The organism is Geodermatophilus sp. SYSU D00814 (assembly GCF_054050055.1).
This window is the reverse complement of sequence record NZ_JBJGYP010000033.1, coordinates 1-49,704: the sequence shown is the minus strand read 5'-3', so window position 1 is coordinate 49,704 and position 49,704 is coordinate 1. Positions and strand designations below refer to the sequence as shown.

The 49,704-nt window shown below is 76.3% G+C and carries 45 protein-coding genes; 19 read left to right on the top strand and 26 right to left on the bottom strand.

All coding sequences use genetic code 11. From position 1 onward, the window contains the following. Window positions 1–753 (bottom strand): SDR family oxidoreductase (locus tag ACI780_RS20720; protein ID WP_457005430.1); only part of this gene is annotated, 753 nt, incomplete at its 3' end. A 150-nt stretch (window positions 754–903) separates the two neighbouring features. After that, window positions 904–1,818, bottom strand: a complete 915-nt coding sequence (gene bla / locus ACI780_RS20715) for a class A beta-lactamase (protein ID WP_457005432.1) — start codon at window positions 1,816–1,818, stop codon at window positions 904–906. A gap of 242 nt (window positions 1,819–2,060) precedes the next feature. On the opposite strand from bla, the gene ACI780_RS20710 reads away from it, so the two are divergent. Together ACI780_RS20710 and ACI780_RS20705 are read left to right on the top strand one after the other, a co-directional pair. Further along, window positions 2,061–3,071, top strand: a complete 1,011-nt coding sequence (locus ACI780_RS20710) for an aldo/keto reductase (protein WP_457005428.1) — start codon at window positions 2,061–2,063, stop codon at window positions 3,069–3,071. A gap of 19 nt (window positions 3,072–3,090) precedes the next feature. Continuing rightward, the gene (locus ACI780_RS20705) at window positions 3,091–3,990 is read left to right on the top strand and encodes an LLM class flavin-dependent oxidoreductase (RefSeq protein WP_456872295.1); all 900 of its coding nucleotides are present in this window, start codon (window positions 3,091–3,093) and stop codon (window positions 3,988–3,990) included. A gap of 21 nt (window positions 3,991–4,011) precedes the next feature. On the opposite strand, the gene ACI780_RS20700 is transcribed toward ACI780_RS20705, so the two are convergent. Together ACI780_RS20700 and ACI780_RS20695 are read right to left on the bottom strand one after the other, a co-directional pair. After that, window positions 4,012–5,217: an MFS transporter gene (locus tag ACI780_RS20700; protein ID WP_457005425.1), complete on the bottom strand. Its 1,206-nt coding sequence runs from the start codon at window positions 5,215–5,217 to the stop codon at window positions 4,012–4,014. A 29-nt stretch (window positions 5,218–5,246) separates the two neighbouring features. Next, window positions 5,247–5,810 carry a TetR/AcrR family transcriptional regulator gene (locus ACI780_RS20695; RefSeq protein ID WP_456872297.1) on the bottom strand — a complete coding sequence of 188 codons (564 nt, stop codon included), beginning with the start codon at window positions 5,808–5,810 and terminating at the stop codon, window positions 5,247–5,249. 194 nt (window positions 5,811–6,004) lie between these two features. On the opposite strand from ACI780_RS20695, the gene ACI780_RS20690 reads away from it, so the two are divergent. The 3 genes from ACI780_RS20690 to amaB all read left to right on the top strand — a co-directional run bounded on the left by ACI780_RS20690 (window position 6,005) and on the right by amaB (window position 9,453). Further along, the gene (locus ACI780_RS20690) at window positions 6,005–6,646 is read left to right on the top strand and encodes an isochorismatase family cysteine hydrolase (protein WP_457005423.1); all 642 of its coding nucleotides are present in this window, start codon (window positions 6,005–6,007) and stop codon (window positions 6,644–6,646) included. Between the two features lie 76 nt (window positions 6,647–6,722). Continuing rightward, window positions 6,723–7,889 carry an NAD(P)/FAD-dependent oxidoreductase gene (locus tag ACI780_RS20685; protein WP_457005421.1) on the top strand — a complete coding sequence of 389 codons (1,167 nt, stop codon included), beginning with the start codon at window positions 6,723–6,725 and terminating at the stop codon, window positions 7,887–7,889. A 34-nt stretch (window positions 7,890–7,923) separates the two neighbouring features. Further along, window positions 7,924–9,453: an L-piperidine-6-carboxylate dehydrogenase gene (gene amaB, locus ACI780_RS20680; protein WP_457005419.1), complete on the top strand. Its 1,530-nt coding sequence runs from the start codon at window positions 7,924–7,926 to the stop codon at window positions 9,451–9,453. Between the two features lie 48 nt (window positions 9,454–9,501). On the opposite strand, the gene ACI780_RS20675 is transcribed toward amaB, so the two are convergent. The 3 genes from ACI780_RS20675 to ACI780_RS20665 are packed head-to-tail and all read right to left on the bottom strand — an operon-like array spanning window position 9,502 to window position 14,304. Further along, on the bottom strand, window positions 9,502–10,653 hold the full coding sequence (locus ACI780_RS20675; protein ID WP_456872301.1) for an acyl-CoA dehydrogenase family protein: 1,152 nt from the start codon (window positions 10,651–10,653) through the stop codon (window positions 9,502–9,504). A gap of 1 nt (window position 10,654) precedes the next feature. Beyond that, entirely contained in the window at window positions 10,655–12,649 is a 1,995-nt protein-coding gene (locus ACI780_RS20670) for an ATP-binding protein (RefSeq protein ID WP_457005416.1), read from the bottom strand. Between the two features lie 2 nt (window positions 12,650–12,651). Continuing rightward, the gene (locus tag ACI780_RS20665) at window positions 12,652–14,304 is read right to left on the bottom strand and encodes a carboxyl transferase domain-containing protein (RefSeq protein WP_457005414.1); all 1,653 of its coding nucleotides are present in this window, start codon (window positions 14,302–14,304) and stop codon (window positions 12,652–12,654) included. 45 nt (window positions 14,305–14,349) lie between these two features. Here ACI780_RS20665 and ACI780_RS20660 point away from each other — a divergent pair, with 45 nt between their 5' ends. Then, on the top strand, window positions 14,350–14,961 hold the full coding sequence (locus tag ACI780_RS20660) for an SACE_7040 family transcriptional regulator (RefSeq protein WP_456872304.1): 612 nt from the start codon (window positions 14,350–14,352) through the stop codon (window positions 14,959–14,961). A gap of 224 nt (window positions 14,962–15,185) precedes the next feature. On the opposite strand, the gene ACI780_RS20655 is transcribed toward ACI780_RS20660, so the two are convergent. From ACI780_RS20655 to ACI780_RS20640, 4 genes are all read right to left on the bottom strand, one after another. Next, window positions 15,186–16,859 carry an AMP-binding protein gene (locus ACI780_RS20655; RefSeq protein ID WP_457005412.1) on the bottom strand — a complete coding sequence of 558 codons (1,674 nt, stop codon included), beginning with the start codon at window positions 16,857–16,859 and terminating at the stop codon, window positions 15,186–15,188. 91 nt (window positions 16,860–16,950) lie between these two features. Further along, window positions 16,951–17,832 carry a PhzF family phenazine biosynthesis protein gene (locus tag ACI780_RS20650; RefSeq protein WP_457005410.1) on the bottom strand — a complete coding sequence of 294 codons (882 nt, stop codon included), beginning with the start codon at window positions 17,830–17,832 and terminating at the stop codon, window positions 16,951–16,953. Window positions 17,833–17,876: 44 nt separating this feature from the next. Further along, complete coding sequence (locus ACI780_RS20645; RefSeq protein WP_457005408.1) at window positions 17,877–20,063, bottom strand: MMPL family transporter; 2,187 nt, start codon at window positions 20,061–20,063, stop codon at window positions 17,877–17,879. 6 nt (window positions 20,064–20,069) lie between these two features. Beyond that, window positions 20,070–20,672 carry a TetR/AcrR family transcriptional regulator gene (locus tag ACI780_RS20640; RefSeq protein WP_457005406.1) on the bottom strand — a complete coding sequence of 201 codons (603 nt, stop codon included), beginning with the start codon at window positions 20,670–20,672 and terminating at the stop codon, window positions 20,070–20,072. A 135-nt stretch (window positions 20,673–20,807) separates the two neighbouring features. Here ACI780_RS20640 and ACI780_RS20635 point away from each other — a divergent pair, with 135 nt between their 5' ends. Then, window positions 20,808–21,644 (top strand): HpcH/HpaI aldolase/citrate lyase family protein, encoded by an 837-nt coding sequence (locus tag ACI780_RS20635; protein ID WP_457005404.1) that lies wholly within the window; start codon window positions 20,808–20,810, stop codon window positions 21,642–21,644. Window positions 21,645–21,811: 167 nt separating this feature from the next. Next, a complete protein-coding gene (locus ACI780_RS20630; RefSeq protein WP_457005402.1) occupies window positions 21,812–23,008 on the top strand; it encodes an NADH-ubiquinone oxidoreductase-F iron-sulfur binding region domain-containing protein in 1,197 nt (398 codons plus the stop codon). A 72-nt stretch (window positions 23,009–23,080) separates the two neighbouring features. On the opposite strand, the gene ACI780_RS20625 is transcribed toward ACI780_RS20630, so the two are convergent. Then, on the bottom strand, window positions 23,081–23,800 hold the full coding sequence (locus ACI780_RS20625) for a class I SAM-dependent methyltransferase (RefSeq protein ID WP_456872311.1): 720 nt from the start codon (window positions 23,798–23,800) through the stop codon (window positions 23,081–23,083). A 94-nt stretch (window positions 23,801–23,894) separates the two neighbouring features. On the opposite strand from ACI780_RS20625, the gene ACI780_RS20620 reads away from it, so the two are divergent. The 3 genes from ACI780_RS20620 (at window position 23,895) to ACI780_RS20610 (ending at window position 27,490) form a co-directional block, all read left to right on the top strand. Next, window positions 23,895–24,908, top strand: coding sequence for an AAA family ATPase (locus tag ACI780_RS20620; RefSeq protein ID WP_456872312.1), 1,014 nt, complete (start codon window positions 23,895–23,897; stop codon window positions 24,906–24,908). 24 nt (window positions 24,909–24,932) lie between these two features. Next, complete coding sequence (locus tag ACI780_RS20615) at window positions 24,933–25,895, top strand: vWA domain-containing protein (RefSeq protein ID WP_457005399.1); 963 nt, start codon at window positions 24,933–24,935, stop codon at window positions 25,893–25,895. Between the two features lie 479 nt (window positions 25,896–26,374). Beyond that, entirely contained in the window at window positions 26,375–27,490 is a 1,116-nt protein-coding gene (locus tag ACI780_RS20610) for a hypothetical protein (RefSeq protein WP_457005397.1), read from the top strand. Between the two features lie 99 nt (window positions 27,491–27,589). Here the strand turns inward: ACI780_RS20610 and ACI780_RS20605 are convergent, their stop codons facing one another. The 3 genes from ACI780_RS20605 to ACI780_RS20595 all read right to left on the bottom strand — a co-directional run bounded on the left by ACI780_RS20605 (window position 27,590) and on the right by ACI780_RS20595 (window position 31,601). Next, window positions 27,590–29,092, bottom strand: a complete 1,503-nt coding sequence (locus ACI780_RS20605; RefSeq protein WP_456872315.1) for a diguanylate cyclase domain-containing protein — start codon at window positions 29,090–29,092, stop codon at window positions 27,590–27,592. Between the two features lie 115 nt (window positions 29,093–29,207). Further along, complete coding sequence (locus ACI780_RS20600; RefSeq protein ID WP_457005394.1) at window positions 29,208–29,633, bottom strand: nuclear transport factor 2 family protein; 426 nt, start codon at window positions 29,631–29,633, stop codon at window positions 29,208–29,210. An 18-nt stretch (window positions 29,634–29,651) separates the two neighbouring features. Beyond that, window positions 29,652–31,601 (bottom strand): alpha-amylase family protein, encoded by a 1,950-nt coding sequence (locus tag ACI780_RS20595; RefSeq protein WP_457005392.1) that lies wholly within the window; start codon window positions 31,599–31,601, stop codon window positions 29,652–29,654. A gap of 110 nt (window positions 31,602–31,711) precedes the next feature. Here ACI780_RS20595 and ACI780_RS20590 point away from each other — a divergent pair, with 110 nt between their 5' ends. Continuing rightward, window positions 31,712–32,554 carry a patatin-like phospholipase family protein gene (locus tag ACI780_RS20590; protein WP_457005390.1) on the top strand — a complete coding sequence of 281 codons (843 nt, stop codon included), beginning with the start codon at window positions 31,712–31,714 and terminating at the stop codon, window positions 32,552–32,554. Between the two features lie 11 nt (window positions 32,555–32,565). Here ACI780_RS20590 and ACI780_RS20585 read toward each other — a convergent pair whose 3' ends face one another. The 3 genes from ACI780_RS20585 to ACI780_RS20575 all read right to left on the bottom strand — a co-directional run bounded on the left by ACI780_RS20585 (window position 32,566) and on the right by ACI780_RS20575 (window position 34,964). After that, window positions 32,566–33,864, bottom strand: a complete 1,299-nt coding sequence (locus ACI780_RS20585; RefSeq protein WP_457005388.1) for a PP2C family protein-serine/threonine phosphatase — start codon at window positions 33,862–33,864, stop codon at window positions 32,566–32,568. Window positions 33,865–33,969: 105 nt separating this feature from the next. Further along, window positions 33,970–34,419 (bottom strand): DUF5313 family protein, encoded by a 450-nt coding sequence (locus tag ACI780_RS20580; RefSeq protein ID WP_457005386.1) that lies wholly within the window; start codon window positions 34,417–34,419, stop codon window positions 33,970–33,972. Window positions 34,420–34,469: 50 nt separating this feature from the next. After that, window positions 34,470–34,964, bottom strand: a complete 495-nt coding sequence (locus tag ACI780_RS20575) for a MarR family winged helix-turn-helix transcriptional regulator (RefSeq protein WP_457005384.1) — start codon at window positions 34,962–34,964, stop codon at window positions 34,470–34,472. A gap of 101 nt (window positions 34,965–35,065) precedes the next feature. On the opposite strand from ACI780_RS20575, the gene ACI780_RS20570 reads away from it, so the two are divergent. Continuing rightward, window positions 35,066–35,428, top strand: a complete 363-nt coding sequence (locus ACI780_RS20570; protein WP_457005382.1) for a thioredoxin family protein — start codon at window positions 35,066–35,068, stop codon at window positions 35,426–35,428. A 158-nt stretch (window positions 35,429–35,586) separates the two neighbouring features. Here ACI780_RS20570 and ACI780_RS20565 read toward each other — a convergent pair whose 3' ends face one another. The 3 genes from ACI780_RS20565 to ACI780_RS20555 all read right to left on the bottom strand — a co-directional run bounded on the left by ACI780_RS20565 (window position 35,587) and on the right by ACI780_RS20555 (window position 38,598). Next, window positions 35,587–36,207: a LutC/YkgG family protein gene (locus tag ACI780_RS20565; RefSeq protein WP_457005380.1), complete on the bottom strand. Its 621-nt coding sequence runs from the start codon at window positions 36,205–36,207 to the stop codon at window positions 35,587–35,589. Beyond that, a complete protein-coding gene (locus tag ACI780_RS20560) occupies window positions 36,204–37,739 on the bottom strand; it encodes a LutB/LldF family L-lactate oxidation iron-sulfur protein (protein ID WP_457005378.1) in 1,536 nt (511 codons plus the stop codon). Before ACI780_RS20560 ends, ACI780_RS20565 begins: the two co-directional genes overlap by 4 nt. 70 nt (window positions 37,740–37,809) lie before the next feature. Continuing rightward, window positions 37,810–38,598, bottom strand: coding sequence for a (Fe-S)-binding protein (locus ACI780_RS20555; protein ID WP_457005376.1), 789 nt, complete (start codon window positions 38,596–38,598; stop codon window positions 37,810–37,812). Window positions 38,599–38,726: 128 nt separating this feature from the next. Here ACI780_RS20555 and ACI780_RS20550 point away from each other — a divergent pair, with 128 nt between their 5' ends. Further along, window positions 38,727–38,897: a hypothetical protein gene (locus ACI780_RS20550; protein ID WP_457005374.1), complete on the top strand. Its 171-nt coding sequence runs from the start codon at window positions 38,727–38,729 to the stop codon at window positions 38,895–38,897. Window positions 38,898–38,985: 88 nt separating this feature from the next. Here ACI780_RS20550 and ACI780_RS20545 read toward each other — a convergent pair whose 3' ends face one another. Further along, window positions 38,986–39,891, bottom strand: coding sequence for an SCO6745 family protein (locus ACI780_RS20545; protein WP_457005372.1), 906 nt, complete (start codon window positions 39,889–39,891; stop codon window positions 38,986–38,988). 95 nt (window positions 39,892–39,986) lie between these two features. Between ACI780_RS20545 and ACI780_RS20540 the strand changes: the two genes are divergently transcribed. Both ACI780_RS20540 and ACI780_RS20535 read left to right on the top strand, forming a co-directional pair. Beyond that, window positions 39,987–40,835: an SDR family oxidoreductase gene (locus ACI780_RS20540; RefSeq protein WP_457005370.1), complete on the top strand. Its 849-nt coding sequence runs from the start codon at window positions 39,987–39,989 to the stop codon at window positions 40,833–40,835. Between the two features lie 32 nt (window positions 40,836–40,867). Beyond that, window positions 40,868–42,154, top strand: coding sequence for a hypothetical protein (locus ACI780_RS20535; protein ID WP_457005368.1), 1,287 nt, complete (start codon window positions 40,868–40,870; stop codon window positions 42,152–42,154). 11 nt (window positions 42,155–42,165) lie between these two features. Here the strand turns inward: ACI780_RS20535 and ACI780_RS20530 are convergent, their stop codons facing one another. Genes ACI780_RS20530 through ACI780_RS20520 form a run of 3 tightly spaced genes read right to left on the bottom strand, consistent with a single transcriptional unit; the run spans window position 42,166 to window position 45,550 of the window. Next, the gene (locus tag ACI780_RS20530) at window positions 42,166–42,921 is read right to left on the bottom strand and encodes a succinate dehydrogenase/fumarate reductase iron-sulfur subunit (RefSeq protein WP_456870159.1); all 756 of its coding nucleotides are present in this window, start codon (window positions 42,919–42,921) and stop codon (window positions 42,166–42,168) included. Continuing rightward, window positions 42,918–44,720 (bottom strand): fumarate reductase/succinate dehydrogenase flavoprotein subunit, encoded by a 1,803-nt coding sequence (locus ACI780_RS20525; protein ID WP_456870160.1) that lies wholly within the window; start codon window positions 44,718–44,720, stop codon window positions 42,918–42,920. Before ACI780_RS20525 ends, ACI780_RS20530 begins: the two co-directional genes overlap by 4 nt. Further along, window positions 44,720–45,550 carry a hypothetical protein gene (locus ACI780_RS20520; protein WP_456870161.1) on the bottom strand — a complete coding sequence of 277 codons (831 nt, stop codon included), beginning with the start codon at window positions 45,548–45,550 and terminating at the stop codon, window positions 44,720–44,722. The genes ACI780_RS20525 and ACI780_RS20520 overlap by 1 nt, the downstream gene beginning before the upstream one ends. A gap of 251 nt (window positions 45,551–45,801) precedes the next feature. Between ACI780_RS20520 and ACI780_RS20515 the strand changes: the two genes are divergently transcribed. Beyond that, window positions 45,802–46,020, top strand: a complete 219-nt coding sequence (locus ACI780_RS20515) for a hypothetical protein (RefSeq protein WP_456870162.1) — start codon at window positions 45,802–45,804, stop codon at window positions 46,018–46,020. Between the two features lie 66 nt (window positions 46,021–46,086). Next, window positions 46,087–46,848 (top strand): dihydrodipicolinate synthase family protein, encoded by a 762-nt coding sequence (locus ACI780_RS20510; protein ID WP_457005365.1) that lies wholly within the window; start codon window positions 46,087–46,089, stop codon window positions 46,846–46,848. Window positions 46,849–46,854: 6 nt separating this feature from the next. Here ACI780_RS20510 and ACI780_RS20505 read toward each other — a convergent pair whose 3' ends face one another. Beyond that, window positions 46,855–48,573: an IlvD/Edd family dehydratase gene (locus tag ACI780_RS20505; RefSeq protein WP_457005363.1), complete on the bottom strand. Its 1,719-nt coding sequence runs from the start codon at window positions 48,571–48,573 to the stop codon at window positions 46,855–46,857. 9 nt (window positions 48,574–48,582) lie between these two features. Here ACI780_RS20505 and ACI780_RS20500 point away from each other — a divergent pair, with 9 nt between their 5' ends. Continuing rightward, window positions 48,583–49,614: a zinc-dependent alcohol dehydrogenase gene (locus tag ACI780_RS20500; RefSeq protein WP_457005361.1), complete on the top strand. Its 1,032-nt coding sequence runs from the start codon at window positions 48,583–48,585 to the stop codon at window positions 49,612–49,614. The last annotated feature ends 90 nt before the right edge of the window (window positions 49,615–49,704 follow it).

Here is a 49,704-nt window from a genome sequence, read left to right as displayed (position 1 = left end):
TAAGACGAGCTGCGCGACGCCGACCAGGTGTTTGTTGACCCGGTTCAGGGCGGGTTTGACAATGAGGGGGAGGCCGCGCGCCGGCACGTCGGCCGGCCGGACGACGTGCCCGATCGCGAGGGTGGCGCGCAGCTCCTCGTGCCGGTCCAGGGTGGTGCCGAGCAGCCGCGCCGACAGCGGCCGGTCCACGTAGCCGGCGCCGATGAGGTTGACCCGGACGGGGGCGACCTCGACGGCGAGGTCGGCGATCAGGACCGGCCGGGCGGCGGTGAGCGCGCCGGTGAGGCCGAGCCCGGCGCCCCGGCGGCGGCCGGCCGTGCCGCCGACGAACAGCAGCGTCCCCCCGGGGCGCACCGTGCCCACGGCCGCCCGGGCCACCCGCACCGGCAGCCAGAGGTACTCGTCGACGTCGCGCTGCGCCCGGGCGAAGTCGAACTCCGCCAGCGGCGCCCGGTAGGGCCGCTCGCCGGTCACCACGACGTGGTCGACCGGCTGCGGCAGCTCCCGCAGGAACCGGTCGAGGGCGGCCGGGTCGGTGGCGTCGAGGACCGCGGTGGCCGGCGTGCCGACCTCGCCGGCGGCGCGCCGCAGCCGGTCGGGGTCGCGGCCGGTGAGGACGACGTCGGCCCCGGCGGCCCGCGCGAGCCGGGCGGTGTCGAGCCCCGCGCCCTCGGTCCCGCTGATGACGACGACCCGCTGCCCGGTCAGGTCGGGCCGGCGGCGGGTCCCGGTCGGCGACTGCTGCACCGTCATGACGCCTCCGGGGAGGGAGACCGGCCCGCGGTGTCCCGCCGGCCGGCGGCTGCTCGTGGCCCCACCCTCGTCCGGTCCGTCCCGGGTCGCCCCAGGGAGACCCACTGGTCCTCGGCCCCGCGGCTGCCGACGTCGCGCCGGACCGGCGCCTCAGCCCAGGGCGTCGGCGACCACGCCGGCCGCTGCCGCGATCAGCGCGTCGTCGTGCGCGGCGTCCCGCTCGGCCCGGCTCGACACCACCGCGAGCACGATCGGGGCCCGCCCGGGCGGGGTGAGGACGGCGACGTCGTTGCGGGTGCCGTAGGCGCCGGTGCCGGTCTTGTCGCCCACCTCCCAGTCGCCGGGGACGCCGGCCCGGATCAGCGCGTCCCCGGTGGTGTTGCGCCGGAGCCAGTCGGCGAGCAGCAGCCGGTCCTCCACCGCGACGCCCGCGCCGTCCACGGCGTAGGCGCGCAGCGTCGTGGCCAGCGCGCGCGGGGTGGTGGTGTCGCGCGGGTCCCCGGGCACCGCGGTGTTGAGCGCGGGCTCGGTCCGGGACACCTCGGTGACGTGGTCGCCGACCCGCTCCAGCGCCGCGTCGAGGCCGGCCGGGCCGCCGAGCTCGCGCAGCAGCAGGTTGAGCGCGGTGTTGTCGCTGTACCGCACGGCGGCGTCGCACAACTGCTCGAGCGTCAGGCTCCCGCCGACCGCGGCCTCGGTGACCGGCGAGTGGGCGGGGGCCAGGTCGGCCCGGGAGATCGGCACGCTCCGCTGCAGGTCCGCCGGGGAGGTCTGCGCCAGCAGCGCGCCGGCGGCCAGCGCCTTGACCGTGCTGGCGTGGGCGAACCGCTCGTCGGCCCGGTGGGCGATCGTCCGGCCCGAGCCGGTGTCGACCGCGAAGACGCCGAGGCGGGCGTCGTACCGCTCCTCCAGCGCCGCCAGCGAGGCGGCCGCGGCCGGGCCGGGGTCCGGGGGAGCGGCCGACGTCGAGGAGGGGGCCGGTGCCACCCGCGCGGGTGCCGCCTCCGGCGACGAGCACGACGCGGTGCCGAGCAGCAGCAGCGACGCCACCGCGCACCGGCGCAGGGCGCCGCTCCTCCTCGCCGGGCCGTGCACCGCGTGCCCCGTCCTGCGCACTCCCGCTCGCCCCTCCTCGCCCCGCACGTCGCCGCGCAGCGTGCCACGGGACCGGCCCGCCGGCCGCCGGGACCGGCCGGCGCGGTCATGCGCGCGGGCTATGGCGGCGGGCATTGGACGCCCGCGGGGCCGGTCGGTGGACTGGCCGTGCAGCGCGGGTGCCGGGCCCGCCGGGACCGGGGGGAGCGCCGATGACCGAGCGGCCCGCCGACACCCCCGTCGTGCCGCGCCGGCGGCTGGGGGAGCTGGAGGTCTCCGCCGTCGGCTACGGCGCGATGGTGCTCATGGGCCTCTACGGGGACACCACCGACCGGGACGCCGCCGACGTCGTCGCGCGGGCCCTCGACCGCGGGGTCACCTTCCTCGACACCGCCGACGCCTACGGCGCCGACGGGTTGTCCGAGCGCCGGCTGGCCCCGGCGGTGGCCGGGCGGCGCGACCGGGTGCAGCTGGCCACCAAGTGGGGGATCGCCACCGACCCGGCGGGCCCGGCCCGGCGGCGCCCGGACACCAAGTGGGACAACGAGGTGCTCGTCGACGCCCGGCCCGAGCGCGCCCGGGCGGCGCTGGAGGGGAGCCTCACCCGGCTCGGGGTGGACCACGTCGACCTCTGGTACCTGCACTGGACCGACCCCGGCGTGCCGGTCGAGGACAGCATCGGGGCCATGTCCGAGCTGGTCGCCGCCGGCAAGGCGCGGTACCTCGGCATCTGCAACGCGACCCCGGACGAGCTGCGCCGCGCGCACGCCACCCACCCGATGACGGCGGTGCAGAGCGAGTGGTCGCTGTGGACCCGCGGCATCGAGGCCGACGTGCTGCCCCTCGCCCGGGAGCTCGGCGTCGGCGTGGTCCCCTGGGCGCCGCTGGGCAGCGGGTTCCTCACCGGGACCGTCGCGCAGGTGGCCGACGGGGACTTCCGCCGCCACCACCCGCGCTTCCAGGGCGAGAACCTGCGCCGCAACCAGGAGCGCTTCGCGCCCCTGGCCGACCTGGCCGCGGCCGAGGGCGTGACCATGGCGCAGCTGGCGCTGGCCTGGCTGCTGCACCAGGGGCCCGACGTCGTCCCGATCCCCGGCACCCGCGACCCCGGCCGGATCGCCGAGAACGCCGCGGCCGCCGCCGTCGTCCTGTCCGACGACGAGCTGCGCCGGATCGAGGAGATCGCCGCACCGGGGGCCGCGGTGGGCGCGGCCCTGCTCTGACCCGCGGGAGGGGACCGCCGTGCCCGACCGTGGCCGCCGTCCGGAGTTCGGCCTGTTCGTCGACCCCCGCGCCGCCCGCTACCCCGCGACCGTGCAGCAGGTCCGCGCCGCCGACCGGCTGGGCCTGGACCTCGCGGGGCTGCAGGACCACCCGTACCTGCCCGAGCACCTGGACATGTGGACGCTGCTGGTCGACCTCGCGGCGCGGACCGGCCGGATCCGGCTGTTCCCCGATGTCGCGAACGTGCCGCTGCGGCCCCCGGCCGTGCTGGCCAAGGCGGCGGCGTCCCTCGACGTCATCAGCGGCGGGCGGGTCGACCTCGGGCTGGGCGCCGGCGGCTCCTGGGACGCCATCGCGGCCATGGGCGGGCCGCGCCGGTCACCCGGGGAGGCGGTCACCGCGCTGGCCGAGGCGATCGAGGTCGTGCGCGCCTGCTGGTCGGGGGAGCGGGACGTGCGGGCCGGCGGCGGGACGTACGCGCTGTCCGGCGTCTCCACCGGCCCGGTCCCCGGCCGGCGCATCGAGATCTGGATCGGCGCGCTGGGCCCGCGCATGCTCGACCTCACCGGGCGGTCGGCCGACGGCTGGCTGCCCTCGTCGGCGTACGTCCCGCCGGCCGACCTCGCCGGGCGCAACGCGCGGATCGACGACGCCGCCGCGGACGCCGGCCGCGACCCCGCGGACGTGCGGCGGCTCTACAACGTCTCCGGGTCGATCACCGACGGCGCGAGCCGCGGCTTCCTCCAGGGGCCGGCCGACCAGTGGGTCGAGGAGCTCACCGACCTCGTCCTCACCGAGGGGATGGACACCGTCGTCCTCTGGGCGCGCGGCGACGTCGACCGGCAGCTGCACCGCTGGGCCGAGGAGGTCGTGCCCGCCGTGCGCGAGGAGGTGGCACGGGCGCGCCGTCCCCGCTGACCGGCCCGTGCCCGGCCGGCGTCAGCCCGCCGAGCGGGACACCGACCGGGCGAGCACCCGCCCGAGCACCATCGTGACCAGCCCGGCGACGACGACCGCCGTGAGCGCCACCCGCAGGCTGCTCGCGTCGGCCACCGCGCCGATCAGCGGCGGCGAGGCGAGGAACCCCACCCGCAGCAGCCAGTTGACCACCGTCAGGCCGACGCCGTGGCGCAGCCCGGGCAGCTCGTCGGCGGCCTTGTAGACGGCCGGGACCAGCGTGGCCACGCCCAGCCCGGCGAGGGCGAACCCGACCAGCGTGGTGCCCAGCGAGGGCAGCGCCAGGGCCAGCCCCATGCCGAGGGCGATCAGCGCGCCGCCGACCCGGGCCACCCGCCGCTGCCCGAACCGGTCGACGACGCGGTCACCGGTCAGCCGGCCCACGGTCATGGCCGTCTGCAGCGCGACGAAGCCCAGCCCCGCGGTGGCCGCGCCGACGCCGATCTCGCCGCGCAGGTAGAGCGCCGCCCACGACGCCCCGGCGTCCTCGACGAAGGCCCCCGCCGTGGCCAGCACGCCGAGCGCGGCCAGGGCGGGCAGCGCCGCGCGCACCGCGCCCCCGCCGGCCTGCTCGGGGGCGGCGGCGGTGCCCTCGTCGTCGTGGTCCGGGCCGGGCAGCATGCGGCGGTGGGCGAGCAGCGACAGCGCCGCGAACACCACCGCCACGATGCCCAGGTGCAGCCCCAGCGGGACGCCCAGCCCGGCCGCGACCGAGCCGAGCAGGCCGCCGGCCACCGCGCCGATGCTCCAGACGCCGTGGAAGGCGTTGAGGATCGACCGGTCGTAGGCGCGCTGCACCCGCAGCCCGTGGGCGTTCTGCGCGACGTCGACGACGGCGTCGAGCGCGCCGGCCACGAACAGCGCCCCCGCGAGCAGCCACCACGACGGCGCCACGCCGGCGCACCAGACCGCGGCGGCGAGCGCGACCAGCCCCCACGAGGCCACCCGCGCCGAGCCGAACCGGCGCATCAGCGCGGCCGAGGCCAGGGCCGAGACCAGGGAGCCCAGCGGCAGTGCGGCCAGCGCCGCGCCCAGGGTGGCGTTGGTCAGGTCCAGCCGGTCCTTCACCTCCGGCAGCCGCGGCACGAGGTTGGCGTAGAGCACGGCGTTGGTGAAGAAGCACGCCGCGACGGCGGCGCGGGCGGCGCGCAGCCGTGCGGGAACGGTCGCCGGGAGGGTGTCCGACACGGGGTCCTGTCCTGGTGTGGGGGAGGGGGTCAGCGGGCGAAGCGGTGGACGGCGGCGCGGATCTGGCCGGCGTCCATGGGGTCGGTCGAGAGGGCGCTGTGCAGCACCAGCCCCTCGACCAGGGCGTCGAGCTCGCGGGCGGTCACCGCGTCGAAGTGCCGCTCGAGGCTGCGCCGGCTGCGCTGCATCCAGTCCTGCGTCACCGCGCGCAGGGCCGGCCGGCGGGCGGCGGCCACGTACAGCTCCACGGCGAGGACGAGGTCGCGGTCGGAGCCGAGCAGGTCGCCGGTGAGGTGGCCGACCAGCGCCTCCAGCGCCTCCCCGACCCCGGCGGCCGCGCGCATGCGCTCGTCGAAGCGGGGCGCGACCTCGTCGACGTGGCGGGTGAACGCGGCGGCGTGCAGCTCGTCGAGGGAGGAGAAGTGGTAGGTCAGCGAGCCGAGCGGGACGTCGGCGGCGCGGGCGATGGCCCGGTGCGTGGCGGCGGTGACACCGACGTCGGCGATGACGTCGAGCGCGGTCGCCACCAGCCGTTCACGGCGCCCGGGGTCGTGCCGGCGCGGCCGCCGCGCGGGCGCCGGGGCGGTGCTCACCCGCGCTCCGGCGTCCAGGCCCCAGCAGGCGTCGAGGTCATGCGGACGAGCGTACGCATCGGGCCTCCCGCGGTGGTGCGGGCCCTCCTGCGGTGCCGCACCACCGCAGGGGTGCGAGGAGCACCGCAGGAGCCGGAGGGTGCCGGGGTTCCTCGCGCCTGGTGACGGCGGCCACCCGCTGGGAGGCTCCGGGCATGCAGCGCGCCTTCGGTGTGGACGTCCCCGAGACCGTCGCCGAGATGTGCCGCCCGGGTGCGGCGGCCGTCCTGGTCTATGACGCGCAGGTGGGCATCCTGCGCCACGTCCGCGACCGCGACGGCCTCGTCGAGCGGATCCGGCGGGTGCTCGACGCCGCCCGCGCCGCCGCGGTCCCCGTCGTCTACGTGCGGCACGTGTCCCTCCCGCCGACCCACATGGGCGTCGCCGCGCTGCGCACCGCCATGGCCTGGCAGCGCCTCGACCGCGCCGACGAGGTCCGCTCCACGTTCCCGCCCGGCGCCGAGCACACCGCCATCACCCCGGAGCTCGCGCCGGCCGACGGCGAGCCGGTGTTCGACAAGCTCGGGATGTCGGCGCTGGTGGGCACGCCGCTGGAGGCGGTGCTGCGCGACCGCGGCGTCACCACGCTCGTGCTGGTCGGCGCGGTGCTGGAGATCGGCATCGAGCCCACCGCCCGGCACGCCGCCGACCTCGGGTTCCTGCCCGTCGTCGTGGACGACGCCTGCGGGGTGGTCGACGACGAGGCCGCGCAGCGGTCGCTGGCGAGCCTGGACTACGGCTTGATGTCCCACCGCGCCACCACCGACGAGGTGGTCGCGGCGTTCGGCGGCGGCTGACCACGGCGCGGGGGATGGTGCGGCGCGGGGTCCTCGCTCAGGATGGGGATCCCGCCCCGCGACCCGGAGGACCTCCATGACCGCACCGTCCCGGCAGCTCCCGCCGACCGCCTCCGTGGTCGTCATCGGCGGAGGCGTCATGGGGCTGGCCACGGCCTACGAGCTGGCCCGGGCGGGGGTGCGCGACGTCGTCCTGGTCGACCGGGACGCCTTCGGCGCCGGCTCGACGAGCCGGGCGGCCGGCGGCGTGCGGGCGATGTTCTCCGACCCGGTCAACATCACCCTCGGCGCCCGCAGCCTGGAGACCTTCCGCGACTTCCCGGCGCGCTTCGGGCAGGACATCGACTTCGCCGAGGTCGGCTACCTGTTCCTGCTGTCCACGCCCGGCGCCGTCGCCGCCTTCGAGGCCGCCGTCGCGCTGCAGAACGACCTCGGTGTCCCCAGCCGCGTGATCGACGTCGCCGAGGCGCGGGAGCTCTCGCCGCTGATCTCGCCCGAGGGGTTGCTGGCCGCCGCGTGGTCGCCGACCGACGGGCACTGCACGCCGGAGTCGGTGGTGCTCGGCTACGCGTCGGCCGCCCGCCGCGCCGGTGCCACGCTGCTGCCGAACTGCGCGGCCACCGGCATCGAGGTCACCGACGGCCGGGTCACCGCCGTGCGCACCGCCGCCGGGACCGTGCGCACCGACACCGTCGTCTGCGCGGCCGGCGCGTGGTCGGCCGAGGTCGGCGCCTGGGCCGGGGTGGAGCTGCCGGTCAGCCCGCTGCGCCGGCAGGTGCTGGTCACCGAGCCGGTGCCCGGCCTCGACCCGCACACCCCCTTCACCATCGACTTCGACACGTCCTTCTACTTCCACCGCGAGGGCCGCGGCCTGCTCATGGGCATGTCCGACCCCGACGAGACGCCGGGCTTCCGGCTCACCCGCTCCGACGACTGGCTGCCCCGGCTGGGCGAGGCCATCGAGCGGCGGGCGCCCGCGCTGGCCGGCGTCGGTGTCGCCAGCGGCTGGGCCGGGCTGTACGAGATGACGCCGGACCACAACGCGCTCATCGGCCGCGCCGACGAGGTGGAGGGGTTCCTCTACGCCACCGGCTTCTCCGGCCACGGCTTCCTCATGGGGCCGGCCGTCGGCGAGGTGGTGCGCGACCTGTACCTGGGCCGGGAGACCCTCGTCGACGTCTCCGGGCTGGGTGCGGCACGCTTCCGGGGGGCGGGCGCCCGCCCCGAGCTCAACGTGGTCTGACGACCACACCCGCTTCCGAAGGAGAACCGTTCCTGTGACCAGCCTGCCCACCGCCGAGGAGCTCCGCCGACTGGCCGAGGACGCCGCCCGCCGCTGCGGGGTCGACCTCGACGCCGTCGCCGGTGACCACCCGGTGACCTCCCCGGTCAACGGGGAGCGGCTGCTGTCGGTCCGCCGGCAGACCGCGGCCGACGTCGAGGCCGCCGTCGCGCGGGCCGGGGAGGCGTTCCGCCAGTGGCGCACCGTCCCGGCGCCGGTGCGTGGCGCGCTCGTGCGCCGCCTCGGCGAGCTGCTGCGCGAGCACAAGGCCGACCTCGCCACCCTGGTGAGCATCGAGGTCGGGAAGATCACCTCCGAGGCGGCCGGCGAGGTCCAGGAGATGATCGACATCTGCGAGTTCGCCGTGGGCCTGTCCCGGCAGCTCTACGGGAAGACGATCAGCTCCGAGCGGCCCGGCCACCGGCTCATGGAGACCTGGCACCCGCTGGGCGTCGTCGGGGTCATCAGCGCGTTCAACTTCCCGGTCGCCGTCTGGTCGTGGAACACCGCCATCGCCCTCGTCTGCGGCGACCCGGTGGTGTGGAAGCCCTCGGAGCTCGCCCCGCTGTCCGCGCTGGCCTCCGCGGCGCTGCTGGATCGCGCGATCGCCGAGACCGGCGCCCCGGAGGGGCTCAGCCAGGTGCTCATCGGCGGCGCCGACGTCGGCGAGGCCCTGGTCGACTCGCCCGGCATCGCGCTGCTGAGCGCCACCGGGTCCACCCGGATGGGCCGCGCGGTGGGCCCGCGGGTGGCCGACCGCTTCGGCCGCTCGCTGCTCGAGCTCGGCGGCAACAACGCCGCCATCGTCACCCCCTCTGCCGACCTCGACCTCACCACCCGCGGCGTCGTCTTCTCCGCCGCCGGCACCGCCGGGCAGCGCTGCACCACGATGCGCCGGGTCATCGCGCACGTCGACGTCGTCGACGCCCTCGTGGAGCGGGTCGCCGCCGCCTACCGCAACCTGCCGATCGGCTCGCCCCTGGAGGGCGGCACGCTCGTCGGCCCGCTGATCCACGACGCCGCCTACAAGGGCATGCAGGACGCGCTGGAGGCGGCGCGCCAGCAGGGCGGCGAGGTGGTCGCCGGCGGCGGCCGGCGGCTGGCCGACGAGGCGCCGGACGCCTGGTACGTCGAGCCCGCGCTGGTGCGGATGCCGGGGCAGACCGACATCGTGCGGCAGGAGACCTTCGCCCCGGTGCTCTACGTGCTGCCCTACCGCACGCTGGAGGAGGCGATCGCGCTCAACAACGACGTCCCCCAGGGGCTGTCGTCGACGATCTTCACCTCCGACCACGCCGAGGCCGAGCGGTTCCTGGCCGCCGACGGGTCCGACTGCGGCATCGCCAACGTCAACATCGGCACCTCCGGCGCGGAGATCGGCGGCGCCTTCGGCGGGGAGAAGCACACCGGCGGCGGGCGGGAGTCCGGCTCCGACGCGTGGAAGGGCTACATGCGCCGGGCCACGAACACGATCAACTACTCCGGCGAGCTGCCGCTGGCGCAGGGCGTCGAGTTCCCCATCTGAGACACGCGAACGGCCCCCGACCGGCAGGTCGGGGGCCGTTCGCCGTCCTCAGAGCCCGAGCTGGCGGGCGATGAGCATCAGCTGCACCTCGGTGGTGCCCTCGCCGACCTCGAGGATCTTCGAGTCGCGGTAGTGCCGGGACACGAGGTACTCGTTCATGAACCCGTAGCCGCCGTGCACCTGGGTGGCGTCGCGCGCGTTGTCCATCGCGGCCTCGCCGGCGACGAGCTTGGCCACCGCCGCCTCCTTCTTGAACGGCAGGCCGGCGAGCATCTTGGCCGCGGCGTCGTAGTAGGCCGCGCGCGCGGCCATCACCCGCGCCTCCATCCGGGCGATCTTGAACGCGATGGCCTGGTTCTGGGCGATCGGGCGGCCGAACGCCGAGCGCTCCCGGGCGTACCGCACGCTCTCGTCCACGCACCCCTGCGCCGCGCCGACGGCGAGGGCGGCGATGGCGATGCGGCCCTCGTCGAGGATGGACAGGAAGTTCGCGTAGCCGCGCCCCCGCGTGCCCAGCAGGTTCTCCTCGGGCACCCGCACGTCGTCGAAGGACAGCGGGTGGGTGTCGCTGGCGTGCCAGCCGACCTTGTCGTACGCGGGCTCGGCGGTGAAGCCCGGCGTGGGCACCGGCACGAGGATCGAGCTGATCTCCTTGCGGCCGTCGGCGAGCTGCCCGGTGACGGCGGTGACGGTGACCAGCCGGGTGATGTCGGTGCCGGAGTTGGTGATGAACGCCTTGCTGCCGTTGATCACCCACTGCCCGTCGGAGAGCACCGCCGTGGTGCGGGTGCCGCCGGCGTCGCTGCCCGCGCCGGCCTCGGTCAGGCCGAACGCCCCGAGCGCCTCCCCGCTGGTCAGCAGCGGCAGCCACTCCTGCTTCTGCGCCTCCGAGCCGAACCGGTACACCGGCATCGCGCCCAGCGAGCAGCCGGCCTCGAGGGTGATCGCGACGCTCTGGTCCACCCGGGCGAGCTCCTCGATGGCCAGGCACAGGGCGAAGTAGTCCCCGCCCATGCCGCCGTACTCCTCGGGGAAGGGCAGCCCGAACAGGCCCATCTCGGCCATGCCGCGGACCACCTCGTACGGGAAGGTCTCGTCGCGGTCGTGCTGGTAGGAGACCGGCGCGACGACCTCGCGGGCGAACTCCTCGACGGTCTTGCGCAGCTGCTGCTGCTCGTCGGTCAGGCGGGTGTCGAGCACGTCAGGACTCCTCGGGCACGGTGCTGTCGGTGGTGCGGGGGTGGACGACGGCGAGTTCCTGGTCGAGGGCGACCTGGTCACCGACGCGGACGGAGAGGTCGACGGTGCCGTCGGCGGGCGCGGTGAGGGTGTGCTCCATCTTCATGGCCTCGACGACGACGAGCGGGGCGTCCTGCGCGACCTCGGCGCCGGACGCGACGTGCACGGCGACCACCGTGCCGGGCAGCGGGCTGCGCACCGTGCGGTCGGCGGTGTCGGCGCCGGCGTGCAGGCGGGCCGGCGGCAGCTCGGTGAGCGGGTACGTCGCGCCGTCGACGTGCACCCACGTGGTGGCGCCGTCGACGGCGGTGCGCGCGGACAGGGTGCGCCCGTCGACGGTGAGCAGCAGGCCGCCGTCGACCACCTCGCCGGACACCTCGTGCTCGTCGCCGTCGCCGACGCGCAGCCGGGTGCCGCCGGTCAGGGTGACCGTCAACCGCGACCCGCCGGGCCCGGCGAGGTCCCAGCGCAGCGGCGCGCGGCGGCCGCCGGGACGCCAGCCGCTGGGCACGTCCCAGGGGTCGACGACGGCGCCGGCCGGCTGCAGCGCGGCCAGCCGTGACAGCGTGAAGGCGGCGTGGGCCTCGACCGGCACCGCCGACACGGTCAGGACGTCGAGCTCGCGCTCGACCAGGCCGGTGTCGAGCCGGCCGGCGCGGACGTCGGGGGCGGCGAGCAGCGCGCGCAGGAACCCGGTGTTGGTGCCGACGCCGAGGACGACGGTGTGCGCCAGCGCCCGGTCGAGCCGGGACAGCGCGGCGGCCCGGTCGGGGCCGTGCGCGATCACCTTGGCGAGCATCGGGTCGTAACTGGTGCCGATGACCTGCCCCTCGAGCAGGCCGCTGTCGACCCGCACGCCCGGTCCGCCCGGCTCGGCCAGCACCAGCGCGGTGCCGCCGGTGGGGAGGAAGCCGCGCGCGGGGTCCTCGGCGTAGAGCCGGGCCTCGACGGCGTGGCCGGTCAGCGCGACGTCGTCCTGGCCGAAGCCGAGCCGCTCGCCGGCCGCCACCCGCAGCTGCTGCTCGACCAGGTCGACGCCGGTGACCAGCTCGGTGACCGGGTGCTCGACCTGCAGCCGGGTGTTCATCTCCATGAAGAACGGCTCGTCGGGGGCGCCGCCCGCGACGATGAACTCCACGGTGCCGGCGCCGGTGTAGTCGACGGCGCGGGCGACCTCGCAGGCCAGCGTCCCGTAGCGGGCCCGCTGCTCCGGCGTGAGCAGCGGGGAGGGCGCCTCCTCGACGATCTTCTGGTGCCGCCGCTGCAGGGAGCACTCGCGCTCGCCCAGGTGCAGCACGGTGCCGTGGGTGTCGGCGAGCACCTGCACCTCGACGTGCCGCGGGTCGGTGACGAACCGCTCGAGGAACAGCGTGTCGTCGCCGAAGCTCGCCGCGGCCTCGCGGCGGGCGGAGACCAGCGCGGCGGGCAGGTCGGCGGCGGTCTGCACCAGCCGCATGCCCTTGCCGCCGCCACCGGCCGAGGGCTTGACCAGCACCGGGTAGCCGACCTCCGCGGCCGCGGCCACGAGGTCGTCGTCGGTCATGCCGAGGTCGGTGCGCCCGGGGACGACGGGGACGCCCGCGGCGCTGACGGTCTGCTTGGCGCGGATCTTGTCGCCCATGACCTCCACCGCCTTCGCCGGCGGCCCGACGAAGACCAGCCCGGCGTCGGCACAGGCCTGCGCGAAGGCGGTGTTCTCCGACAGGAACCCGTAGCCGGGGTGCACGGCCTGCGCGCCGGTGCGGGCCGCGGCGTCGAGCAGCCGCTCGATCGACAGGTAGGACTGCGCGGCGGGGGCGGGGCCCAGCCGCACGGCGACGTCGGCCTCGCGGACGTGCCGGGCCCCGGCGTCGGCGTCGGAGAAGACGGCGACGCTGCGGATGCCCAGCCGGCGGAGGGTCGCGATGACGCGGACGGCGATCTCGCCGCGGTTGGCGACGAGGACGGTGTCGAACACGGTCACATCCTGAAGACGCCGTAGGAGACCGGCGCGAGCGGCGCGTTCGCGCACGCCGACAGCGCCAGGCCGAGGACGGTGCGGGTGTCGAGGGGGTCGATGACCCCGTCGTCCCAGAGGCGCGCGGTGGCGTACCAGGCGTTGCCCTGCCGCTCGTACTGCGCGCGGATCGGCTCCTTGAACGCCTCCTCGTCCTCGGCGCTCCAGGCGTCACCCAGCTGGTCGCGGCGGACGGTGGCGAGCACCGAGGCCGCCTGCTCACCGCCCATGACCGAGATGCGGGCGCCGGGCCAGGTGAACAGGAAGCGGGGGGAGTAGGCCCGGCCGCACATCGAGTAGTTGCCGGCGCCGAACGAGCCGCCGATGACGACGGTCAGCTTGGGCACCCGGGCGCAGGCCACCGCGGTGACCATCTTGGCGCCGTGCTTGGCGATGCCGCCGGCCTCGTAGTCGCGGCCGACCATGAAGCCGGTGATGTTCTGCAGGAACAGCAGCGGGATCGACCGCTGGTCGCACAGCTCGACGAAGTGCGCGCCCTTGAGCGCCGACTCGCCGAACAGCACCCCGTTGTTGGCGACGATGCCGACCGGGTGCCCCTGGACGTGGGCGAACCCGGTCACCAGCGAGGAGCCGTAGAGCGCCTTGAACTCGCTGAACCGGCTGCCGTCGACGATGCGGGCGATGACCTCGCGGACGTCGTAGGGCGTGCGCGGGTCGGCCGGGACGACGCCGGGCAGCTCCGCGGGGTCGAGGGCCGGCTCCTCGGCGGGCCGCACCTGCCACGGGCGGGGGCTGCGCGGGCCGAGCTCGGCCACGATGCCGCGGACGATCCGCAGCGCGTGCGCGTCGTCGTCGGCCAGGTGGTCGGTGACGCCGGAGGTGCGGCTGTGCAGCAGCCCGCCGCCGAGGTCCTCGGCGCTGACGACCTCACCGGTGGCGGCCTTCACCAGCGGCGGGCCGCCCAGGAAGATCGTGCCCTGGTCGCGGACGATGACCGCCTCGTCGGCCATCGCCGGCACGTACGCGCCGCCGGCGGTGCACGAGCCGAGCACCGCGGCGATCTGCGGGATGCCCTGGGCGCTCATCGTGGCCTGGTTGAAGAAGATCCGGCCGAAGTGCTCGCGGTCGGGGAAGACCTCGTCCTGCATCGGCAGGAAGGCGCCGCCGGAGTCGACGAGGTAGACGCACGGCAGCCGGTTCTGCAGCGCCACCTCCTGGGCGCGCAGGTGCTTCTTCACCGTCATCGGGTAGTAGGTGCCGCCCTTGACGGTGGCGTCGTTGGCCACGACGACGACCTCGCGGCCGCTGACCCGCCCGACGCCGGTGATGATGCCCGCGCCCGGCGCGTCGCCGTCGTACATGCCGTCGGCGGCCAGCGGGGACAGCTCGAGGAACGGGCTGCCGGGGTCGAGGAGGGTGTCGACCCGCTCGCGGGGGAGCAGCTTGCCGCGCGCCACGTGCCGCTCGCGGGTGCGCTCCGGGCCGCCGAGCGCCGCGGCCGCGAGCTTCTCGTGCAGCTGCGCCCGCAGCTCCTGCTGGGCGGCGGCGTTGCGGGCGAAGGCGTCGCCGCGGGGGTCGGCCTTCGTGCCGAGGACCGTGCCGGTGTCGGGCACCTGGGGTGCTCGACCCGGCGAGTTAACCGGGGTTAACGTCACGGCGTGAGGTTAACCGACGTTCACTCGCGGCGCTACCATCCGGGCATGACCGGGGCGGCGACCGGCGGTGAGGTCGACACCGCGCTCTCGGCCGACGCCGCCCGCCCGTCGCGGCGCGAGCAGATCCTGCGGGCGGCGGCACAGCTGTTCGCCGAGCGCGGCTCGCGGTCGGTGGGGGTCGACGACGTCGGGGCCGCCGTCGGGGTGACCGGCCCGGCCATCTACCGGCACTTCGCCAGCAAGGACGCGATGCTGGCCGAGATGCTCGAGGGCATCAGCCGGCGGCTGCTCGACGGCGGGCGGGAGCGGGTCGCCGCGGCCGGGCCCGACCCGGTCGCCCAGCTGCGCGCGCTCATCGCCTTCCAGGTGGACTTCGCGCTGGACAACCCGGCGCTGATCACCGTGCAGGACCGCGACCTCGGCTCGCTGGCCGACGACGACGCCGCGCGCGTGCGCCGGCTGCAGCGCCGCTACGTCGAGGTGTGGGTCGAGGTGCTCGCCCGGCTCCGCCCGCAGGAGGGCACCGCGGCCAGCCGGGCCCGCGCGCACGCCGTCTTCGGGCTGGTCAACTCCACCCCGCACAGCGCCGGCCGGGTCTCCCGCCCGCAGATGGCGGGCCTGCTGGCCGCGATGGCCGAGGCCGCCGCCACCGCCTGAGGCGCGTCTGGGCATCGGAAGCTCTCCGCACGTCCGGGCCGCTCAGACGTGCGGAGAGCTTCCGATGCCTCGTGGTCAGGGCGACAGCGTGCGCGGGTGTGCAGCTCCGGGGCCTCGGGCCGCACCTCTGCGCACGCCGTCGTCGGCCGGACGCCGACGGTGGGCGCTGACGCGGCGTTCCCCCCGGCGGAATGCGGCGTCAGCGCCCACCGTCGGGCTGGGGGTCAGGCGTTCTTCACCGCGGCGGCCGACTGCAGGCCGAGCTCCTCCACCGACACCTGCCGCATCTCGACCTTGCGGACCTTGCCGGTCACCGTCATCGGGAAGGACTCGACCACCTTCACGTACCGCGGGACCTTGTAGTGGGCGAGCTTGCCCGCGCAGAACGCGCGCAGCGCCTCGGGGGTGAGCGGCTCGGCGCCCTCGCGCAGCCGCACCCAGGCCATGAGCTCCTCGCCGTAGCGCTCGTCGGGGACGCCGATGACCTGGGCGTCGACGACGTCGGGGTGGGTGTAGAGGAACTCCTCGATCTCCCGCGGGTACACGTTCTCCCCGCCGCGGATGACCATGTCCTTGATCCGGCCGACGATGTTGAGGTAGCCCTCGGCGTCCATCACCGCGAGGTCGCCGGTGTGCATCCAGCGGGCGCGGTCGATGACCTCGGCGGTCTTCTCCGGCTCGTTCCAGTAGCCGAGCATCACCGAGTAGCCGCGGGTGCAGAACTCACCCGGGGTGCCGCGCGGCACGGTCAGCCCGGTCTCCGGGTCGACGATCTTCACCTCCAGGTGCGGGTGCACCCGGCCGACGGTGGAGGTGCGGCGGTCGAGGTCGTCGTCGGCACCGGTCTGGGTGGACACCGGCGAGGTCTCGGTCATGCCGTAGCAGATGGTCACCTCCTGCATGCCCATCTCGTTGACCACCCGCTTCATCACCTCCACCGGGCACGGGGAGCCGGCCATGATCCCGGTCCGCAGCGACGACAGGTCGTAGGAGGCGAAGTCGGGCAGCGCGAGCTCGGCGATGAACATCGTGGGGACGCCGTAGAGCGAGGTGCACCGCTCGTCCTGGACGGCCCGCAGCGTCAGCGCGGGGTCGAAGCCGGGCGCGGGGATGACCATCGTCGAGCCGTGGCTGGTGGAGGCCAGGTTGCCCATGCCCATGCCGAAGCAGTGGTAGTAGGGCACCGGGATGCACACCCGGTCGGCCTCGGTGTACCCGCAGCCCTCGCCCACGAAGAAGCCGTTGTTGAGCAGGTTGTGGTGGGTGAGCGTGGCGCCCTTCGGGAAGCCGGTGGTGCCCGACGTGTACTGGATGTTGATCGGGTCGTCGGCCGACAGCTGCGTCTCCCGCTGCGCGAGCAGCCCGCGGTCCCCGGCGCGGCCGGTCTCCATCAGCCGCTCCCACTCGGGGTCGCCGAGGAAGAGCACCTCGCGCAGGTCGGGGCAGTCCCCGCGCACCTCGGCCACCATCGCCCGGTAGTCGCTGGTCTTGAACTCCGGCGCGCTCACCAGCACCGAGATGCCGGCCTGCTTGAGCACGTAGGACAGCTCGTGCGTGCGGTAGGCCGGGTTGATGTTCACCAGGACGGCGCCGAGCTTGGCGGTCCCGTACTGGACGAACACCCACTCGGCGCAGTTGGGCGCCCAGATGCCGACCCGGTCGCCCTTGGCCACGCCGAGGGCGTCGAGGCCCAGCGCGCAGGCGTCGACGTCGGCGACCAGCTGCGGATAGGTCCACCGGCGGCCGGTCGCGCACTCCACCAGCGCCTCGTGGTCCTCGGCCACCCGAGCCGCCGTCCGGTCCAGGTTGGCCCCGATGGTGTCCCCGAGCAGGGGCACCGCGGACGTCCCGCTCGCGTAGGACGGCAGGGCGGGGCTGGTCGGGATCGACTGGGTCACTGCTGGTCCTCTCCTCCGGGAGTGCTCGGGAGCACTGTGACCCCTCCGAGGGGGGAACGGCACCCCCGATCGGAGGGAGCCGGGACCGGGCTCAGCCGGGGATCGCGACGGCGCGGCCGCTGACCTCGATGCCGCTGCCGGGCCCCTCCGGGACGTACACCGACAGCGTGCTGGGCCGCCCCATGTCCGCCCCCTGCAGGACGGTGAGCCGCGACGGCGCCGGGACGTGCCCGCCCTCGCGCAGGTAGCCGCCCAGCGCCGCGGCCGCCGCGCCCGTGGCCGGGTCCTCCACGACGCCGCCGGGCGGGAACGGGTTGCGGGCGACGAAGGTGACCGGGTCCTGCCGCCACACCAGCGCCACCGTCGTCCAGTCGCGGTCGGCCATCAGCCGGCCGAGCCCGCTCATGTCGTAGTCGAGGACGGCCAGCCGCGCGCGCGAGGCCAGCGGCAGCACCGGGTGCCAGGCACCGGCGTAGGCCACCCGCGGCGGCAGCGCCGGGTCGAGGTCGTCGCGGGTCGTCCGCAGCAGCGCCAGCAACAGGTCCAGGTCGTCCTCGGACAGCGCGGCGGTACGGGGCGGGACGCTGGTGAGGGTCGCCGTCCACGCGCCGTCGGGCGTGCGCTCGGTGCGCACCGGCACCTCGCCGGCGGGGGTGCGCAGGTGCAGCGTCCCCTCGCCGTGCCGCTCGGCGTGGGCGACGGCGGTGGCGATCGTCGCGTGCCCGCAGAAGCTCACCTCGGCCAGCGGGCTGAAGTAGCGCGCGTCGAGGCCGTCGGGGCGGGGGAGGAGGAAGGCGGTCTCGGAGAAGCCGACCTCCGCGGCGATCGCCCGCATGCGCTCGTCGCTCAGGCCGGTGGCGTCCAGGACGACGCCGGCGGGGTTGCCGCCGGAGGGGTCGTCGCTGAAGGCGACGTAGCGCAGGACCTGGGGACGGGTGACCGGAGGCGTGACCACCCCGACATGAGACAGCACGGCCCGCCTCCCCGGGAGGGAGGCGGGCCGTGAGGGCGGCGAGGTCAGCGCGGGTCGCCGACCAGTTCCGGCGCCCGGTCGGCGGGGCGCTCCCGCGTCAGGGCGGCGCCCTCCACGTCGAGCACCGGCAGCCAGCGCAGCCAGCGCGGCAGCCACCAGGCCCGCTCGCCGAGCATCGCCAGCGCGGCCGGGACGAGCACCATCCGGACGACGAAGGCGTCGACCAGGATGCCGACGGCCAGGGCGAAGGCGATCGAGGTGATCGTCGGCTCGGCGCCCGGCACGAAGCCGGCGAACACCGAGAACATGATCAGCGCGGCCGCGACGACGACCGGCGCGGCCTGCCGGAAGCCGGTGCGGACGGCCTCGGTGGACGGCGTCCCGGAGCTGTGCGCCTCGTGCATCCGCGACACCAGGAACACCTGGTAGTCCATGGCCAGGCCGAACAGGATCCCGATGACCAGGATCGGCGTGAGGCTCAGCAGTGGGCCGGTGGCGCCGAGGTCGACCGCGCCGGCCAGCCAGCCCCACTGGAACACCGCGACGGTGGCGCCGAGCGCCGCGCCGATGGTGAGCAGGAAGCCGAGCACGCCGACCAGCGGCACGAGCAGCGACCGGAAGACCAGGACCAGCAGCACCAGCGCCAGCCCGACGACCAACAGCAGGTACACCGGCAGCGCCCGGTCGAGGCTGTGGGCGACGTCGACGCTGACCGCCGTCGCCCCGGTGACGGAGGCCTCGACGCCGTCGGCGCCGGCGAGCAGGGCGCGCAGGTCGGTGACGAGCTGCTCGGTGGCCTCGCTGGACGGGCTGGACTGCGGGACGACCGTCAGCAGCGCCGCGGTGCCGTCGGCGTCGGGGACCGGCGGGGTGACCAGGGCGACGTCGTCGAGCGCGGAGACCTCCGGGGTGAGCCGGGCGGCCGCCTCGGTCGGCTGCTCGCCCTCGAACAGGACGGTGATCGGGCCGCTGGAGCCCTCGCCGAAGCCCGCCGCGAGCAGGGCCTCGGCGCGGGCGGCGGTGGTGTCCTCGGCCGGGGTCTGGATGAGCGTGGTCCGCATCGAGGCGACCGGCACGGCGACCAGGCCGAGCGCGACGACGGCGACCAGCAGTGAGGCGACCCGCCGGGTGGTGACGGTGGTGACCCAGCCGGCGAGGAACCCGCGGCCGCGGGCGTGGGTCGCCGGACCCCCGGTCGCCGCGGCGCGCTGCCGCCTCGGCAGCACCCGGTGCCCGAGCAGGGCGAGTACCGCCGGCACCAGGGTGAGCGCGATGAGCACCGCGACGACGATCGTGCCGGCCGCCGCCAGGCCCATCTGGGTCAGGAACGGGATGCCGGCGACGAAGAGCCCGGCGAGCGCGATGACGACGGTCAGCCCGGCGGTGACCACCGCGGAGCCGGCGGTGCCGACGGCCAGGCCGATCGAGGTGTGCACGTCGGTGCCGCGCAGCAGCTCCTGCCGGTGACGGGTGACGATGAACAGCGTGTAGTCGATGCCGACGGCCAGGCCGAGCATGGCGGCGAGGATCGGCGTGGTCGACGACAGCTCGGTGAAGCCCGTGGCGATCGTGATGCCGAGGACGCCGATGCCCACGCCGACGAGGGCGGTGAGCAGGTTCATCCCGGCGACGGCCAGCGAGCCGTAGGTGACGGCCAGCACCAGCAGGGCCACGACGACGCCGACCACCTCCGACGGGCCGCCGACGGCCGGCACCTCCTCGACGGCCTGGCCGGTGACCTCGACGGTCAGCCCGGTGTCGCGCCCGGCGTCCTCGACCGCGGCCAGCAGCGCCTCGCGCTCCTCCGGGGAGACCCCGCCCTCGGCGTCGTAGCTGACCGTGCTGTAGCCGGTGTCCTGGGCGGCGTTGACGCCCGGCGCGGCCGGGTCCAGCGGGTTGCTCGCCGCGGTGACGCCCGGCAGCCCGGCCAGGGTGGCGACCAGCTCGGTCACCGCGGCGGCGTTCTCCGGGTCGGTGGTGAGCTGCTCGCCCTCGGGGGCGGCGACCACGACCCGGGCGCTCACCCCGCCGGCGGCCCCGCCGAACTCCTCGTCGATGCGCTCGAGCGCGGTCGTGGACTCCTGGCCGGGGATGGCGAACTCGGTCGAGGTCTCACCCGCGAGGGTGGCCGCGCCGACGCCGCCCGCCACGAGGACGAGCAGCCACACGGCGAGGACGGCGAACCGGTGCCGCGCGGAGGAGGTCCCGAGACGGGACAACAGGACTGCCATGGACGATCAGGCCTCCGCCTGGGTGGGGTGGGAAGGGAGCGCGCGCGGACGGCGGTGCCCGAGCGCGTCGAGGCACGTGGCGACGACCAGCGGCCGCCACGCGGTGGTCCGGTCCGCCTGGTGGGCGGTCAGGGTGAGGACGGCCAGCGCCGCGACGGCCCCGATCACCCGCACCAGGCGCTCGGCGTCGGCGCCGTCGTCGCCGGGGTCGACGCCGAAGGCCTCGAAGACGGCGTCGGCCGGCCCGCCGGGCTCGTGCTCCCCGCCGTCGGGCAGCTCGGTGACCGGGGCCAGGAGCAGCGCGACGAAGCCGGGGTGGCCGAGCGCGAGGTCGACGATGACCTCGACGGCCCGCTGGTCGCGCGCCCGGCCCGGCGGGAGGTGCCGCACGCCGTCGAGGACCCGCCGGCCCAGCGCGTCGGCGTGCGCGAGGACGGCCTCGTGCAGCGCGTCCTTGCTGGGGAAGTGGTGCAGCAGGCCGGCCTTGGACAGCCCGACGGCGCCGGCGACGTCCTGGATCGAGGTCTTGGCGTACCCGCGGCGGGCGAACAGGCCGGCGGCGCGGTCGAGGATGCCCTCGTCGATCTGCTGCCGGAACGGTCGTGCCACGGGACGGGACGGTACGCCACGACCGACCGACCGAATCGGTCGGTCGGCCGTCCGATCCGGTCGGGTGGGGTGCATCACGTCCCGCCGGCCGGGAGTCGCCGAGGGATCGGCGGCGCGCCGCGCGAGGATGACGTCATGACGACACGCACGAGGGTCGGGCCGGCGGACGCGCGGTCGTGGCTGCTGGTCAACGGCGCCCGGCCGGACCTCTTCGACGAGCGCTACGCCTCCCGCGCCGACCAGGTGGTCCTCGACATCGAGGACGCCGTGGACCCGGCCCGCAAGGACGAGGCCCGCGACGGCGTCGTCGCCTGGCTCGGGACCGCCGACCGCCACGCGTGGGTGCGCATCAACGACCGCTCGACGCCGTGGTGGGAGCGCGACGTCGCCGCCCTCGCCGGCCTGCCCGGGCTGGCCGGTGTGGTGCTGGCCAAGACCGAGGCCGCCGAGCACGTCACCGAGACCTTCGACCGGCTCGGCGGCGCCACCCCGGTGCTGGCCCTCGTGGAGTCGGCGCTGGGCATCGAGGAGGCCGTGGACATCGCCCGGGCCCGCGGCACGTTCCGGCTGGCGTTCGGCAGCGGCGACTACCGCCGCGACACCGGCACCAGCGCCGACGACCTGGCGATGGCCTACCCGCGGTCGCGGCTGGTGGTGGCCAGCCGCATCGGCGACCTGCCCGGGCCCATCGACGGGCCGACGGTGAGCACCAGCCACCCGGTGCTGCGCGAGCAGTCGGCCGTCACCGTCTCCCTCGGGCTGACCGGGAAGCTGTGCCTGGACCCCGACCAGGCGCCGGTCATCAACGAGGTCATCAGCCCCGCCCCGTCCGACGTCGCGTGGGCGCAGGCCTTCCTCGCCGACTTCGAGGCCCGCGGCCAGGTCATCCGGGACGGCAGCGACCTGCCCCGGCTCGGCCGCGCCCGCAAGATCGAGCGGCTGGCCCGCACCTTCGGCGTCCAGCCCGCCTGAGGCTGCCAGCCAATTCCCAGGTGACCCTCGGGGGGACGGCAGGTCCGGCCCCCAGCCTCCGCGTGACGCCACGAGGAGGAACCGATGCCCGCACCCCCCGTCCGCCGGACCGGCCCGGGTCCGCACGGCGACGGCGGCCCCGGCCCGGTCCCGGGACGGCGGGCCCGGTGACCGCCCTCGCCGCCCCCGGCCTGCTCGCCGCCCCCGGGCCGTCGCTCGCCGACCACCTGGCCACCCACGGGCCGCAGCCGCGGGCCGACGCCGCCGCGCTCGCCGAGGCGGCCGCGCTGACCGGCCGCGGCGGTGCGGCCTTCCCGACGGCGGTCAAGGTGCGGGCGGTCGCGGAGGCCGCGCGCCGGACGCGCCGGGCCCCGGTCGTGGTCGCCAACGGTGCCGACAGCGAGCCGACCGCGCTCAAGGACCGGGCGCTGCTGACCGGCGCGCCGCACCTGGTCCTCGACGGGCTGGTGCTCGCCGGCCGCACCCTCGGGGCGACCACCCTGGTCCTGGCGGCCACCCCGGCCGGGCTGCCCGCCGTCGCCCGGGCGCTGGCCGAGCGGGGCGAGGCGGTGCGGCTGCACCCGGTGGCGCCGTCGCTGGTGGCGGGGGAGGAGTCGGTGCTGGTCGCGGGCCTGGGGGGCCGGCCGGCACCGCCGCGGGCGGAGGAGCCGCCGGTCCGCGTCCGCGGGGTGGGCGGCCGCCCGACGCTGGTGCTCAACGTCGAGACCCTGGCCCGGCTGGCGCTGCTGGCGCGCGGGGTCCCCGAGGCGGCCGGCCGCGCGCTGGTCACCCGGCGCTGGGAGGCCGCAGGGGTGCCGCACGCCGACGTCGTCGACGTCGGCACCGACGCGGGCAGCCGGCTGGCCGACCTGCTGCCGCTGGGCGGGGCGCGGGCGGTCCTCGTCGGCGGCTACCACGGCAGCTGGGTGTCGGCGGCCGCCGCGCGGGCGCTGACCCTCGACGCGGCACACCTCGCCGTCGCCGGTGCGCGCCTGGGCTCCGGTGTGCTCGCCGTGCTGCCCGGCGACCGCTGCGGGCTGCTGGAGACCGCCCGCGTGGTCGAGCGGGTGACCCGCGACTGCGCCCGCCGGTGCCGGCCGTGCCTGGACGCGCTACCCCGCGTGGCGGCGGCGCTGGCCGTTCTCGCCGCGCCGGCGGCCCCGCCGCCCGGGCTGCTCGACGAGGTGACCCGCTGGTGCGGGCCGGGAACCGGGCGCGGCGCGTGCGGGCACCCCGACGGCACGCTGCGGCTGGTGGCCAGCGCGCTGGAGCTGTTCACCTGCGAGCTGACCGCCCACCGCTACGGCTCGTGCACCGCGACGTCGTGGGCGCCGTTCCTGCCCGCGCCTCCGCATGCCGGGTGAGCGGCTGGAACGGCCCTCCTGCAGGGGCCCGCGCCGAGCGGAGCGAGGGGTGGGGGGCAGGAGGGTCCTGCGCTAGACGGCGACCGCGGTGACGAAGGTGCAGACGCCGTCGCCGGAGGTGGCACGCTGGCGGATGCCGGCCAGCCACAGCAGCCCCATCTCCACGCGGTAGGCCGCCCGCATCGGCCCCTGGTAGAGGGTGTCGCCGGCGGTGGTGACCTCGATCCGGTCGAACCCGGCCAGCCGGACGTGCTCGGTGAGCATCCAGTCGGGCAGCAGCGTGATGTGCCCGGGGGAGTGGTAGTGGCGCGGGCCGAAGATGTAGGGCGCGCCGCGCAGCAGCGTGAGCAGCCGCGAGTGCGGGTGCGTGACGTTGGGCGTGCTCACCAGCAGCTGCCCGCCGGGGCGCAGCAGGGCGCGGATCGAGCGCAGCACCTGCCGCGGGTTCTCGACGTGCTCGAGGGTCTCCACGCAGACGACGAGGTCGAACGGGCCGCGGGTCTCGTCGGTCCACTCGGGGTCGTCGAGGTCGAGCCGGTGGATCCACTCGTGCGGCGGGTCGAGGTCGGTGGGGACGACGTCGATGCCGGCGTCGCGCAGCCGCAGCGCCAGGGCGCCGCACCCCGACCCGACCTCCAGCACCCGCCCGCCGTCGGGCAGCGCGGCGCGGACGAGGTCGGCGGCGTACTCGTGCACCCCCGGGGCGGCGTGGATGCCGTGCCCCCGGTAGGTGCGGACGGCCTCCGTGCGCCGGCCGTCCCGGTGCGCCACGTCCCTCGCGGTGTCTGCCACCGGCCCAGCCTCGCACCCGCCCGCCGCACCCGCAGACGGCACCCGGGGCGGCTGCGGTTGCTGCGCGCGACGCGGTGTCACTAGCGTCCGGCGGGTGCCGTCCCCGCCCCCGGCCGACCTCCCCGGCGCCGGCCCCGACGACGACCCGGTGGTGACCGGCCTGCGCGTCCGGCACGACGCCGGCGCGTCGGTGCGGGAGGTCCGCCGCCGCGTCGCCGCCCACCTCGTCGGCCGCGAGCGCGAGCTCGACCTGCTGCTGGCCGCGGTCGCCGCCGGCCGCGACGTCGTCCTGGAGGGGCCGCCGGGCACGTCGAAGTCGACGCTGCTGCGGGCGATCACCGCCGAGTGGGGCGTGCCGCTGGTCTTCGTCGAGGGCAACGCCGACCTCACCCCGACCCGGCTGGTCGGGCACCACGACCCCGCCCGGGTGCTGCGCGAGGACTACCGGCCGGAGAACTTCGTCCCGGGCCCGCTGGTGCAGGCGATGCGCGGCGGCGGGTTCCTCTACCTGGAGGAGTTCAACCGGGCACCCGAGGACACGCTCAACACGCTGCTCACCGCGATGGCCGAGCGGCGGCTGGCCGTGCCGCACGTGGGCACCGTGGAGGCGCGCGCCACCTTCCGCGTCGTCGCCTCGATGAACCCCTTCGACGCCATCGGCACCACCCGGCTGTCGGCCTCGATCTCCGACCGGCTGGTGCGGCTGGCCGTGGGCTACCAGGACGCCGACGCCGAGCGGGGGATCGTCGCCCGCCGCACCGGCATCGCCTCACCGCGGCTGGTGGCCGACGCCGTCGCGCTGACCCGGGCCACCCGCGAGCGCGAGGACCTGCGCCAGGGCAGCAGCGTCCGCGGCGCGATCGACCTCGCCCTGGTGGCCGCCCAGCTCGCCGACATGCGCGACGTCGCGCTGCCCGACGAGCCGTCACTGGAGCCGCCGCGCGGGCTGCCGGAGGACTACACGGCGACGGTGCTCGACGCGCTGCTGCTGGCGCTGTCGGGACGCATCGCCGTGGACGAGACGGTGGAGTCCACGCCGGAGGCGGTGCTCCGGGAGATCTGGGAGGACCACTTCCTGCTCGCCCCTGCGGCGGCCGGCCCCGGTTGAAGGACGGTTGCGGCCGACTCCCCGGTGACCCGCCGGGGCCGCGGCGGCGCCCCGCGCGGGACCCGGCCGGCGCGCCGCCGGCCCAAGCAGCTCACCGAGCAGCCCTCGCTGTACCGGCCGGTCCCCGGCGGGGCCGGGCTGGCGCTGTCCTCCGGCGACCGGCGGCGCACCCGCAGCGGCGGGCCGGGCGGGGGCAGCGCCCCGGGCACCACCGACGAGCCGGCCGAGCTGGTGCCGCTGGCCGACCTCGGCACCGGCGGCGCCGACGCGGAGACCCGGCGCCGCGCCCGGGCGATCGCCCGGCGGCTGGCGGTGCCGCGCCCGCCGGTCGACCGGCGGCCCCGCCGCGGGGTGGGGGAGCTGCGCACCCTGCCGTGGAACGGCGGCTCCGACGAGCTCGACCTCGAGCGCACCCTCGACGCGGTCGCCGGCAACCCCTACCCGGGGGAGCGGGACGTGCTGGTGCGCGAGCGGGTGCGGCAGCGGCGCTCGGTCGTGCTCGTCGTCGACGTGTCCGGGTCGATGCGCGGGGAGCGGGTGCGGACGGCGGCCGCGGCGGTGGGCGCGCTGGCCGGCGAGCTGGCCCGCGACCGGGTCGGCGTCGTCGCGTTCTGGTCCGACGCCGCGGTGCTGGTCCGGCCCGGGGAGACCGTGCCCCCGCCCGCCGTCCTGGACCTGCTGCTGCGGGTGCCCACCCAGGGGCTGACCAACGTGGCCTTCGCGCTGGAGACGGCGGGCCGGCAGCTGGCGGGCGCGCCGGCCCGCGACGCGCGGGTGCTGCTGCTCAGTGACTGCGTGCACAACGCCGGGCCCGACCCGCGCGCGGTGGCGGCGCGGCTGCCGCGGCTGGACGTGCTGCTCGACGTCTCCGGGGAGCGCGACGTCGACCTCGGCCGCGACCTGGCCCGGCTCGGCCGCGGCCGGCTGCGGCTGGTCCGCGGCTCCGGTGACGTCGCCGCCGCGCTCGGCGCGTTCTTCGCCGACTGAGCGCCACAGCCGGGTCCGGGGAGCCGGGACCGCGGCGAAGGCGCTCGGGGCCGGTCGGTGACGCGGTGGGGACGGTGACGGTCCGTTGACGGTCCTGTGACGGCGTCGACGGAGGATGCGACCCGATCGGCGCCGGAACCCGCCCGTCCGAACCGGGAGGGCGGGGGGAACGAACCGACGAGAAGGCGTCGCCGCTCCCCGGAGCCGACCGGCCAGCACGGCGAGCCAGATCCACGCGCCCGTGCACCGGCCACGGCCCTCCCTCGCCCGTGGACGGTGCCGTGGGGCGAACCCGTACCGAGGTGTGACATGGACCTCCGACCAAGGAACCACGCCCGTCCCCCGAGGCGCGCGGTGGCCACCGCGACACCACCGGCGCCGGCAGGGGACGCTGCCACGACCACCGCGACGACGCCGGGACCGCGCCCCGGAGCCGATCTCCCGGACCTCAATCTGCCCCCGGTCGGGGGCCTGTCTGGGTGGCGTGGCGCGAGGGCACCCTGACGCGGGCCGCGGAGCTGGAAGCGCTGTGTGCATGGGTCCAGCGGAGCAACCCGCGCAGCGACGACGAGGCCCTGGTGCTGGCCATCCGACGTCATCTCACGGCGGCGAGAGAGGCAGCTCGGGTTGCGAGGCTCAACCCGCACAGACGCTTCCGGCTGTTCCGGAACGGCCCGCTCATCGAGCGGGCGACCAGCAACCTCGACGCTGCCGAGGCCCACCTCCTGAACCTCCTGCCGCCCGCGTACGTCCTGGGTCAGATGCCGTGCCTGCTCCGGCACGTGCAGTGCCACCTACCCCCGACGGACCCGCGGCGTCAGGAGTTCGAGGCCATCACCGGGAGGCTGGGGATACGGGATCCGGACCATCCGCAGCTCCAGGACTCGGTGGTTCCGACCCCCGAGGCGAAGCTGCGGATCGTGGACGACGAGCGCCGCAAGATCGTGACGATCGTGAGAGGCGCCAGCTCGGCTGCGCTCCGCGAGCACGTGCGCCTGCGGAGCTTCCGCAACGTGGTGGTGGCGACCACCGTCTTCATGACCGTCCTCGCGGTCGCCGTCGCGGTGACGGGCTTCCTCTACCAGACCCTGTTCCCCGTGTGCTTCGCCCCCGAGGAAGCGGGCATCGCGACGGTCGTGTGCCCGACGAACCAGTCCGGACCCTTCATCCCGCTGGGAGGCCAGCCGCAGCCGGACATACCGCTGCGCGACATCGACGACGTGACGGCGGAGACGGCGCGGCCGCAGGACCTCATCGTGGTCGAGCTCGTCGGGCTCACCGCAGCAGCGATCGCGAGTGCTGCGGCCATCCGCCGCATGAAGGGATCGTCCGAGCGGTACGGCTTGCCCGTTGCACTCGCTGCGCTCAAGCTGCCGACCGGCGCTGTCACCGCGTTCCTCGGACTCCTCCTCATGCGCGGCCAGTTCATCCCCGGCCTCAGCGCGCTGGACACGTCCGCGCAGATCCTGGCCTGGGCACTGGTCTTCGGGTACGCGCAGCAGCTGTTCACCCGTCTGGTCGATCAGCAGGGGCAGACCGTGCTCGACAGCGTCCGGGGCGCGGACAGGCCCCAGCCCGGTCCCGGTCCGGTGTGAGTCCGGAATCGCCCGCCGGCGGCAGGACGGAGCCACGGCGGACCCCTGACATGCCGGCCCGCGGCCGAGCACGGTGCACGGGCGCCCGGCGCGGCGGTTCTAGGCCGGCACGCCGTGGTGGACCACGCGGCCCTTGCCGGTGCGCTTGGCCGTGTACATTGCCGCGTCGGCGCGGGCCATGAGCTCGTCGGCGCCCACCGCCGCGTCGCCGGCGCCGAGGGCGACCACGCCCGTGCTGGCCCCCACCGCGCGGGTCCGGCCGGCGACGGTGAACGGCACGTCCATCGCCGCCGCGATCCGCGCGGCGGCCTCCATCGGGTCCCCGCCGTCCTCCAGCAGCGCGGCGAACTCGTCCCCTCCGAGCCGGGCCACCGTGTCGCCGCCGCGCAGCGCGCCGGTGAGCCGCTCGGCGACCCGGAGCAGCAGCTCGTCGCCGGCCGCGTGGCCCAGGGTGTCGTTGACCGACTTGAAGTCGTCGAGGTCGAGGAACACGACGGCGACGGGCCGCATGTCCCGGGCGTGCAGCGCCAGGGCGTGCTGCAGCCGGTCGAGGAACAGCGACCGGTTGGCCAGGCCGGTGAGCGGGTCGGAGAAGGCCAGGTGCCGCAGCTGCGTCTCGCGGGCGGCGAGGTCGGCGGCGAGGCGGACGTTCTCCCGGACGGTCATGTACTGCCGGGCGATGAGCGCGGCGATGACCGCGGTGGCCGCCACCATCTCCCCGCGCGACAGCGGCGTCCCGGCCAGGCTCAGCGCCAGGGTGGTGGCCAGCGCGGTGGTGACCGGCGCGTAGGGCAGCAGGGAGGCCGCCGCGCCGGCCCGGCCGACCCTGCGGTCCGCGGTCGTGGTGCCGGCCGGCCGGCCCGGGCGGCACAGCCCGGCGACGGCGAGCAGCACGAAGGCCACCGTCCAGCCGGCGTCGGCGGTGCCGCCGTCGTAGCTGCTGGTGGCGGCCAGGTAGGTGAAGGCGCTGTCGGCGACGGCGAGGGCGGTGACCCCCGCGGCCACGAGGTTGAGCGGCCGGCGGTCACCGGAGGTCCGGGTGACCAGGAGGACGGCGAGCACGACGAGGGCGACGTCGGCGACCGGGTAGGCGGCCAGCAGCAGCCGGACGACGACGTCGTGGCCGGTGTCCTCGCGCAGCACCGCGCCCAGCGCCGTCTGCCAGCTGACCAGGCCCACGGCGCCGGCGGTCATCAGCGCGTCGAGGAACCGCTGCCACAGGCCGGTGCGCCCGCCGCCGGCCGGGTGCACGACCAGCGCGAGCACGGCGAGGACGGCGAACCCGAGGAAGCCGACGTCGGCCAGCGACGGGAACGGCGCCGCGCCGCGCAGCGCGAGCACCGTCCAGTACGCCTGCCCCGCGGACCAGGCCGCGCAGGCGCCCGCCAGCAGCCACCAGGCCGCCCGCGCCCGCCGGCCGCCGCACCGGGCGGCGTGCGTGGCGGTGGCCGCCGCGGCAGCGGCGGAGGCCAGCGCCTGGGTGAGGTCGGAGACCAGTGCGGCGCCCGCCGGGGGCAGCAGCGCGGTGGTGAGCACGCCGGCCGTGCAGACGCCGACGAGCAGCGCGCCCAGGGTGCGGGCTGCGGGGGTGCGCGGGGCCATGCCGGTCTGCTTCCGTCGGGCGGGCGGTGTCACCCGTCTGATCGACCCGGCGGCGTCGCGGGTGGATGCCCCCTCCGGGTGAGACCCCGGCGGCCCGTGCGGGGTGCGGCGGGTCCTACGTCGCGCGGGACGCGTCCGGCGGCACGCCGTCCCACAGCTCGTCGAACGCGATGCTGTCGTAGAAGGCGGTGCCGTCGACGACCCGGCCGTCGCGCATCGTCAGGAACCACGCGTAGGTGTTGCGGTAGGTCGTGCCCGCCGTGGTGGTGCCCTCGCCGTCCCACAGCACGACGACCACGTCGCCGTCGGCGTAGACGCCGCGGACGGTGACCGGCCGGAACGGCGCCTCCGGCCGGAACCGCGCGCCGAAGGGGTGCAGGACCTCGTCGCTGAACTCCCGGGCGCTGCCGTACCTGCCCGCCGCCCGCGACCGGCCGACGATCTCCCAGGTCATGTCCTCGGCGAAGATGCTCGTCACGTACCGCTCGCCGCGGGACCACGCCGCGAAGGCGTCGGCCACGATCTCCCGGTTGGTGTCCACCCGTCGGACCCTCCCTGCTCAGGGCTCGGCGAACCAGGCGAAACCCAGGGCCGGCACCACGACCCGGCCGTCCTCCACCCCGAGCGGGCCGTCGCTGCCGTGGACGAAGGCGAAGGTGCCGAAGCCGGTGACGGTGTCGGCGTCGACCGTCCGCGGGGTGGACGCGACGTTGGCCAGCCCGACGAAGGTGCCGTGCCGGGGGTGGCGGCGCCGCCACACCAGGACGGCGTCGTCGCCGGCGTCGAGGACCTCGGTGTCGGTGCCGCCGTCGAGGGCGGGCAGCGCCCGCCGGGCGTCGCCCAGCCGGCGCAGCGCGGTGGCGACGCGGCCCTCGAGGGTGCCGGGGTCGGCGGCGCGGGCGGCCGCGGCCCAGTCCATCGGCGGGCGGTGCATCCACCGGTTGTCGGGGGCCCGCCGCGGGTCCTCGAGGTAGCCGGTGTCGTTGCGCAGCGCCAGCTCGTCGCCCATGTAGAGCAGCGGGATGCCGCCGAAGCCGTAGGCCACCGCGTAAAGCAGGACCAGCCGGCGCAGCCCGGCCTCCAGGGCCGTCTCGTCCCCGCGGTCGAGGGCGTCCTCGATGCCGCACAGCGAGGCGGCCGACCCGGAGATGCGCGCGTCGCCGGTGGCCTCGTTCTCCTGGAACAGCGCGCCGCGGGCGAAGGAGCCGGGGAAGCGGCCGGAGTAGAAGTCGTTGAGGAAGCGCCGGTGGGCGAAGCCGTCCAGGCCGACGGCGGCGGCGTCGGTGTCGGTGACCGCCCAGCCGATGTCGTCGTGGCCGCGCACGTAGGTGACCCACGTGGTGCTCGGCGGGATCGGCTTCATGCGGCCCAGCGCCTGGCGGGCCAGCCGGACCTCGCCGGTGGCCACGCTGCTCCACATCAGCACCATGAGCGAGTTGTGGTACGCCAGCTCGCACTCCGGGCGGTGCCGCTCGTGCGCGCCGAGGTAGGGCACGAGGTCGTCGGGGGCCACGATCGCCTCGGCCTTGAAGACGACGCCCGGGGCGGCCACCCGGGTCAGCGCGTGCAGCAGCTGCAGCAGGGTGTGACCCTCGGGCTGGTTCTGGCAGGTGGTGCCCAGCCGCTTCCACATGAACGGCACGGCGTCCATCCGGAAGACGTCGACGCCGCGGTTGGCCAGCCAGGTGATCTCGCCGAGCATCGCGAGGGTCACCTCGGGGTTGGTGTAGTCGAGGTCCCACTGGTAGGGCCAGAACGTCGTCCAGACCCAGCCGCCGTCCCCGCCGCGGGCCTCGGGCACCCAGGTGAACGACCCCGGCGCCCGGTCGGGGAAGACCTCCGGGATGGTCGCGTCGTAGGCGTCGGGCATCGTCCGGTCGGGGAAGGCGGTGTAGAAGCCGGCGTGGGCGGGGTCGCCGGCCAGCCAGCCCTGCGCCCACGGGTGCTCGCGGGCGGTGTGGTTGAGCACGAGGTCGATGCACAGGCTCATCCCGCGCCCGTGCAGCGCGGCCGCGACCGCCTCGAGGTCGGCCATGGTGCCCAGCCGCGGGTCGACGGCGCGGTAGTCGGCCACCGCGTACCCGCCGTCGTTCTCGCCCTCGCGCGGCCGCAACAGCGGCATCAGGTGCAGGTAGGTGGTGCCGAACGAGGCCAGGTGGTCGAGGTGGTCGGGCAGCCGGTCGAGCGTGCCGCAGAACCGGTCGACGTAGCAGACGTAGCCCTGCACCCGGGACCGCAGGAACCAGCCGGGGTCGATCTCGCGGCGGCGGTCCAGGCGGCGCAGCGGCTCGGGCCGCTGCGCGGCGGCCTGCAGCGCGATCCGCAGCCCGCGGTCGAGCAGCTCACCGGCCCGGTCGCCGTAGAGGACGGCCAGCGCCCCGGTGACGTCGGGCAGCGCCAGCTCCACCCGGGCCAGGAACGCGTCGGCCTCCGCCTCGCCCAGCGCGGCCACCGCCTCGCCGACCAGCCGCTCCGGCAGTGCGCCCGTGGTCGTGCCCTCCCGGCTCATGCGTCCTGACTATCGCGTCCGGGCTCCGTGTGCACACTGGCCCGCATGACCGACCCCCTCCCGCCGGTCGCCGGCGCCCCGCACCCACGCCCCCGCCACGGAGCCGCGAGGTGAGCCGCGCGCTCGTCCTCGGCGGCGGGGGGATCGCCGGCATCGGCTGGGAGATCGGACTGCTGTCCGGACTGGCCGCGGCCGGCGTCGACGCCGGCGCCGCCGACCTCGTCGTCGGCACCTCGGCCGGCTCGGTCGTCGGCGCGCTGCTGCGCACCGGCGCCGACCTGCAGGAGGCCCACGCCGCGCAGCTCGGCCCGGTGCCGGCCGGCGAGCGGGCGGTGCCCTTCGACGGCGGGTCCTTCCTCTCCGCCCTCGCCGAGGCACTGGCCGGGGCGACCGGGGAGCAGGACGCCCGGGCCCGGGTCGGCGCGCTGGCGCTGCGCGCGCGGACGATGCCGGAGTCCGAGCGGCGGGCGGTGATCGCTGCCCGCATCGGGTCGGCCGGCTGGCCCGCGGCCCGGCTGGTGGTCACCGCGATCGACACCGCCGACGGGGGGTTCCTGGCCGTCGACCGCGACACCGGCTGGCCGCTGGTCGACGCCGTCGCCGCCTCGTGCGCCGTGCCCGGCGTCTACCCGCCCATCACCGTCGGCGGCCGCCGGTTCATGGACGGCGGCCTGCGCTCGCCCACCAACGCCGACCTCGCCGCCGGCTGCGACCGCGTGCTGGTGGTGGCGCCGATGGGCGGGTTCCCGGGCAGCCCGCTGGGGCCCTCCCTCGACGACGAGCTGGCCACCCTCCGCCGCGACGGCGAGGTGCACCTCCTCCTCGCCGACGAGGCGTCGCGGGCGGCGTTCGGCGCGAACCCGCTCGACCCCGCCACCCGCGCGCCCGCCGCCCGGGCCGGCCGGGCGCAGGCCGAGCGGGTCGCCGGGGAGGTCCACGCGTTCTGGGGGTGAGCGGGCGCCGGTCAGCCGGGCAGCACGCGGACGGCGAGCACCGCGACGTCGTCGTCGGTGCGGTCGGGCAGCACCCGGCTCAGCAGCCGGTCGCAGAGTGCGTCGGCCGACAGGCCCGCCAGGCCGCCCAGCGCGCCGGCGACCCGGGCCAGCCCCTCGTCGATGCCGCGGCGCCCGGCCTCGACCAGCCCGTCGGTGACCAGCAGCAGCGTCTCGCCCGGTCCGAGGGCGGTGACGTGGTCGGTGCGGTCGCCGGGCCGGTCGGTGCCGAGCATGCGCTGCGGCGGGGTGGCCAGCAGCCGCACCCCGCCGTCGGCGGCCAGCAGCAGCGGCGGCAGGTGCCCGGCCGACGACCAGCGCAGCGGGCGGGTCGCCGTCCCGTCGGTGGCCGCCTCGAGCCGGGCGACGAGCGCGGTGGCCAGCGTGCCGACGTGCAGCCCGGCCAGCACGCGGTCGACCCGGTCGAGGGTCCCGGCCGGCCCGTCGGGGGAGTCGTAGGCCAGCGTGCGGACGGCGCTGCGCAGCTGGGCCATCGCCGCGGCGGCCTCCACGCCGTGGCCGGTGACGTCGCCGATGACCAGCAGCGTGGCGCCGTCGGGCAGGACGACGGTGTCGTACCAGTCGCCGCCGACGAGGTCCTGCGACACCGCGGGCCGGTAGCGGACGGCGACCTCGAGACCGGGCGGCTGCGGCGGTGGGGTCAGCAGGCTGTGCTGCAGCGTCTCGGCCACCCGCACCTGCCGGCCGTAGAGGCGGGCGTTGTCCAGCGCCAGCGCCGCGCAGCGGGCGACCTCGACGGCGAGCGCGACGTCGTCGGGCCCGGCCGGCGGGCGGTCCCCGCAGCGCACCAGCGACAGGACGCCCACCGCCGAGCCGCGGGCGTGCAGCGGGACGAACAGGCTCGAGCGCGGGTCCAGCCGCTGCCAGGCGCCGCGCACCTCGCCGTCGGGCAGCGACCCCGGCCCGAGCTCCGGCTCGACCCGGGTGAGGTGCACCGGCTCGGTCCCGTACATCGCGGCCGCGAGCTGGGCCTGGTCGCGCGGCGCGGCGACCCGGCCGGCGAGGTAGGTGTCGACGTCGGCGAGGCGGGCCGGGTCGTGGTGGGCGCGGGCGACGGTGCCGGGCGCGCCGTCGCCGCCGACGACGGTGACCGTGGCCCAGTCGGCCAGCTGCGGCACCACCAGGCGGGCGAGCCGGTCGGCGGCCGTGGCGGTGTCGAGGCTCTCGGCGAGGGACCAGGTGACCTCGGCCAGGAACCGGTAGCGGTCGCCCCCGGTGGCGGGTGCGTCGTCCCGGGTGGGTCCACTCACCTCGGCTCCGTCCCGGCCCGGGGGTTGCCTCCGGGCGTCGGGGACGCAGCGTACGTGAGCGGGCACCGTCGGCACCCCGTCCGACGCTCCGCCTCGCGGGACGGGTCAGCCGCCGCGGCGCTCGCGGTAGCGGGCCGCCCGCTTCGCGGCCGCGGCCCGGCGGCGCTCGGAGTCGCGCGCGTCGCGGTCCCGGCCCGCCAGGTCGCGGACGGCCTGCGCCGAGCCGGGGGCGTACCCGGCCTTCTTCACCCGGTTCTCCACCGCCTCGGTCATGTAGGCCAGGGAGAACGCCATGCCGAGGATCAGCCCGCCGAGCGCGGACAGCCCGCGGATCCAGAAGGCGCCCGGCACGAGGACCAGCACCAGCGCGATCGGGACGGCCAGCTGCACGAGCGTGCGCGCCACGTGCCGCAGCACCCAGGTGCGCGTCGTCGTGTCGTACAGCACCCAGGTGCGGTGCCGCTCGGGCAGCCCGGTCCCCATCGCGTACGCCACCCACCGCAGCACGCCGGGGCGCACGCGGGGCGGAGGCGCGGGGTCCGTCTCGGGCGGCATGTCTCCTGTGTACGCCGTCATGGTGTGTGCACCAATGGTTGGGGCACCAACTAACGTGTGGTGTCGGTCTCCAGGGCGTGCTGGGAGGCGTCGATCACCCGGGTCAGGGCCCCGTGCAGGCTCTGCAGCTCGTCGAGCGGCATGCCCAGGTTCGCCACGATGCCGGCCGGGATGGCCTCCGCCCGCGCCCGCAGCTCCCGGCCCCGGTCGGTGAGGGCGATGGCCAGCGCCCGCTCGTCGCGCGGGTCGCGGTCGCGGCGCACCAGGCCCGCGGCCTCCAGGCGCTTGACGAGCGGGGAGAGGGTGCCGGGGTCGAGCTGCAGCCGCCGCGAGAGGTCCTTGACCGCCAGCGGCCCGTGCTGCCAGAGGGCGAGCATCACCAGGTACTGGGGATGGGTCAGGCCCATCGGCTCGAGGAAGCGGCGGTAGACGGCGACGACGTTGCGCGCGGCGACCGACAGCGCGAAGCACACCTGCTGCTCGAGGGCGAGGGGGTCGGCGGCATCCGGGCGGTCCTGGGCGGGAGCCGCGTCGACGGACTGCATCCCCCGATGCTAATCACGCCCGGGACCGCCCACCCGGGGCGCCGGGCGGCTGCCCCGGCCCGGCCCCGGGGGTCACACTGGTCGGCGGACGGGAGGTGCGCATGGGGACCATCCAGCTCACCGGGGCCGACTTCGCCGCCGCGGTGTCGGGGCCGGGCATCGTGCTGGTCGACTTCCGCACGCCGCGGTCGGGGTCGAGCCGGGCCTTCGCCGCCGTGTTCGACGCCGCCGCCGAGCGCCACCCCGACCTGCTCTTCGCCGCCGTCGACGCCGACGCCGAGGTGGCGCTGGCCGTGGAGCTGCGGGTGCGCTCGGCGCCCACCCTGATGGTCTACCGCGACGGCGTGCTGGTGTTCGCCGAGCCGGGCTGGCTGCCCGAGGACTCCCTCGACCTGCTCGTCGCCACGGTCCGCGCCCTCGACATGCCCGCCGTGCGCGCGACCTTCCCCGAACCCATCGATTGACGGACCCCCTCGCCCCCACCGCTCGCGAGCTCGCGGCGGGCCCCTGCGAGGGGGCGTTCCAGTACGCCACCACGGTCGGCGCCGGGTGTCCACGTGGTGCCGTCTCCGGCGGCGTGGGACGACGGCCGGTCGACGCCGGGCGCCCCGCCGGGCGGGCGTCAGCCGGCGAGGACGACCACGAGCGTGCGCGGGCCGTGCACGCCCTCGACCCGCTGCAGCTCGATGTCCGACGTCGCCGAGGGGCCGCTGACCATCGTCAGCGGGGCGAGCGGGTCCAGCCGGGCCAGCGCGTCGGGCACGTCGGGCACCACCTGCGCGGTCTCCACCACGCACACCAGGACGTCGGGCAGCAGCGACAGCGCCCGCCGGCCCGACCGCGGCGACCCGTCGAGGACCAGCGTGCCGGTCTCGGCGATCGCCGTCGCCACCCCGGTCAGCGTCGCGGCGAACGCGGCCAGGCCCACCGCGGGCCGGCCGTCGTCCTCGGCGGCGCCGGCGGGCCGCCAGGCGGCCGGCACCCCCGGGGCGACGACGACGCCGGCGGGGTCCCACCCCGCGCCCAGTCCCTGGTCGAGGCCGCGGAGCACGGTCGCCGGGACGTCGGCGGGCGCGCAGCGCAGCACGGTGGCCCGGTAGTCCTCGACGCGTTCGGCGAGCAGGTCGAGCAGCTCGGCCGGTGGCAGCGAGCGCGGCCCCGGGACCGGCGGGACCTCGACGACCGGGCGGTGCCCGCCGAGCGCCGTCCGGATGCGGCCGAGCACCTCCTCGCGCGCACTCACGAGCGGTGCTCCTCCGTCCACTGCTGCACGAACGTCCTCCCGGGCGGGGCGGGCAGGTCGCGGGTGCGGGTCCAGGCGCTGGCCGGCGGCGGCAGCGCGGCCGGCAGCGTCGGCCGGCCTCGGGCGAGGAACCGGCCGAGCCCGGCGGCGCGCTGGGCCAGGCGCCACAGCCGCGGGGTGCTCATCACCCGGGACAGCCCGCGGAAGGCGACCGCCTCGGCGGTGGGCCGCTCCCTGTCCCTGGCGACCGCCTCGACGTGCTCGGCGCGCAGGTGCACGAGGATCGAGGGGATGTCGATGGCCACCGGGCAGACGTCGTAGCAGGCCCCGCACAGCGACGAGGCGTAGGGCAGCGAGGCGTTGTCCTCGACGCCGGTCAGCTGCGGGGAGAGCACCGCGCCGATCGGGCCCGGGTAGACCGAGCCGTAGGCGTGCCCGCCGACGCGCTCGTACACCGGGCAGACGTTGAGGCAGGCCGAGCAGCGGATGCAGTGCAGCGCCTCGCGGCCCACCTCGTCGGCGAGCACCGCCGTCCGGCCGTTGTCGAGCAGCACCAGGTGGAACTCCTGCGGCCCGTCGCCGGGGGTGACCCCGGCCCACAGCGAGGTGTAGGGGTTCATCCGCTCGCCGGTGGAGGAGCGGGGGAGCAGCTGCAGGAAGACGCCGAGGTCGGCCCACCGCGGCACGACCTTCTCGATGCCCATGACGGTGATCAGCGTCTGCGGCAGCGTCAGGCACATCCGGCCGTTGCCCTCGCTCTCGACGACGGCGAGCGTGCCGGTCTCGGCGACGGCGAAGTTGGCCCCGCTGACGGCGACCCGGGCGCGCAGGAACCGCTCGCGCAGGTGCGCGCGGGCGGCCATCGCCAGCTGCCGGGGGTCGTCGGTGAGGGCGGGGTCGACGCCGGGGATGGTGCGGCGGAAGATCTCGCGGATCTCGGCGCGGTTCTTGTGGATGGCCGGCACGAGGATGTGGCTGGGGGCGTCCTCACCGAGCTGCACGATCAGCTCGGCGAGGTCGGTCTCGACGGCGCTGATCCCGGCGGTCTCCAGCGCCTCGTTGAGGCCGATCTCCTGGGTGGCCATCGACTTGACCTTGACCACCTCGTCGCTGCCGGTAGCCCGCACCAGCCCGGTGACGATGCGGTTGGCCTCGGCGGCGTCGCGGGCCCAGTGCACGACCCCGCCGCGGGCGGTGACCTGGCGCTCGAGCTCCTCGAGGTGCTCGTCCAGGCGCGCCATGGTGGCGGCCTTGAGCGCCCTGCCGGCCTGCCGCAGCTGCTCCCAGTGCGGCACCTCGGAGACGACGGCGGCGCGCTTGCCGCGGATCGTCGTCGTCGCCCGGCCGAGGTTGGCCCGCAGCTGCCCGTCGCGCAGTGCCGTGCGGGCAGCGTCGGGGAAGGGCTGCTCGCCGCGCAGGTGACCCACCCCGCGGGGCGCGGTGGGCAGGCCGAGGAACGTCGTCCCCGAGCGGGGGGCGCCCGGCGCGAGCGGCGTCGGGTCGGTGCGGGCGTCCTGCGGCGTCGTCGTCACGCGGCTCTCCTCCGTGCAGTTCCGCGGAAGTGCACGGTCGTGACCGGTGCACTTCCGCGGAACTGCACGGTCATGCCCGCACCGCCGGCCGGGTGGTCTGGGTGGGGCTCACGTCGTCCTCCGTCGAGGCGAGGATCTCGGCCAGGTGCACCGTCCGGGTGCCCGAGCGCAGCCGCGACAGCCCACCGCCGATGTGCATGAGGCAGGACGCGTCACCGGCGGTGCACACCTCGGCGTGCGTGGACAGCACGTCGGCCATCTTGTCGGTGAGCATCGCCGTCGAGGTGTCGGCGTTCTTCACCGCGAACGTGCCGCCGAACCCGCAGCAGGACTCCGCGCCCGGCAGCTCCACCAGGTCCAGCCCGCGGACGGCGCGCAGCAGCGCCAGCGGCCGGTCGCCCACCCGCAGCAGCCGCAGCGAGTGGCAGGTCGGGTGGTAGGTGACCCGGTGCGGGTAGTAGGCGCCGACGTCGGTGACGCCGAGGACGTCGACGAGGAACTGCGACAGCTCGTACGTGCGGGCGGCCAGTGCCTCGGCGTCGGCGGCCAGCGCGTGCTCCCCGGCCCGGCGGGCGACCAGCGCCTGCTGGTGGTGGATGGAGGCCACGCACGACCCCGACGGCGCCACGACCGCGTCGACACCCGACGACAGGGCGCCGGCGAAGGCGCGCACGTGGTTGGCCACGATCGGCACCGCCTCGCGCCGGTAGCCGGTGTTGACGTGCATCTGCCCGCAGCAGGCCTGGTCGCCCGGCACGACCACCTCGTGGCCCAGCCGCTGCAGCAGCACCGCCGTCGCCCGGGCCACCTGCGGCACCAGCGTGTCGACCAGGCAGGTGGCGAACAACGCGACCCTCACCGGGACCCCTCCCTGTCGCAGAACAGCCTGCCCGACTCTCGCACCACCGACGCGTGCGCGACGAGGGCCCCTGTACAGGTCCCGGCCGGGCGCGCAGCATCGGGGCCCACGGGCGGCGAGGAGGGGCCATGACGCAGCCAGGGGAGCAGTCCGACGGCGACTACGGCTACGACCTCGTCCACGAGGCGACCGCCGGGTCGGGGCGGCAGCCGGTGCCCCCGGCGCCCGCGGAGCCGCCGGCCCCGGCGGACGAGGACCCGGGCGGCGACCTCGGCTACGACGAGGTGCACCGCGGCTGACCTCGCACCCGGACGCGCGCACGCTCGTGCTCTGCACACACCTGTGGGCAGAGCACGAGCGCGCGGGGGAGCAACCGGCGGCTGACGGTCAGCCGCTGATCCGCTTGTAGAGGTCCGGTGGTGCGGCACCGCCGGCCACGACCGCCGTCGACCACGCGTCCAGCTGGCGGGTCAGCTCCGGCAGGTCGGCCCCGATCGCGGCGAGGACCGGCTCCATCGCGGCATCGGTGCACGCCTCGACGTCGTCGCGCAGCCGCCGCCCCTCCTCGGTGAGCCGGCCGCCGGCGACCAGCCCGCGCCGCTCGAGGTCGGCGTCGGCATCGGCCATCGCCTCCGGCGACCAGCCGCGGGTGCCGGCGTAGGCGGCGTGCTCCCAGCCGACCCAGTACTCGGTCAGCAGGTTCATCTGGACGGCGGTCAGGCCGGCGGCCACGTTGGCGGCCTGGTGGGTGTCGCCGCGGAACTCCCGCAGCAGCGTCGCCGCGTGCCACAGCTGCCCGAGCGGGTCGGCCGGCCAGGGCAGCGACAGCTGGCCGGCGAACAGCGGGCGGCCCACGACGTGCGGGGCGGCCGCGTCGGCGCCGCGGCGCAGGGCGGCGACCGCGCCGGTGACGTCGGCGTCGGGGAGCAGCTCGCGCAGCGACCCCACCACGCCCTCCTCCCGGGCCGCGAGCACGTCGGCGCGGCCGGCGGTGGCCCGCGCCTGCTCGTACCAGCCGGTGAGGACGCCGGGCTCGAAGACGCCGAAGGCGGCGACGACCACCGGGGCGGCCGGCGCGCCCATCGGGGCGGCGCGGCCCCACACGTACCCGGTGAGGAAGTCCAGGCCGAGCGCGGCGAGCCGGTCGTTGACCGGCCGGCCCCACCAGCTGATCGTGGCGATCGGCTCGGCGGCGTCGCGCAGCCGGCGGCCGGGGGTGTCGGGGATCCCGGCGGCGGGGCGCTCGGTCTCCGGCGGGGTGAGGAACAGCTGCTGCGCCAGCGCGTAGTCCACCCGGGCATGGTGCGCGCGCGACGCCGTGACGGGGAAGGCCGGGCCGGGCCCGGTGGTTGTCGGGCAGGTCCGGTCCCGACCCGTCAGGAGCCGCCATGACCCTCGCCGTCACCGGTGCCACCGGACAGCTCGGCGGGCGGGTCGCCCGCCGGCTCGCCGCCGCCGGGACCGACCAGCGGCTGCTGGTGCGCGACCCCGCCCGCGCGCCCGGGCTGCCCGGCGCCACCGCCGTCCGCGCGCCCTACGCCGACGGCGACGCCGTCCGCGCGGCCCTGGAGGGCGTCTCGACGGTGTTCATGGTGTCGGCGTCGGAGACCCCCGACCGGGTCGACCAGCACCGCACCTTCGTCGACGCCGCCGTCGCGGCCGGGGTGGCGCACCTGGTCTACGTGTCCTTCCTCGGGGCGGCGCCGGACGCCACCTTCACCCTGGCCCGCGACCACTGGGCCACCGAGGAGCACGTGCGCGCCCGCGGCCTGCCGGCCACCTTCCTCCGCGACTCGCTCTACGCCGACTTCGCGCCGGCGCTCGTGGGGGAGGACGGCGTCCTGCGCGGCCCGGCCGGCGACGGGCGGGTGGCGATGGTGGCGCAGGACGACATCGCCGACGTCGCCGTCGAGGTGTTGCGCGACCCGGCGGCGCACGCCGGGCGGACCCACGACCTCACCGGCCCGGAGGCCCTCACCCTGGCCGAGGTCGCCGAGGCGCTCACCGCGGTCTCGGGCCGGCCGGTCCGCTACCACGCCGAGACGGTGGCGGAGGCCTACGCGTCCCGCGCCGGCTACGGGGCGCCGGGCTGGCAGGTCGACGCCTGGGTGTCGACCTACACCGCGATCGCCGCCGGCGACCTGGCGGCCGTCTCCCCGGCGGTGCCCGAGCTGCTCGGGCGGCCGGCGCGCACGCTGGCGGAGGTGCTGCGCGGGCCGGCGGGCCCGGCCCGGTGAGTCAGGCCCGGCGGGGCGGGTAGACGACGCCCGTGCGCCTGCCCGGTCCCTCGGACCTCCTCGACCTGCCCTGGACGCTCGCCGACTCCGTCCGCAGCCTCAGCGCCGCCCTGCCCCGCGCCGAGACGCTGCTCCCGCTGGCCGACGACGTCCTCCGCCGCGCCCGCGCGCTGCTCGACGGCGCCGGGCCCGCGGTGGCGCGTGCGGCCGCGGTGGGTCCCGAGGCCGTGGAGGCGGCCGCCGGGGTGGTGCAGCGCCTCGCCGCGACGCTCACCCCCGAGCGGGCCGCCACCCTGGGCGCTGTGGTCGACCGGCTGGGCACCGCCCTGTCACCGGACCGCGTCGAGGCGCTGACCCGGACGGTGGACACCCTCCGCTCACGGGCCGACGTCGTGCCGCGCGTCCTGGACGCCGTCGACGGCCTGCTGTCCTCGGGACGGCTGGACCGGCTCGCCGACGGGCTCGACCGGGCCCTGGCCACCGACCTGCTGCCCCGGCTGGACCGGGCGCTGGACCTGCTGGGCGACGAGCGCCTGGACCGGGCGCTGGACGTGGTGACCGACGCGCGCCTGCAGCGGGCGCTGGACCTGCTGGCCGACCGGCGCGCGGAGCGGGCCCTGGAGCTGGCCGCGGACGACCGGGTCGGGGTGGCCCTGCACCTGGCCGCCGACGAGCGGGTCGGCCGGCTGCTCGACCTGGTCTCCGACGAGCGGATCGGCCGGGCCCTCGACCTCGCCCTGGACGACCGGATCGGGCGGGCGCTCGACGTCGTCGTCGACGACCGGGTGGACCGCACCCTCGGCATCTTGACCGGCGAGCGGGTGGAGCAGGCCCTGCAGCTGGCGGCCGACGACCGGGTCCGCGCGCTGCTCGACCTCGCCGCCGACGAGCGGGTGCGCCGGCTGCTGGACCGGCTCGACCGCGAGCTCACCGACGACGCCGCCCGCGCGCTGGGCACGCTGCTCGACCGGCTGCCCGCGCTCCTCACCGAGGACCGCACCGCCGCCCTGGCCACGCTCGCCGACCAGGTGCCGCGGCTGCTGCGCGGACTGGAGTCGGGGCACCTGCCGACCACCGCCGAGCTGGGCCGGGTGCCGACGGACCTGCACGCGCTGCTCGAGCTCATCGACGACCTGCACCAGGTGGTGTCGGGCCTGCCGGGGGCCGGCCGGGCGCGCGACCGCGGCGACGACCCGCACCCGCAGGTCGAGGACCCCCGGCCGCCCGACGACGACCCCCAGCCGCCGGCCGAGGACGTCCAGCCGCCGCCGGCGGACGAGCTCCCGCCGCCGGCCGGTGACGCCCCGCAGGGAGGCTGAGGGAGCCCGGGTCAGCTCCGCGGGCGCCGGCCGATCCGCGAGCCGAGCCAGGTGATCGGGTCGAACCTGCGGTCCACCACGCGCTCCTTGAGCGGGATGATCCCGTTGTCGGTCAGGTGGATGCCCTCCGGGCACACCTCGGTGCAGCACTTGGTGATGTTGCAGTAGCCGAGGCCGAACTCCTCCTGCGCGGCGTTGCGCCGGTCGGTCGTGTCCAACGGGTGCATGTCCAGCTCGGCCAGCCGGATGAGGAACCGCGGGCCGGCGAAGGCGCGCTTGTTCTCCTCGTGGTCGCGGATGACGTGGCAGGTGTCCTGGCAGAGGTAGCACTCGATGCACTTGCGGAACTCCTGCGAGCGCTCGACGTCGACCTGCTGCATGCGGTGGTTGCCGTCGGGGTCGCGCGGCCGCGGGGTGAACGCGGGGATCTGCGCGGCCTTCTCGTAGTTGTAGGAGACGTCGGTGACGAGGTCCCGGACCACCGGGAACGTCCGCAGCGGGGTGAGCGTCACCGTCTCGTCCTCGCCGAACGAGCTCATCCGGGTCATGCACATCAGCCGCGGCCGGCCGTTGATCTCCGCGCTGCACGAGCCGCACTTGCCGGCCTTGCAGTTCCACCGGACGGCGAGGTCGCCGGCCTGGGTGGACTGCAGGCGGTGGACGACGTCGAGCACGACCTCGCCCTCGTTGACCGGCACGGTGAACGTCTGCAGGTCACCGCCCGAGGCGTCCCCGCGCCACACCCGGAACGTCGCGTCGTAGGTCACGCCGAGCCCTCCTCGAAGATCTCGGCGAGCTCGGCCGGCATCTGGGGGAGCGGTTGCCGGGTCAGCGCGACGGCCCCGTCGGGGCCGACGGAGCAGACGAGGTTCGTCCGCGCCCACTCGGCGTCGGTGGCGGGGAAGTCGTCGCGGGTGTGCCCGCCGCGGCTCTCCTGCCGCTCCAGCGCCGCCCGGGCGATGCACTCGCTCACCAGCAGCATGTGCGGCAGGTCCAGGGCGAGGTGCCAGCCGGGGTTGTACTGCCGGTGGCCCTCGACGGACAGGCGCGCCACCCGTTCCCGCAGCTCGCCGATCCGCTCGAGCGCCTGCCGCATCTCCGGTTCGGTGCGGATGATCCCGACCAGGTCGTGCATCGTCTGCTGCAGTTCGTGCTGCACGGTGTAGGGGTTCTCCCCGCCCTCACGCTCGAAGGGAGCCAGCGCCGCGCGGGCGGCGTCGGCGAGCGCGTCGTCGGCGAGGAGTCCCCGGGTGTGCTCGCGCTTGGCGGCGTGCTCGGCCGCGGCCAGGCCGGCCCGCCGGCCGAAGACCAGCAGGTCCGACAGGGAGTTGCCGCCCAGTCGGTTGGACCCGTGCATGCCGCCGGCCACCTCGCCCGCGGCGAACAGGCCCGGCACCCGCGCGGCCTCGGTGTCGGGGTCGACCTCCACCCCGCCCATCACGTAGTGGCAGGTGGGGCCGACCTCCATCGGTTCGGCGGTGATGTCGACCTCGGCCAGCTCCTTGAACTGGTGGTACATCGAGGGCAGCCGCTTGCGGATGTACTCCGCCGGCCGGCGCGAGGCGATGTCGAGGAAGACGCCGCCGTGCGGGGTGCCGCGGCCGGCCTTGACCTCGCTGTTGATCGCCCGGGCGACCTCGTCGCGGGGCAGCAGCTCCGGGGGCCGCCGGTTGTTCTTCTTGTCGTCGTACCAGCGGTCGGCCTCGTCCTCGGTCTCCGCCGTCTCCTTGCGGAAGAAGTCGGGGATGTAGTCGAACATGAAGCGGTTGCCGGCCGAGTTGCGCAGGACGCCGCCGTCGCCGCGCACGCTCTCGGTCACGAGGATGCCGCGCACCGACGGCGGCCAGACCATCCCGGTCGGGTGGAACTGGACGAACTCCATGTTGACCAGCGTCGCGCCGGCCTGCAGCGCCAGGGAGTGGCCGTCGCCGGTGTACTCCCAGGAGTTCGAGGTGACCTTGTAGGACTTGCCGATCCCGCCGGTGGCCAGCACCACCGACGGCGCCTGCCAGGCCACGAACCGCCCGGACTCGCGCCAGTAGCCGAACGCGCCGGTGACGCCGTCGTCGTCGGTGAGCAGCCGGGTGACCGTGCACTCCATGTAGACGTCGATGCCGAGCGCCACCGTGCGCTGCTGCAGGGTGCGGATCAGCTCCAGGCCGGTGCGGTCACCGACGTGGGCCAGCCGGGCGTAGCGGTGGCCGCCGAAGTCGCGCTGGCTGATCAGCCCGTCGGCGGTCCGGTCGAACAGCGCGCCCCAGTCCTCGAGCTCGCGGACCCGGTCGGGGGCCTCCTGCGCGTGCAGCTGGGCCATGCGCCAGTGGTTGAGCATCTTCCCGCCGCGCATGGTGTCCCGGAAGTGCACCCGCCAGTTGTCCTCGGGGTAGAGGTTGGCCATCGCCGCGGCGATGCCGCCCTCGGCCATCACCGTGTGCGCCTTGCCGAGCAGGGACTTGCAGACGACGGCGGTGCGCGCCCCGCTCTCGGAGGCCTCGATCGCGGCCCGCAGGCCCGCGCCTCCCGCCCCGACGACGACGACGTCGTACTCGTGCTTCTCGAGCTCCATCAGAAGAACCTCGGGTCGGAGATCGTGCCGGTGGCCAGGAGGAAGACGTAGAAGTCGGCGAACGCGACCGTGAACAGCGAGATCCACGCGTACTGCATGTGCCGGCCGTTGAGCCGGGAGGCCAGCGTCCAGGCCCGGTAGCGCAGCGGGTGCTTCGAGAAGGAGTTGAGCCGGCCGCCGACGATGTGCCGGCAGGAGTGGCAGGAGACCGAGTACAGGAACAGCATCACGGCGTTGACCAGCAGGATCAGCGTGCCCAGCCCCATGTGGCCCCACTCGCCGGTCTCGTCGCGGAACCCGCGGACAGCCTCGTAGAAGAGGATCACGTTGAACACCAGCGCCGCGTACAGGAAGTACCGGTGGACGTTCTGCCCGACGAGGGGGAACCGGGTCTCACCGGTGTAGCGGCGGTGCGGCTCGGCCACCGCGCAGGCCGGCGGGGACAGCCAGAACGACCGGTAGTAGGCCTTCCGGTAGTAGTAGCAGGTCAGCCGGATCCCCAGCGGCAGCACGAGGATGTAGAGGGCGGGGGAGATCCAGGCCGGGCCCTCGAAGAACTCGGGGAAGCTGTCGCCCTCGCAGCGCGTGGTGATGCACGGCGAGTAGAACGGCGAGATGTAGGGCTCGGCGGAGTAGTAGGCGTTCTGGAAGGCGCGGAACGTCGAGTAGGCGATGAACAGCAGCAGCACGACGACGGTGACCAGCGGCTGGACCCACCAGCGGTCGGTCCGCAGCGTCCGCGCCGCGATCGTCGCCCGCCGCGGCGCCGGACCCCCGCTGCCGCGTCCGGCGGACACCGCCCCGGAGCCGCGGGGCGCGGTGGTGGTCACCGGCGCGCCGTCACGGGTGCGCCCACCCGTGCCGGGGCGTCGACCGCCCCGCGCGCCGTCGTCACTCCTGCTCCAGGGACATCGCTGCCTCCAGATCGCTCTGACGCCGCCGGGAGGGCGGGGCCGCAGTCCACCACGGACGTGCGCACCGGGGAAAGGGGCTGCGCCGGGGGTTCCGCGACCGGCCGGTTCCCCGTGCCGCGGGGGTGCCCCGAGGTGTCGGCGACGCCGGGGACGGGCATCCCCGGTCCGTGTCGGATCCACGACCGGGAGAGGACGACGTCGACCGCGACGACGCGCAGGCGCTGTCGCGGGCCACGGGCGACGGCGGCGGCGGGGGGCCGGACGCCGACGCGACGACCGGGACCGGCGACACGGGGACCTTCGTCGGGCGGGTGTCGGGGCAGGACGTCGGCTACGCGGAGGAGACCGGTGCCGAGCGGCGGGCGGCCGCGCAGCAGGACGACTGACCGCCGCCGATCCGGGCACTTCCGCGGACGTGCCCGCTGCGCCGTCGGCAGGAGCAGGATGCGGGCATGCCCCTGTTCACCGGTGTCGGCGTCGCCCTGGTCACCCTCTTCCGCGACGACGGGGCGCTGGACGCGCCGGCCACCGCCGACCTCGCGGCGCGGCTGGCCGGCCTCGGCGTGCGCTGCGTGCTCGTCGCCGGGACGACGGGGGAGGCGGCCGCCCTGACCGCCGAGGAGCGGGACGTGCTCGTCGGCGCGGTGCGCGCGGCGGTGCCGGCGGGGGTCCCCGTGCTCGCCGGCACCGGCGCACCCACCGGCCGGCAGGCCGCGGAGCTGACCGGGCGTGCCTTCGCCGCGGGCGCGGACGCCGTCCTGGCGCTCTCGCCGCCCGGCGTCGCCGACCCGCGGCGGTACTACGACACCGTCGCCAAGGCGGCCCCCGGGCCGCTGCTGGCCTACCACTTCCCCGGTGCGGCCGCGCCCGGGATCCCCGTCGACCTGCTGCCCGACCTGCCGGTGTCCGGGCTCAAGGACTCCTCCGGCGACGCCGGGCGGCTGCTGCACGAGCGCGAGGTCCTCGCCGGCGACCTCTACACCGGGGCGGCGTCCCTGGTCGGGTTGTGCGGCGCGATCGGGGCCGCCGGCGCGCTGGTGGCGGCCGCCAACGCCGCCCCCGAGGAGTGCGTCGCGGCCTCCGGGGGCGACGCCGGCGCCCAGGTGCGGCTCGCCGCGCTCGACCGCCGGGCGTCGGCCGACTTCCCGGCGGGCTACAAGCGGGCGGCCGCGGAGCGCTTCGGCACGTCGGTGGTCACCCGGCTCGGCGGCTGACCGCGCTCAGTGCGACTCGCGGCTCACCGCCGACCCGCTGGAGCCGACCAGGAAGTCCAGGTCCGCCCCGGTGTCGGCCTGCAGCACGTGGTCGACGTAGAGCCGCTCCCACCCGCGCCGGGGGGCGGCGAACCCGGCGAGGGTCGCCTCGCTCGGCCGGCGCCGGGCCAGCTCGTCGTCGGGGACCTCGACGTCGATCCGCCGCGCGGCGACGTCCAGGGTGACGACGTCGCCGGTGCGCACCCGGGCCAGCGGCCCGCCGGCGGCCGCCTCCGGCGCCACGTGCAGGACGACGGTGCCGTAGGCGGTGCCGCTCATCCGGCCGTCGCACACCCGCACCACGTCGCGCACGCCCTGCTCGAGCAGCTTCCTCGGCAGCGGCAGGTTGGCGACCTCGGGCATGCCGGGGTAGCCCCGCGGGCCGCAGCCGCGAAGGACGAGCACGGAGTCGGCGTCGACGTCGAGGCCGGGGTCGTCGACGCGGGCGGAGAAGTCCTCGATGGAGTCGAAGACGACTGCCCGCCCGCGGTGCTGCATCAGGTGCGGCGAGGCGGCGGCCGGCTTGATGACGGCGCCGGAGGGCGCGAGGTTCCCGCGCAGGACGGCGATGCCCCCGTGCTCGAGCAGCGGCTCCGCGCGCGGCCGGACGACCTGCGGGTCCCAGGTCGCGGCGTCGTCGAGGGTGTCGACCAGCGGTTGCCCGGTGACGGTGCGCGCCGTCGGGTCGAGCAGGTCGCGGACCTGGGCCAGCACGGCGGGCAGGCCGCCGGCGCGGTGGAGGTCCTCCATGAGGAACCGGCCCGCCGGGAGCAGGTCGACGAGCACCGGCACGCCGGACCCGATGCGGTCGAAGTCGTCGAGCGTCAGGTCGATCCCCAGCCGGCCGGCGATCGCCAGCAGGTGGACGACGGCGTTGGTGGACCCGCCGATCGCGGCCAGCGCCACGATCGCGTTGGCGAAGGACGCCTTCGTCAGGAAGGTCGAGGGCCGGCGGTCGGCGGCGACCATCTCGACCACCAGCCGGCCGGTGCCGTGCGCGGCCTCCAGCAGCCGGCTGTCCGCGGCCGGGGTGCCGGCGACCCCGGGGACGACGGTGCCCAGCGCCTCGGCGACCAGCGCCATGGTCGAGGCGGTGCCCATCGTGTTGCAGTGCCCGCGGCTGCGGATCATCGCCGACTCCGACCGGGTGAACTCCGCCGCCGACAGCGTGCCCGCGCGGACCTCCTCCGACAGCCGGAACACGTCGGTGCCGCAGCCCAGCGGCACCCCGCGGAAGGTGCCGGTCAGCATCGGGCCGCCCGGGACGACGACGGCCGGCAGGTCGACCGACGCGGCGGCCATCAGCAGGGCCGGGATGGTCTTGTCGCACCCGCCGAGCAGCACCAGCCCGTCGACCGGGTTGGCCCGGAACGCCTCCTCCATCTGCATCGCGGCGAGGTTGCGCCAGAGCATCGCCGTGGGCCGCACCTGCGTCTCGCCCAGCCCGAACACCGGCAGCTCCAGCGGGGTGCCGCCGGCGGCGTGCACGCCGTCGCGCACCGCGGCCGCGACCTCGGTGAGGTGGCGGTTGCAGGGCACGAGGTCGGAGGCGGTGTTCGCGATGGCGATCTGGGGGCGGCCGAAGGCGTCGTCCGGGAGCCCGCGGCGCATCCAGGCGCGGTGGATGTAGGCGTTGCGGACGTCACCGGCGTACCACTGCGCGCTGCGGAGGGTCACGGCCGCCATCCTGGCGCCGTGTCGAGGACCATGCGCGCGGTCGTGCTCACCGGACCGGGAGCCTGCACGGTGCAGGAGGTGCCCGCGCCGGCCGCCGCCCCGGGCGAGGTGGTCGTCGACGTCGAGCGGGCCGGGGTCTGCGGCACCGACGTCGAGCTGTTCACCGGCGAGATGTCCTACCTGCACAGCGGGCACGCGGCCTACCCGCTGCGGCCCGGGCACGAGTGGTGCGGCCGGGTGAGCGCGGTGGGCGACGCGGTCGACCCCGCGTGGCTGGGCCGGCGGGTCACGGGGGACACGATGCTCGGGGACGGGACCTGCCGCCGCTGCCGGCGCGGGCGGCAGCACGTGTGCGAGGACCGGCAGGAGGTGGGCATCCGGGGCGGCCGCCCCGGCGCGCTGGCTGAGCAGCTCGCCGTCCCGGTGGGGTCGCTGCACGCGCTGCCCGACTCCGTCGACGCGACGCTCGGCGCGCTCGTCGAGCCGGGCGGCAACGCCTGGCGGGCGGCCCGCGCGGCCGCGGCCGGCCCCGGCGACCGCGCCCTGGTGATCGGGCCCGGGACGATCGGCCTGCTGACGGCGGCGTTCCTCCGTGCGGCGGGCGCGGAGGTGCACCTGCTCGGCGTCACCGCGTCCTCGCTCGCGTTCGCCCGCGGTCTCGGCTTCGCCGCCGCCTGGACCCGCGACACGCTGCCCGACCTGCCCTTCGACGCCGTCGTCGACGCCTCGACCGACCCGGGTTCCCCGGCGCTGGGCCTCGAGCTGGTCGAGCCCGCCGGCCGTCTCGTCTGCATCGGCATCGCCGGCACGCCGAGCACGATCGACACCCGGAGGCTGCTGCTCGAGGACGTCACCGCGGTCGGGATCCTCTCGGCGTCCCCGGGGCTGGCGGCGACGGTCGCCGCCTACGCGGCCGGTGCGGTCGACCCCCGGCCGCTGGTCGCCGCCACCGTCGGGCTCGGGGAGGTCGGCGCGGTGCTCGCCGGCGGACGCCCGGAGGGCAGCGGCGCCGGGCCCAAGGTGCACGTGGACCCGCGGCTGCCCGCCTGACCCGTGGCCGGGGTCGGGCTTGGGGTGGGGGCGCTCAGCGGGCCGGTGCTCGGGGGCGTGGGGCGCGGGCTGGGGTGCTCCCTGGGCGTG

What these genes read in the sequence shown, in the direction of transcription:
- ACI780_RS20525 (WP_456870160.1), bottom strand. Translation starts at nt 44,720, where the DNA reads ATGGAGCTCGAGAAGCACGAGTACGACGTCGTCGTCGTCGGGGCGGGA.
- ACI780_RS20635 (WP_457005404.1), top strand. Translation starts at nt 20,808, where the DNA reads ATGACGACACGCACGAGGGTCGGGCCGGCGGACGCGCGGTCGTGGCTG.
- ACI780_RS20645 (WP_457005408.1), bottom strand. Translation starts at nt 20,063, where the DNA reads ATGGCAGTCCTGTTGTCCCGTCTCGGGACCTCCTCCGCGCGGCACCGG.
- ACI780_RS20690 (WP_457005423.1), top strand. Translation starts at nt 6,005, where the DNA reads ATGCAGCGCGCCTTCGGTGTGGACGTCCCCGAGACCGTCGCCGAGATG.
- ACI780_RS20550 (WP_457005374.1), top strand. Translation starts at nt 38,727, where the DNA reads ATGACGCAGCCAGGGGAGCAGTCCGACGGCGACTACGGCTACGACCTC.
- ACI780_RS20570 (WP_457005382.1), top strand. Translation starts at nt 35,066, where the DNA reads ATGGGGACCATCCAGCTCACCGGGGCCGACTTCGCCGCCGCGGTGTCG.
- ACI780_RS20660 (WP_456872304.1), top strand. Translation starts at nt 14,350, where the DNA reads ATGACCGGGGCGGCGACCGGCGGTGAGGTCGACACCGCGCTCTCGGCC.
- ACI780_RS20580 (WP_457005386.1), bottom strand. Translation starts at nt 34,419, where the DNA reads ATGCCGCCCGAGACGGACCCCGCGCCTCCGCCCCGCGTGCGCCCCGGC.
- ACI780_RS20505 (WP_457005363.1), bottom strand. Translation starts at nt 48,573, where the DNA reads ATGGCGGCCGTGACCCTCCGCAGCGCGCAGTGGTACGCCGGTGACGTC.
- ACI780_RS20605 (WP_456872315.1), bottom strand. Translation starts at nt 29,092, where the DNA reads ATGGCCCCGCGCACCCCCGCAGCCCGCACCCTGGGCGCGCTGCTCGTC.
- ACI780_RS20710 (WP_457005428.1), top strand. Translation starts at nt 2,061, where the DNA reads ATGACCGAGCGGCCCGCCGACACCCCCGTCGTGCCGCGCCGGCGGCTG.
- ACI780_RS20540 (WP_457005370.1), top strand. Translation starts at nt 39,987, where the DNA reads ATGACCCTCGCCGTCACCGGTGCCACCGGACAGCTCGGCGGGCGGGTC.
- ACI780_RS20595 (WP_457005392.1), bottom strand. Translation starts at nt 31,601, where the DNA reads ATGAGCCGGGAGGGCACGACCACGGGCGCACTGCCGGAGCGGCTGGTC.
- ACI780_RS20575 (WP_457005384.1), bottom strand. Translation starts at nt 34,964, where the DNA reads ATGCAGTCCGTCGACGCGGCTCCCGCCCAGGACCGCCCGGATGCCGCC.
- ACI780_RS20685 (WP_457005421.1), top strand. Translation starts at nt 6,723, where the DNA reads ATGACCGCACCGTCCCGGCAGCTCCCGCCGACCGCCTCCGTGGTCGTC.
- ACI780_RS20510 (WP_457005365.1), top strand. Translation starts at nt 46,087, where the DNA reads ATGCCCCTGTTCACCGGTGTCGGCGTCGCCCTGGTCACCCTCTTCCGC.